Raw genomic sequence first — 56,592 nt, 5'->3', positions numbered from 1 at the left:
TGGGCAGTACCGTCGCCCGGGCGGCCTTGTTGCCGGCCAACCATCGCAGCGGCAGCATCGAGGACGTCGAACATATCGTCGTGTTCATGCAGGAAAATCGCTCCTTTGACCACTATTTTGGCCATCTGAGTGGCGTGCGGGGCTACAACGACCGCTTTCCTCTGACTTTGCCGGGTGGTCAGCCGGTCTGGTTTCAGGGGCGAATGACGGATCCTAGTCGTCCCGTCCTACCCTTCCATTTGAACACCCAGAAGACCTCGGCGCAGTTCATTCAGGATCTGGATCATAGCTGGGCGTCGCAGCATGGCGCGGTGGCCGGCGGACTGATGAATGCCTGGCCGCTGAACAAGACCGACATGACCATGGGCTATTTTCTGCGTCAGGACGTTCCCTTCCATTATGCCCTGGCCGACGCTTTTACCCTTTGTGACCACTATTTTGCGTCCATCAATGGTCCCACCTGCCCCAATCGCTGCATGCTTTTCACCGGCTCCATCGACCCAGAGGGGAAAAACGGCGGTCCCTATATCGATGACGACACCCATCTCTGGACCAAGGGGGTCAAGCCCTTTACCTGGCCGACCTATGCCGAGCGTCTGGAGAAGGCGGGCATTACCTGGCGGGTGTATCAGGAGGGGCTGCACGAGGTTGATCACAACCCCATGACGGGCAACTTTGGTGAAAACGCGCTGCTCTACTTCCAGCCCTTCGCCGATGCTTCCAGTAGCTCACCATTGTACCAGCGGGCGGCATTACCCGGTGGCGTGGCGGCCCTGCGCGAGGATGTGCTGCAGGACCGTCTGCCCCAGGTCTCCTGGATCACCGTTCCCGCCGGGTATTCGGAACATCCGTCCTATCCGCCGGCCTATGGGGCCATCTACATTGCCCGGGTGCTCGATGCGCTGACCAGCAACCCCAAGGTTTGGGGCAAGACGGTACTGCTGCTGGACTACGATGAAAACGACGGCTTCTTTGACCATGTGCCGCCGCCGCAGCCACCTACTCCCGTGCGCCCGGGCAAATCCACGATCAGTACCGAGGGCATGGTGCACGATCGCATCAACCCCGACTGGCCGGTCTTGTATACCCCCGATCAGCTTCCCTACGGTCTCGGTCCGCGGACACCAATGATGGCGATTTCCCCGTGGAGCAAGGGCGGTTATGTCTGCTCTGAGGTCTTCGATCACACTTCGGTGCTTCGCTTCATCGAGAAGCGCTTTGGCGTGAGCGAGCCCAATATTGCCCCCTGGCGGCTGGCGGTCTGCGGGGATCTAACTTCTGCCTTTGATTTCTCCCGCCCCGATGACCGCTTTGTGTCTTTGCCCAGCACCCGGAACTATGTGGCAACGGTACACCACGAATCGACCCTGCCGGCGCCGGTGGTGCCGGAGGAGCAGCCGATCGCTATCGCGCCGCAGGAGGCAGGGCTGCGCCGTCGCCGGCCTCTGGCCTACGACACTCGTCTGCGCCTGGAGGCAACGGCGAATGAGGTACAGCTACGCTTTCATAATCCCGCCCCCCTGGGCGTTGCCTGCACCGCGTACTGGGATGGCAGCAGCCATCTGCCACACCACTACAGCATCGGCGCCGGGGATCGCCTGGAAGACGATATGTCTCTACCCAAGGGCCAGGAGCTCTCGCTGACGGTGGTTGGCCCCGACGGCTATCTGCGGCGAATTGCCGGAGAGGGATCTTCCACCCTCGAAGTGGATGCCTGGCCGGAGAAAAGCGGTGACCTCTATCTGCGTCTGCACAACAGGGGTGGAGAAGGGCAGAGGGTGATGGTTGCCGACCAGGCCTATGGTCTGGGCACGCGCGAGATCCGTCTGGCGCCCGGAGAAACCCACGAGATTTCCTGGCCGCTGGCGCAAAGCCATCATTGGTATGACCTGGAAATTCGTGCAACCCGGCATCGCTGGCGATTGGCGGGACATGTCGAGACGGGCGAGGAAAGCTGGTCCGATCCGGCAAATCTGAAGCCTGTCTTGGTATAGCGGGTACCGCCAAATTCTTTGCTTTGCCGGCCGTGTCTTGGGAAATTTGACTCGGGCGCTGCAACCGCTATGATATCCCTGCGTTCGTTTACCACCTATTTTTCTGTACGACGGGCTCCCCACAATAGCCCTGTCGGATGTTTGGAGGATGTTGCAGTCTTGATCAAGCCGCACAAGCGGTATAGGCTCAGTGAACATCAACAATGTGCAAGTCTCGTATCCCTGATCTCAAGGCATAATTCCTGATCTGTATTCCGTGCAGAGGAGCTCTCTCCCAATGAGTGACGTTATTTCCCATGTATCTGATGAAACCTTCGACGCCGAAGTCCTGCAGTCTGACAAACCTGTGCTGGTCGATTTTTGGGCGGAATGGTGTGGCCCGTGCAAGATGATCGCCCCGGTTCTTGAGGACGTTGCCGGGGAGTACTCCGATCGCATGAAGGTCGTCAAATTCAACATCGATGAAAATCCCGCTACGCCACCGAAATATGGCATCCGCGGCATTCCCACCCTGCTCCTGTTCAAGGCCGGAAAACTCGAGGCCAGCAAGGTAGGGGCACTTAGCAAAGCGCAGCTCACCGCTTTTCTGGATAGCCAGCTTTGAATGCTCCAAGACCCCGCCGCAAGCCGCAACGTTCCCCCAAATCTTTCCCCAATGAAGACCTTCTTCTAGAAGAGGAGGAGTCCTTCACTCCAGTTCCCGGGGCTCCCTCGGTCAACCTCAGCGAACTGAAAAGAAAATCGGCCACGGAGCTGGCGCTCCTGTGCCAGGACCTGGGGATCGATGGGGCGGCCAGGCAGAAGAAACAAGAACTGATCTTCAATATCCTCAAGGCCCATGCACGCAATGGCGATGCCATTTATGGCGATGGGGTGCTGGAAATCCTGCAGGATGGTTTCGGCTTTTTGCGCGCGGCATCGGGCTCGTATATGGCGGGACCGGACGACATCTATGTCTCGCCCTCGCAGATCCGTCGCTTCAACCTGCAGACGGGGGATACCGTTTCCGGGCAGATTCGCCCGCCCAAGGAGGGAGAACGCTACTTTGCCTTGCTCAAGGTGGAGAGCATCAACTTCGAGGGGCCGGAGGCAACCCGCAACAAGGTCAATTTTGATGATCTGACGCCATTGTTTCCGGAAGAGGCCCTGCGCCTGGAGTCGGATCATATGGTCTATGGTGAGCCTTCGGCGCGCATCATCGATCTGATCTCCCCGATCGGCAAGGGACAGCGTGGCCTCATCGTGGCCCCGCCCAAAACCGGCAAAACGGTATTGTTGCAGCAGATCGCCCATGCCATCACCGGTAATCATCCGGAATGCTATCTGATCGTACTCTTGATCGACGAGCGCCCGGAGGAAGTGACGGAGATGCAGCGTTCGGTGAAGGGTGAGGTGGTGTCCTCGACCTTCGATGAGCCCGCTACCCGCCATGTGCAGGTCGCCGAAATCGTCCTGGAAAAGGCCAAGCGTCTGGTGGAACACAAGCATGACGTGGTGATTCTGCTCGATTCCATTACCCGTTTGGCGCGCGCCTACAATACCGTCGTGCCCTCTTCGGGTAAGGTGCTCACCGGTGGCGTCGATGCCAACGCCCTGCAAAAGCCGAAGCGCTTTTTTGGTGCGGCGCGCAATATCGAGGAGGGCGGCAGCCTGACCATCATCGCCACCTCGTTGGTGGAAACCGGTTCCAAGATGGACGAAGTGATCTTCGAGGAGTTCAAGGGCACCGGCAATATGGAAGTGCACTTGGATCGCCGCCTTGCCGAGAAGCGCGTCTACCCGGCCATCAATCTGAACAAGTCCGGTACCCGTCGCGAAGAACTGCTCATTCCGCAGGAGCTTCTCAACAAGATCTGGGTACTGCGCAAGCTGCTGGCACCCATGGATCCCATGGAATCGATGGAATTTCTGTTGGACAAGGTGCGAGCGACCAAGACCAATGCGGAATTCTTCGATTCCATGAATCGCTGAGCCGCCCTGGACCTTCGGCGCGTCTCTCTTTATAATCCGCCACTTTCTGAAAACCCAGAGTGTTAGCCATGAATCTCGAAATTCAGCCGAAATATGAAGAAGTGACTGTAACCTGCAGTTGCGGAAACAGCTTCAAGACTCGTTCCACGGCTGGGCGCGATCTGCATATCGATCTGTGCTCCGAATGCCATCCGTTTTACACCGGCAAACAGCGTGCGGTTTCTGCCGCTGGGCAGGTGGAGAAGTTCCGCAAGCGTTACGGTAAGTAAGCTTTCTCCATGGCCAGCGAGAGCCTGCGCGATCGCGCCCTGGCGTACCACGCTGCTGCGCCGGCGGGGAAAGTAACGGTCGTTCCGTCCAAGCCCTGCGCGACTCAGGCAGATCTGACGCTGGCCTACACCCCTGGGGTTGCCGAGCCGGTGCGCGAGATTGCTGGCGACCCGGAAAAGGCCTACGACTATACCGCCAAGGGGAATCTCGTCGCGGTCATCAGCAATGGTACCGCGGTACTTGGCCTGGGCAAGGTCGGAGCGCTCGCCGGCAAGCCAGTAATGGAGGGCAAGGCGGTCCTCTTCAAACGCTTTGCCGACATCGATGCCTTTGATATCGAGGTAGAGGCGCGTGATGCCGAGCATCTGATCGATGTGATCGCCGCCATCGCTCCGGGCTTCGGTGGCATCAATCTGGAGGACATCGCGGCGCCCGACTGTTTCCGGGTCGAGCGCGCCCTGCAGGAACGACTCGATATTCCCGTCTTTCACGACGATCAGCACGGTACGGCGGTCATTGTTGCGGCGGCCCTGCGCAATGCCCTGGAGTTGCAGGAGAAAGATCTCGGCAAGGCGAAGATTGCCATCGTCGGCGCCGGCGCGGCGGGCCTTGCCATTGCCGGCATCCTGAAAAAACTGGGTGCCCAGCACTGCTATCTCAGTGACGTCCACGGGGTTTTGCACCAGGGGCGGCAGGACTTGAGTGAGTGGCACCGACCCCACGCTATGGCACCTGACGGCTGGACGCTGGCCGATATGATCGCCGATGCCGATGTGCTCATCGGCGTTTCCGTAAAGGGTGCCATCCCCCTGGAGTTGCTTGCCAGCCTCGCCCCGCGCCCGGTGCTCTTCGCCCTGGCGAATCCCGATCCAGAGGTCGATCCTTGGCGGGCGCGGGAGCTGCGTCCGGATGCCATCATCGCTACGGGGCGCTCCGACCTGCCCAACCAGGTCAATAATGCTCTGGGTTTCCCGTTCCTCTTCCGGGGAGCCTTGGACGTGCGTGCCCGGGCCATCAATGCCGAGATGCTCGCCGCTGCGGTAGAGGCCCTGGCCTCCCTGGCGCGCAGCGAAGTGCCGGAAGAGCTGTATGCGGCCTATGATCTTGCGCCCGGTACCTTGCAGTTCGGGCCAGAGTACATCATTCCCAAACCGCTGGATCCGCGCTTGCGCAGTGTTGTCGCCACTGCGGTGGCGCAGGCAGCGCGGGATAGCGGCGTCGCCCGCAGGTAACCCCATGCGCCTCGCGGATCTTGCGGTTCGCGATCTGCTGCGTATCGCATCTGTTGCTTTTTTACTGGCGGTCTTTGCCTTCCTGGTGTGGCGGGTTATGGCACCCTTCTTCGGTGTTCTCGCCTGGACCTCGATCATCGTCTATGTCACGTGGCCCCTACGGCGCTGGCTTTGCCGACGTCTGCCGCCCTGGCCGACGGCTGTCCTGATGACGCTCTTTTTCTCCTTGGTATTTCTGCTGCCTTTTCTCTTTCTGAGTTTTCATCTCTTCCATGAACTGCAAGCCTTGCTGCAGAACTGGAGCACGGCCGACGCTCAGTGGCATCCGCTGGCAGAAATCCAAAAAAACCCATGGCTTGCCAAGATCTGGAATAGCGTTCCTCTCGCGTGGCGGGCCAACCTCCACGCCGGCGCGCTTAGCCCGGACCTGAATGCCTGGGCAGCGCGGGTAGGAATCTTTGCGGGAGGGCTGGGGAAGGCGTTGGGCAGCCTGGGGATGATCTGGATCAGTAGTCTGGTCTTCTACCGGCATGGCGAAACCTTTCTGCGACAGGGGCAGGAGGTATTCGCGAGCCTCCTCGGGCCACAGTTCCCACAATATCTGGCGACCGTCGGCAATACCCTGCGTGCGGTGGTATACGGCATCTTCGCCACGGCCATCGCCCAGGGTCTGTTGGCGGGGCTGGGGTACTGGGTGAGTGGCATGCCGGCGCCGGTGTTGTTGACCTTTCTTACCATGATTTTTTCGCTGATCCCCTTTGGCACTCCCTTGGTTTGGGGGGCGGCGAGCATTTGGCTGCTCTGGCAGGGCCACTACTACGCTGGTGTCGGGCTCTTTCTGTGGGGTGCCCTGGTGGTCAGCTGGGTAGACAATCTGATCCGCCCCTGGGTGATCTCTGCCGCTGTGCATCTGCCCTTTCTGCTGGTGATGTTCGGGGTACTGGGTGGGATCATTGCCTTTGGCTTCTTGGGGATTTTTCTCGGACCGGTCTTGCTCGCCGTGGCGCTGAATCTCTGGCAGCGCTATGTGCGGAGCTTGCAGACTGTCGCTTCCGACTCCTGAGCTTGGACTTCCTTTACCGGATCTGCCTGCCTTGGTCTTTTGTGCCCAGGGTTCTATACTGACCCCATCAACACAGCAAGGCCCTCCGGGGCCCTATTTTCGAGGTGACCGATGCGTTCCGATACAATCAAAAAGGGCTTTGAACGAGCCCCTCACCGCGCTTTGCTCAAGGCCTGTGGCGTTACCGATGCCGACATGAACAAACCCTTCATCGGTGTTGCCAATTCCTATATCGACATCATTCCGGGGCATGTGCATCTGCAGGAATTTGGCAAGATCGTCAAGGAGGCAATTCGCGCTGCTGGCGGAATCCCTTTTGAATTCAATACGATTGGCGTGGATGACGGGATCATCATGGGGCACGATGGCATGCGCTATTCGTTGCCGAGCCGGGAACTGATTGCCGACTCTATCGAAACGGTGGTGCAGGCGCATCACCTCGATGGCCTGGTCTGCATCCCCAACTGCGATAAGATCGTTCCGGGCATGATCATGGGTGCGCTGCGCTGCGATATTCCCACGGTCTTCGTCTCCGGCGGTCCCATGGAGGCCGGCAAACTGGATGACGGCACGCCCATCGATCTGGTGACGGCGTTTGAGGCGGTCGGGCAATTTAAGCGTGGACAGATTACCGAACTGCGTTTGAAAGAGATCGAAGACAAGGCCTGCCCCACCTGTGGTTCCTGCTCGGGAATGTTTACCGCCAACAGCATGAACTGTCTGATGGAGGTTTTGGGCATCGCCTTGCCCGGTAACGGCACCGTTCTGGCGACGGCCAGTGAGCGGCGCGATCTGGTGCGGGAGGCGGCGGCGCGGGTCATGGCCCTGGTAAGCGCCGGGGGGCCGACCATGCGCCAGCTGGTCGACTTCGAGGCCATCGACAACGCCTTCATTCTGGACATGGCGATGGGTGGCTCCACCAACACGGTGCTGCATACCCTGGCTATCGCTCGGGAGTCGGGAATTGATTATCCTTTGGCGCGCGTCAACGAGCTGGCGCAGAAGGTGGCCTATCTGGCCAAGGTATCGCCGGCGCTCTCTACCGTGCATATCGAAGACATTGGCCGCGCTGGTGGCATTCCGGCCATTCTGCATGAAGTGCATAAGCGTAACGGCGATGTTCTGCACCTCGATAAGCCCACGGTCAGCGGCAAGAGCCTGCGCGAGATTGTCGAAAGCGCGCAGGTGCGCGACAGCAAGATCATTCATCTGGCAACGGAGCCAATCTCGCCCACCGGTGGTCTGCGGGCGGTCTTTGGCAACCTGGCGCCGCAAGGGGGCATCGTCAAGATTGGCGCGGTAATACCCGCCATGCGCAAGTTTTCCGGGCCGGCAAAGATCTTCGAGAGCATGGAAACCGCGGCAGAGGGCATCCTGGCGGGCGAGGTGCAGCCGGGGCAAGTGGTGGTGATTCGCTACGAAGGGCCAAAAGGTGGCCCCGGTATGCCGGAAATGCTCACGCCTACCGCCAATATCATGGGCATGGGCCTGGGCGAGAGGGTTGCGCTCATTACCGATGGCCGTTTCAGCGGCGCTACGCGGGGGGCCTGCATTGGTCACATCTCGCCGGAGGCGGCCGAGGGCGGCCCCATTGCTTTGCTGCGCGATGGTGACATCATCGAGCTCGATCTGGATGCCGGTAGCTTGCAGGTGCAGCTCAGTGATGCCGAACTGGCAAAGCGGCGCGAAAGCTGGGTGCCCGTCGAAAAGCCGCTCAAGTCGCCGTGGTTGCGCCGCTACCGCAAGCTGGTGACCAACGCCGCCATGGGCGCGATTCTGGAATCCTGAGTTGACGGATTCTTCCCTGCGGATCGGCGTCTATGTCGATGCCGAGAACGTACGGTATAACGGTGGCTATGCCATGCGCTACGACGTCCTGCGCCGCTTTGCCGCGCGTGGGGATGGCCGCATGGCGGGACAGCTCATTCGCCTCAACACCTACATGGCCGTCGATGGGCAGCGTACTCGCGTAGACAGCGAATACCGTGACCGCATTCGCGCCTATCAGCAGGCCGTGCGCGATCTGGGCTGGAAGATCATCGAGAAGCCGGTGCGCTGGTTTACCGATGACGAGGGCAATGCGATAGCCAAGGCAAATGCCGATCTCGATCTCGCCGTTGATGTCATGCTGCAGTCGGAACGTTTGGACCAGGTGCTACTGGTGACCGGTGATGGCGATTTTTTGCAGGTCGTACGGGCACTGCAGAATCGCGGTTGTCGGGTAGAAGTGCTGGGCTTTCGCAATGTTTCCCTGCACTTGCAACACGAGGCCGATGCCTTTTATTCCGGTTATCTCATTCCCGGACTGCTGCCCGTGCGGGGGGATGGCAAAGTATCCTGGGGGGAGTTTGGTTCGCGGGTACGCGGTATTTGCAGCCGCTGGGAGGTGGACCGTGGCTTTGGTTTCATCCGTTTCCAGCGCGAACTGAGCAGCCAACTTTGGGTGACCGATACCCGCCAGGGAGACTCTCCCTACGGCTCGGCGTTTGTGCACATCTCCGATCTACCGCGCGAGCTGGATGTAGGCGATCTCCCCAGTCGCGACATCGTCCTCGAATTTGATCTGGAGCCCAGCGAAATGGAACGCGGGGGGTTTGTCGCCAAGCGCTGTACCGTCGTCTACCGTTATGACGGAAAATATGCCGCTACGCCGCGCGTCGATCATCGGGAACTGGAGTTGTTGCCGGTTGCGAGAAACCACGTGTCAGCAGAGAAAAGCGAGGACGCGGCCAGTATCGTGGAGCCATCGACCGCAGACTAGCCCAGTTGCCGCACTTATTCCTCGCGTAGACGGCGCAAAAAGATCCCGCTGCGCCGCTGCAGGTTGTAAAGTGCCTGTTTCGGCATGGGTAATTCCTTGAGATTGCCGCGGCGAAAGGCACGCTCCAGAAACCAGTGACTGCTTTGGGTGCTGAGTACGAAGACCTCGTTCAGACCGAGCCTGCGGGCAGTCGCGATGCCATAGTCCAAGAGCTGCTCGCCGCGGCCCTCCTCGCGGTACTGCTCATCCACGGCCAGACAGGCGATCTCGGCCATGCCGTATTCCGGGTAGGGGTAGAGTGCTACGCAGCCGATCACCTTGCCGTCGCGTTCCATCACCGTAAACTGTTCCACCTCGCGCTCCAGGCGCTCGCGTCCACGGCGCACCAGCACGCCGCTTTCCTCCAGCGGGCGAATCAGGGACATGATGCCGGGGATATCATTGCGTGTTGCCGGACGCAGGTGTTCGAAGGGATCGCCGGAAATCATCGTCCCCAAGCCATCTCGGGTGAACAGCTCGCGCAGCAGGGCTCCATCCTCTTTGCGCGGGATGACGTGTACCCGTTCCACGCTGGCGCGGCAGACCTTCTCCGCACTCAACAGGTGCTCGCGGATGGCCTCGGGCAGTTCACTCTGCAGCAGGGCAGGGATCTCCGACAGGACGATCTGCCGTAGCAGTTCGCCCCGGTTATCGGGCACGCCCGGAAAGTCGGCGTAGAAGATCAGTTTGGCCGCCTTCAGGGCGATTGCTGTCGCCACGGCGATATCTTCTGCGCGGATATTGAAGAGGGTTCCGGTCGGTGAAACCCCAATGGGGGAGAGCAGCACCACTTCATCGGCGGCGAGATGACGATGGATGGCCTCGACGGCAACGCGCCGCACCTCTCCCGTATACTGGTAGTCGACCCCTTCCAAGATACCGATGGGCTGGGCAATGATGAAATTGCCGCTACTCACCTGCAATCCGGCGTGGGCCATGGGCGAATCCAGACGCCCTTCCGAGAGCATGGCTTCCACCTGCAGACGGGCACCGCCGACCGCCGGAATCAGGCGCTCCATGACCTCCTCGGTGGTGATGCGACGGCCATTCACCCGCTGCGAACGGAGATCGTCGCGCTCCAGGGCGGCGTCAATCTGCGGCCCGGCGCCATGGACCAGCACGATGTTGATTCCCAAGCTGTTGAGCAGGGCAATGTCTTGAGCAATATTCCAGAAGTGGCCGTCAGCGATGACATCGCCACCAAAATTGAGGACGAAGGTCTGCCCGCGAAAGCGATGGATATACGGCGACGATTCGCGAAAATGGCGAACGAAACTGCTTTTGATCATCGCCGCAGCGTTAGGAGTGCAGCGAAATCGTACGTCGTTGCGGTCGCTTCTGGGCGCGTGCCTGGGCTTCTTCGGGCGTCAGAGTTTGCAGGGCAAAGGCATGGATGCTCTCACCAATGCCATCAACGGCGGCATAGACCAAGCGATGCCGGGCGAGGGGACTCAGGCCGGTGAACTTGTCACTCACGATGCGCAGCTCGTAATGACCACCGTCACTGGTGGCTCCGGCATGTCCGGCATGGGCCTCGCTGCGGTCACGGATTTCCAGCTCCTGCGGCTGCAGGGCGCTGCGCACGGCATTTTCGATCGCTTCCTTGTTCATTAAAACACCGCCTTGTAGGGACGCACACTGACATCGGCATAGACGCCATGACTGAGATAGGGCTCGGCAGCAGCCCAATGTTGGGCGTCGCTCAGGGAATCGAAACGGGCGATGATCAGACTGCCGGTGAAACCAGCCTCGCCGGGCTCCTCGCTGTCGATGGCCGGGAAAGGACCCGCACTCAGCAGGCGTTCCTCGGATTGCAGCTGGTGCAGGCGGGCAAGATGTTCGGCGCGCACTTGTTTGCGCAATTCCAGAGAATTGGGGTTGTCGATGCCGATGATGCAGTAATACATACCTGTTCTCCCGAAAATAATGTCCCAGTCTAGCACAGGCCGGCTTACTGCGAATCCTTGCCGTGCAGGGCGTCGGGGGGGAGGGCGCGGCTGATGAGGATCGCCTGATAGATCACGAAGAGCACGGTAAGTATCAGTAGGCCAAAGAGCTTGAAATCCACCCAGATGGCCGTCGGAAAGGTGTAGGCAATGAGCAGGTTGAGGGCAGCCAGGACGATGAAAAAAATGATCCAGTAGCGGTTCAGTCGACGCCAGAAGTGATTGGGCAGGGCGACCGGCAGCTGTGCCCCCATGAGACGCTGCAGCAGGGGTGTCTCGCGCCAGTGCGTCCAGAGCAGGGCGACGGCGAAGAGAAAATACAGAATGCTGGGCTTCCACTTGATGAAAGTGTCATTATGAAAATAGATCGTCAGGCCACCAAAGATCAGAATCAGCAGGGTCGAGATCCAGGTCATGCTCTCCACCCGACCCTGGCGTCGCCATTGCCAAAGCATGAGCAATACCGAGGCAACGATGAGAACCTTCGTGGCAAAGTAGATGCCGTGGATCTTGTAGGCGACGAAGAACAGGATCACCGGCAGAAAATCGATCAACAGTTTCATGAACAGACCAAAACGGGTAGGGTGAAGGGTGCCAGTGTAACGATCTGTGGGAGAGTTTGCCTAGTGGAACAAGAAGAATGGTTGCTGCCGTTGCTGCGGGCCCTCGGGCAGCAGCAGAAGATGGAATTGCCCGACTTTGGGCGGCACCTGGCCGCGCGCTGGCGTCGTCAACGCCTTGGCGGCCATCTGGAGGGGCTGGCGCGGCTGGACCTGCCGCGCCTCGATAGCCTCTTGGGGATCGAGGACATCAAAAAGACCTTAGAGACCAACACCCGCCAGTTTGTTGCCGGCTTGCCAGCCAATGACGCTCTGCTTTGGGGTGGGCGCGGCACTGGCAAATCCTCGTTGGTCAAGGCGCTGCTACATGCCTACGCGGACGAGGGGCTGCGTCTGGTGGAGATCGACAGTCAGGCCATTCTGGATCTGCCGGAGATCCTGGCCGCCATTGCCGAGGCGGATGCGGAAGAAAAATATCGCTTTCTGCTCTTTTGTGATGATCTTTCCTTCGGCTCCGACGATCCCGCCTATCGCTCCCTGAAATCGCTGCTGGATGGCGGAGTGGAGGCACGCCCGAGTAATGTCTTGCTCTATGCCACGAGCAACCGTCGTCATCTTCTACCGCGCCATTTTTCCGACAACGAGGAATATCATCGCCACGGCGAAGAGATCATCGCTGGCGAGACGGCGGAAGAGAAGATCAGCCTGTCGGAACGCTTTGGCCTCTGGCTCGGCTTCTATCCCTTTGATCAAAAACAATACCTCGCCATTGTGCGCCAGCATTTGCAGTTGCTGAACAATGACGACAGCGAAAACGAGTGGCGGGAAGAGGCCCTGCGCTGGGCCTTGCAACGGGGCTCGCGCAGCGGCCGGGTGGCGCAGCATTTCGCCCGCCATTGGGTGGGCAGCCGGGGTCTGCAAGACCCGGCCTGAGATCTACGCAGCGGGCAGTTCTTTCTGGATCTGTTGCAGCAGCAACGCGTGAATGCGTAGATTGCCGCCGACGATATTTCCCGATTCGAAAAAGTTCTGCTCGCCGTGAAAATCAGTGGCCAGTCCACCAGCTTCCTGAATCAACAGGATACCAGCGGCAATGTCCCAGGGTTTCAGGTGGAACTCCCAGAAGCCATCGTAACGACCTGCAGCCACATAGGCGAGGTCGAGGGCGGCCGAACCGGCGCGGCGCAGTCCGGCAGTCCTCTGCATCAGGTTTTTGAAGATGGAAAGATATTGGTCGAGATAACTGAAATCCCGGAACGGGAAGCCCGTGGCAATCAGACTGTCATCGAGGTCCTTGCGCTGGCTGACGCGCAGGCGTCGATCGTTGAGGTGCGCACCACCGCCACGGCTGGCGGTAAAGAGCTCATTGCGCAGCGGGTCATAGACGACGGCATGCTCCATCCGGCCATGACGGCGCACGCCAATCGAGACGGCGAGACTCGGCACGGCATGTATGAAATTGGTGGTGCCGTCGAGGGGATCGATGACCCACTCGTACTCCGCGGCCTCGACGCGCGTGCCCTCTTCGGCAAGGATGCCATGCTCGGGGTAGGCCCGTTGAATGATCTCGACAATGGCCGCCTCGGCCCGTTGGTCGATTTCCGTCACAAAATCGTGCGGACCTTTGCTGGCGACCCGCACTTCGTTGACGCGGTCGATACTGCGGCTGATGATGTCGCCGGCCTTGCGGGCGGCGCGGATCGCGGTTACAAGAATGGGATGTTGCATGACAACCTTGGCTCGGAATTCAAAACATGAACGAGTATAGAGAAAAGCGGGGCACCCTGCACGGTGCGGCGGTGCTGCCGCAGATCCGCGTGGTGTTGGTAGAGCCCAGCCATCCGGGGAACATTGGCGCGACGGCGCGGGCAATGAAGGTCATGGGTCTTACCCAACTGGCGCTGGTACGGCCGCGCCAGTTTCCTCACCCCGACGCCACGGCTCTGGCCTCGGGCGCCGAGGATCTTCTCGTGGACGCGCAGGTGCATGCAGATCTGCAGGATGCCATTGGCGACTGCCAGCGCGTATATGGCACCACGGCGCGCGATCGTCACATTCAGTGGCCACAGCTGGACGCCCGGCAAGCGGCGTTGGCGATGGTGACGCAAGCGGCGCAGGCGCCGGTGGCGCTGCTCTTTGGCCGGGAGAGCAGTGGTCTGAGCAATGCCGAGCTGGACCTCTGTCAGACCCTGATCCAAATTCCTACGGGCGATCTCTACCATTCGCTCAATCTGGCGCAGGCCGTGCAGATCATCGCCTATGAACTGCAGATGGCGAGCAGATCTCCCACCCCAGTGGTGGACGGGTTGCCCGAGCTGGAGGCCAGTGTCGCCGATCGCGAAGGATTTTATGGCCAGCTGCAAACGGTGTTGCTGGCCTCTGGGTTTTTGCAAGCGCCCCGGGAAGAACACATGATGCGCCGCCTGCGCCGTCTCTTTGATCGTGCTCATCCAAGCCGTAATGAAGTCGACATCCTGCGCGGTATCCTCACGGAAATCTCGCGCTGGGCGACGCGCACCGCACCTGAGGAAGATTGATGTCTCTACGTGATGATCTCGATTCCATTTTTGCGCGCGACCCAGCGGCGCGTAATCGCTTTGAATTGCTCCTCACCTACCCAGGGGTGCATGCGCTGCTGCTCTATCGCGTGTCGCACTGGGCCTGGGGGCATCACTGGCGCCTCCTTGCGCGGATTCTTTCGGGTATCGCCCGCTGGGCGACCGGCATCGAGATTCACCCGGGCGCGCAGATCGGTGCCCGCTTCTTCATCGACCATGGCATGGGGGTGGTCATTGGTGAGACCGCAGAGATCGGTGACGACTGTACGCTCTACCACGGCGTTACCCTGGGCGGTACCTCCTGGCAGCCGGGCAAGCGCCATCCCACCTTGGGTAGCGGTGTCATTGTCGGTGCCGGTGCCAAGGTGCTCGGGCCCATTCGGGTCGGTGACAATGCCCGCATCGGTTCCAATGCCGTGGTGGTGAAAGACGTGCCCGAGGGCGCGACGGTAGTCGGCATCCCGGGTCGTGTGGTGAACAAGAGTGATGCCGGTGACCGCCACTTCGAGGCCTACGGTCTGACCGGGCAGATGCCCGATCCCGTTGCGCGGGCGGTAGAGTGCATGCTCGAACACATGCACCATCAGGACAAAGAACTGGCCGAGCTGCGCGCCCAGCTGGCCGAGCTGCGGCCCCAGGCAGACGACATCCAGATCGAGAAAAGTCCGGAGTGTTCCTTGGAAACGCAGGGTGAGGGAACCCCTGCGCAGAATAGTTGACTAATTCAGTAGGGATAGTAGGATACGTACCCAACCAGGAGGTTTACAGAGATGAAACTGACGACCAAAGGTCGCTACGCGGTAACTGCCATGCTCGACCTTGCATTGCATGCCGAGGACGAGGTGGTGACGGTGGCCGACATTTCCCGGCGTCAGCAGATCTCTGTGGCCTATCTGGAGCAGCTTTTTGGGCGCTTGCGCAAGCAGGGGTTGGTGGAGAGTGTGCGTGGTCCGGGCGGTGGCTATCGCCTTGGCGCAGCAGGTACGAATGTACCGGTGGATGAGATCATCCGCGCGGTAAATGAGTCCATCAACACTACCCAGTGCGGCGGTGATCCGGTGCAGTGCTGCAAGGGTGAGGGTCAGCAGTGTTTGACGCACGATCTCTGGGAAGCGCTGGGAGAAGAAATCAGCCGTTTCCTGAGTGGCATCACCCTTGCGCAACTGGTTCGCGAACAACGACAAAAGTTGCAGCAGCAAGGTTCTTTGCCGATACGAATGACGGAGCGCGGACGTCCGCAACGTCCGGCCCATGGGTAAGCGAGGTGAATATGAGTGCAGTGCAGGCAGACTTGGTACAAAGCCCGGCAGTACGGGAACGGCCGATTTATCTGGACTACCAGGCAACGACGCCGGTCGACCCTCTGGTCGTCGAGGCGATGTTGCCGTACCTGACGCAGAACTTCGGTAACCCCGCAAGCCGTTCGCACAGTTATGGCTGGTCTGCCGAAGAGGCGGTTGAGAAGGCGCGTGCGCAAGTGGCAAATGCGATTCATGCCGATCCCAAGGAGATCGTCTGGACCTCCGGGGCGACCGAGGCCAGCAACCTCGCCATCAAGGGCGCCGCGCATTTCTACTCTGGCAAAGGGAAGCACATCCTGACGTTGCGCACGGAGCACAAGGCAACCCTCGACACCTGTCGGCAACTGGAGCGGGAAGGGTTCGAGGTCACCTATCTCGACGTGCAGGAAAATGGTCTGGTCGATCTCGAAGCCTTCCGCGCGGCTCTGCGGCCGGATACGGTGCTCGCTTCGATCCTCTTCGTGAACAATGAAATCGGTGTGATCCAGCCAATGGAAGAGATTGGCAAGATCCTGCGCGAGCACAAGATCGTCTTTCATGTCGACGCGGTGCAGGCCCTTGGTAAGGTCCCGGTCGATGTCGACGCCATCCAGGCAGATCTGATGAGTCTGTCTGCCCATAAGATCTACGGGCCCAAGGGCATCGGTGCCCTCTACGTGCGGCGCAAGCCGCGGGTGCGGATCGAGGCGCAGATTCACGGCGGTGGACATGAGCGTGGCATGCGTTCCGGTACCTTGCCGACGCATCAGATTGTTGGCATGGGTGCTGCCGCGGAACTCGCCGTACGCAGCATGGAAAGTGATAGCCGACGCATTCGCCAGCTCCGCGATCGCTTGCTGGAGGGCATCATGAGTCGGGTGGACGAAGTCTACATCAATGGTGATATGGAACATCGCGTGCCGCATAACCTGAACTTGAGTTTCGCCTTCGTCGAGGGGGAATCGTTGATCATGGCACTCAAGGGCATCGCAGTGTCCAGCGGGTCGGCCTGTACCTCGGCCAGTCTGGAACCCTCCTACGTGCTGCGTGCATTGGGCAAGTCCGACGAGCTGGCGCACAGTTCCATCCGCTTCGGTATCGGCCGCTATACCACCGAAGAAGAGATTGACGAGACCATCGCCCTGGTGGCTGCGAAGGTCGGCAAATTGCGGGAGCTTTCGCCTTTGTGGGAGATGCATCTGGAAGGCATCGACCTGAATTCCGTGCAGTGGGCGGCACATTGATTCTGAGATAACGGGAGACAAATCATGGCATACAGTGAAAAGGTAATTGATCATTACGAGAACCCCCGGAATGTGGGTGGGTTTGGTAAGGAAGATGCGGGTGTGGGCACCGGCATGGTTGGCGCGCCGGCCTGCGGCGACGTCATGCGCCTGCAGATCAAGGTGAACGAACAGGGCATCATTGAAGACGCCAAGTTCAAGACCTACGGCTGCGGCTCCGCCATCGCCTCCAGTTCTCTGGTCACCGAGTGGGTGAAGGGCAAGACCCTGGATGAAGCGATGACCATCAAGAACAGCCAGATTGCGGAAGAACTGGAATTGCCTCCGGTCAAAATCCACTGTTCTGTGCTGGCCGAAGATGCAATCAAGGCGGCGATCGAGGACTATCGCAAGAAGTCCGGCGCTAGCTCCAGCGAAACTCACTAAGGTAGAGCGATGGCACTGACGATGACGTCTGCCGCAGCGCGGCAGGTGCGCAAGAGCATCGAAAAGCGCGGGAAGGGACAGGGGATTCGCATCGGCGTGAAGACCAGTGGCTGTTCCGGCCTGTCTTATGTCATGGAATTTGTCGATCAGCCGCAGCCGGAAGATATTGTTTGCCAGCAGGATGACGTCAAGGTCTTCGTCGATCCTAAGAGCATGCTGTATCTGGACGGTACCGAGCTGGATTTCACCCGCGAAGGTCTGAACGAGGGGTTCCGCTTCAACAATCCCAACGTGAAGGACACCTGCGGCTGTGGCGAGAGCTTTACCGTCTGACATGACCCGGTGTGCTGTCTGTCAGGCGGAGATGGAGGCGGGCGCGGCCCTTTGCCCGCAGTGTGGGGCGTTGCAGCCGTTTGATCCCTCTCTCTCCCTCTTTGCCATCCTGGGCTTGGCCGAGGGCTTCGTCATCGATCCGGCAGCGTTGCGCTCGGCTGCACTCGAGCGTCTGCGCGCTGTCCATCCCGATCGTTTTGCCCAAGCCGATGGACGCACGCAACGGCAATCGCTGGAGTGGACTACACGCCTCAATGAGGCACAGGCGGTGTTGGGTGATCCGCTACGTCGCGGCGATTACCTCTTTTCCCGTCACTTTGGCCAGTCCGCGTTAGGCGAGGAGATGGGCAGCCTGCGCGACCCAGAAGTCCTGATGCGCCAGATGGAGCGGCGTGAGGCCTTGGAAGAAGCCGCAGCCGTGCGGGATCAGGCAGCTCTGGAGCGTCTGCGTGCCGAGGCACATGCCGAGGAAAAACAAATCGAGGAGCAGCTTGCTGCGTCCTTCACTGCGCCCGAGGCCGGGCGCATTGCCCCGCTCCTGCAGGAGTGGCAGTATCTGCGCAAATTTCTCGCAGAAATCGATCAATACGAAGAGCGGTGGGATTTCGCCTGAAGCCCACTCGCGCTGAGGAGCTTGCATGGCGTTGTTACAAATAGCCGAACCTGGGCAGTCTACCGCCCCCCACGAACATCGCTTGGCGGTGGGGATCGATCTCGGGACCACCCATTCTTTGGTCGCGACGATTCGCTCTGCCCAACCCGCGGTGTTACGTGATTCTCAGGGGCGCTATCTCCTGCCGTCGGTGGTGCAATATCGTGCCGATGGTACGGTTCGCGTTGGTGAGGAGGCCCGCGCGGAGGCCGCCGCCGACCCCCACAATACCATTGCCTCGGTGAAGCGTCTGATGGGCCGCGGAGCGGAGGAATTGCAGACCCTGGCGGGGGCCTTGCCCTATCAGGTGCTTGCTGGCGAGGGCATGGTCCGCCTGCAAACTGTGCAGGGAGAAAAGACCCCGGTGGAAGTTTCCGCTGAGATTCTGCGCATATTGCGCCAGCGGGCGGAGGAGAGTCTGGGGGGTGAACTGACCGGAGCGGTGATTACCGTCCCTGCCTATTTTGACGATGCCCAGCGCCAGGCCACCAAGGATGCCGCCCGGCTGGCGGGGATCAACGTCTTGCGCCTGTTGGCAGAGCCTACCGCAGCAGCAGTGGCTTATGGCCTCGACAAGGGAGCGGAGGGACTCTTCGCCATTTATGACCTGGGCGGGGGCACCTTTGACCTGTCATTGCTGCGTTTGCAGAAGGGTGTCTTTGAGGTGCTGGCGACGGCTGGTGACGCCGCCCTGGGCGGTGATGACATGGATCGCCTGATTGCCGAACAGATCCTGGCGCATTTCGCCGAACAGGGAGACAGTAGTCCTGCTTGGCAGCGACAGGTGCTGCTCGCCGCGCGCGCCATCAAGGAGCGCCTGAGTAGCCTGGAGGAAGCCAGTGTCGAGCTGGTACTGCCAAGTGGCAAAGCCGTGCAGTGGCATCTGCGGCGCGAGCAACTTGAGAGCTGGATCGAACCGGTTATTCGTCGCAGCTTTGCGCCCTGCCGCCGGGCCCTGCGCGATGCCCATATTCGTCCGGAAGAAATCGACGGAGTTGTGCTGGTTGGAGGTGCCACCCGGGTACCCCTGTTGCGCCGCCTGGTCGCTGAACTGTTCGGACGGGAGCCGCTCTGTGATATCGATCCCGACCAGGTCGTCGCCCTGGGTGCCGCCATCCAGGCCGACGCCCTGGTTGGCAATCAGAGCGACGATCTGCTCCTCATGGATGTGCTGCCCCTGTCCCTGGGGCTGGAAACCATGGGGGGCCTGGTGGAGAAGATCATTCCACGCAACACCCCTATCCCGGTTGCCAAGGCACAGGAGTTCACCACTTTCAAAGACGGGCAGACGGCGATGAGCATCCACGTTCTGCAGGGAGAGCGGGAGAAGGTGGAAGACAATCGCTCTCTTGCCCGTTTCAGTCTGCGCGGTATCCCGCCGATGACCGCCGGGGCGGCGCGGATACGAGTCACCTTTCAGGTGGATGCAGATGGTCTGTTGGCGGTGAGTGCAGAAGAGGCGAGCACCGGCGTACGCGCCGAGGTGCAGGTCAAACCGTCCTATGGTCTGGACGATGCGGCGATTACCCGCATGTTGCGGGAGGCCATCGCCCATGGCAAAGAGGACATCGAGCAACGGCGCCTTGCCGAAGCCCGGGTCGAGGGCGAGCGCGTCCGGGAGGCGCTGGATGCGGCCCTGGCCCAAGACGGCAGTCTGTTGCAGTCTGACGAACGCGCCGGGATCGACGCGGCGCGGGCCGAATTGCTGCATGCTCTGGGCGGTGATTCTGCCACCGCGATCGATCATGCCGCTGAGGCGGTCGAGAAGGCAGCCGAGGTGCTTGTCGAGCGACGCATGAATCAAGCCGTGCGCAAAGCGATGGCGGGCCATTCCATCGACGAGTGGAGCGAGAAATGACGAAAATCCGATTTTTACCCCATGCCGAAATCTGCCCGGAAGGGCGAGAGATCGATGCTACGCCTGGCGAAAGCATCATCGATGCAGCGCTGCGCAATGACCTGCATATCGAGCATGCCTGCGAGATGTCCTGTGCTTGTACAACCTGCCACGTGATTGTGCGTGAGGGCTTTGACAGCCTCGAGCCCGCCGAGGAAAAAGAAGAGGATCTGCTCGATCGCGCCTGGGGGCTGGAACCCTGCTCGCGCCTGAGTTGTCAGGCCAAGGTGGCGGAGACCGATCTGCTGATCGAGATCCCCAAGTACACCATCAACCTGGAAAAGGAGCGTCACTGATGCGTTGGACCGACACGCAAGAAATCGCTATCTCGCTGGACGAAGCGCACCCAGACGCCGATGTGCAACACCTGCGCTTTACCGATCTGCACCGCTGGATCGTGGAACTTACTGATTTTGAAGACGATCCAGAGGCTTCCAACGAGCGCATCCTGGAGGCTATCCAGATGGCCTGGCTGTCCGAGCGCGACTGAGGACGCCTCGTGGCGCGGGTGGTGGTCGCCCTGTCGGGCGGAGTCGATTCCGCCGTGGCCGCTGCTTTATTGCAGGAGGCCGGCCACGATCTGTTGGGCGTGACCATGCGGCTGTGGCCGAAAAGTCGCTGCTGCGACGAGAAAGACATCGAAGACGCCGCCGAGCTCTGTGCTCAGCTCGGCATTCCCTATCAGGTGCTCGATTACCGGGAGCGCTTTCGTAGCGAAATCGTCGATCCCTTCATCGCTGCCTATCAGGAGGGCCGCACACCCAATCCCTGTACCCGCTGTAATCAGGTCCTGAAATTTTCCGCTCTCTGGCAGGAGGCAGACGCGCTCGACGCAGACTACCTGGCAACGGGTCATTATGTGCGTCAAGTTCGCTCTGCGGCGGCGGAAATCTGGCGCGGCGTCGATGAACGCAAAGATCAGTCCTATTTTCTCTATGCGATCGAGCGGGACTTGTTGCCGCGCTTGCTCTTTCCCCTTGGTGCCTTACGCAAAGAGGAAGTGCGCGCCATCGCCAAGGCGCGTGCGCTGCCGGTGGCCGGCAAGCAGGAGTCCCAGGATGTCTGCTTTGTTGCCGGTGACTATCGCAGCTTCTTGCGGGAACAGGGGGTATCCGGGCGCCCAGGGAATATCGTCAATCTGCAGGGCGAGGTACTTGGTACCCACGATGGCGTCATCAACTTTACCGTCGGTCAACGGCGGGGAATCGGTGGTGGCAGTGCGGTGCCTTTGTATGTCCTCGCAGTAAATGCCAAGCGCGATCAGGTGCGCGTGGGACCCGCAGAATACTTGTATCAGGACCAGTTGCGTATCCACGAGTGCAATTGGCTTGCTGAGCTTTCACCTGATCGAGAAGAGCGCGTAACCGTCAAACTGCGTTACGCCGCGCCGCCCGTCGCCGCAACCCTGCGCCTGGGGCAGGGCGGAGAAGCCTCTTTGCTTCTCGACGCCGCGCAGCGCGCGGTTACCCCCGGGCAAGCGGCAGTCTGTTACCAGGACGAGCGCCTGCTGGGTGGGGGCATCATTGCGGAGTTTGGCATTTCTGCCGATTCTGCGTCAGAATGATTGCTTCCACGGGAGCGTTGATATGGCTGAGGAAAGCAACGAGCAGCAAATCTTTCGGGTCCTCGTAGTGGAGGATGAAGAAGGCATCCAGCAGCTCCTTCGCCTGACCCTGCAGAAGCATGGCTTTGCAGTGTCCTGTGCAGGAAGCGTCGAGGCAGCCGAGGACCTTCTCCATGATCCAGTGCCGCATCTGATCATTCTCGACTGGATGCTCCCCGGGGAAAGCGGTATTGCCTGGTGTCGCAATCTCCGGCGGCGGCACAAGCTACAGGGTCTCCCCATCATTTTGCTTACCGCCCGTGGGGAAGAGGGCGATCGTGTGCATGGTCTGGAGTCCGGCGCCGATGACTATCTCGCCAAGCCCTTCTCGCCGCGAGAGCTGGTAGCGCGAGTGCAGGCTCTGTTGCGCCGCAGTTACGGTGGCCTTAGCCCCAATCGGGTACAGATTGGCGAACTCAGTATCGACGTCACGGCACATCGCGTTACCCTGAACGGCCGTCATGTGCCAATGGGGCCCACGGAGTTCCGTATACTGCGCCTCTTTGTCACCAATCCCGACCGGGTGTATAGCCGTGATGCCCTGCTCGATCTCATCTGGGGGCGTCAGACCTATATCGAAGAGCGTACCGTAGACGTGCATATCCGCCGCCTGCGCCGCTGCCTTGAAAAGGTCCACTACGCTCACATCATCGAGACGGTGCGGGGAGAAGGCTATCGCTGCAATCCCCTGCCACAAAGCCCAGAACTCGCCAGCGAAGCGCCATGAACCATCTGCGCGCCTGGGTTCCCGCCCTGCTGCCTCTGGCGATGCTACTGGCGTGGAACTTTCTCGGGGCACCTAGCACTTCTCTTATCTCTTTTTTTTGGGCTTCCGTCATCTTTTATGCCCTCTGGGTGGGCTGGCACCGACAAGAGGCCCTGCGCTTTCGCGTCTGGTTTCGGGAGAAAACGACGCGAATCCCGCCGATGAGCAGCGGCATCTGGGAAGAAACCTTTGCCGAGGGCTATCACTGGCGGCGGCATCAGGAAATCCGCCAGCAGCAGCTCAATCAGCAGATCATGCAACTTCGCGACGCCTTGCAGACCTTACCCGACGCGCTGGTATTGATGGATGAAGAAGGACGCCTGTTGTGGATGAATCCGGCCGCGGTCGAGCTGTTCCACCTGCACTGGCCGGAGGATTTGGGCAAGCCGCTGTCTTTCTGGCTCCGCCTGCCGCACATCCAGGAATTTCTTGTTGGCGCTGGCCCTGGCAATCTCTCCCTGCAGTTTCCGGACCGGCCGGAGGCGGTTTTTGAGGCGTTACGCTATCCCCTGGGAGACGCGGGGACCCTGGTCCTGTTTCGCGATGTCTCCCGCCTGCGGCAGCTGGAACAGGTGCGGCAAGATTTTGTCGCTAACGTATCCCACGAGTTGCGAAGTCCGTTGACGGTGATTCAGGGTTTTCTCGAAAACCTTCTCGATGGCCCCCTGGGGCAGGACGAAGAGGTAGGTCCACAGCTGCGTCTCATGGAAGAGCAGGGTAAACGGATGCAGTCGCTGGTCGAAAACCTGCTGTCTCTGGCCCGAATCGAAAGTGCCGAGCCCGATCCACAGCGCTGTGAAACGGTTTTTGTCGCGCAGATGGTGGAGCGCGCAAGGGAAAGCCTGATGACATCGATCGTGGAAAAACGACTCTCCTTGCACCTGGACCTGGAGTTTGGTCTGGCGCTCTGGGCCGAACCGCTGGATATTCACAGCATCGTCCAGAATCTCCTGGAGAACGCCGTAAAGTACACGCCGTCAGGTCGCGATATCCATGTGCGCTGGACGGCGGGGGACGGTCGGCTGATGCTGAGCGTGCGTGATACTGGTGATGGCATATCGCGCGAACATCTGCAGCGCGTCACCGAGCGTTTTTACCGGGTGGACAAAGGGCGCTCCCGGCGGGTAGGGGGCACCGGTCTGGGACTCTCGATCGTTCGCCACACCGCGGAGCGTTACGCTGGTAGCCTGCGCGTGCGTAGCGAGGTGGGAAAGGGCTCAGAATTTACCGTCTTGTTCCCTATGGATCTGGCGCGGCGTGGGAACTACTGGCAAGACGATGAGGAAGCGCATGTCATCAAAGTGTCATAATTGTCCGGTATACTGCCGGGCAGGATCGGTCTCGGGGAGCTATTTGTGACGGAAAACGCGAAAATTGCGGTGCGCAATCTCGATTTTTACTACGGCGACAACAAATCCTTGAAAGGCATCAATCTGGATCTGCCGGGGAACCAGGTAACCGCCTTCATCGGTCCATCAGGCTGTGGTAAGTCGACCCTGTTGCGGGTTTTCAATCGCATGTACTCGCTCTACCCAGGGCAGCGGGCGACCGGGCAGGTACTGCTCGATGGTGAGGACATCCTCTCCCCCAGCTACAATGTGAATCTGCTGCGTGCTCGAGTGGGTATGGTGTTCCAGAAACCCACCCCATTCCCGATGTCTATTTACGACAATATTTCTTTTGGCATCAAACTCTATGAGAAGCTGCGCAAGGTGGAACTCGACGAGCGGGTAGAGCAGGCCTTGCGGCAAGCGGCGCTTTGGGATGAAGTCAAGGACAACCTCAAGAAGAGTGGCCTCAGCCTTTCGGGTGGCCAACAGCAACGCCTGTGCATCGCCCGCGCCGTGGCTGTGCGTCCCGAGGTCATCCTTCTCGACGAACCCACCTCGGCACTGGATCCCATTGCGACGCTGAAGATCGAGGAACTGGTGGCAGAATTGCGCGAGCATTTCACTCTGCTGATCGTGACGCACAACATGCAGCAGGCAGCGCGAGTCTCTGATTATACTGCGTTTATGTATCTCGGCGAGATGGTTGAGTATGGCCCCACGCAGCAATTGTTCACCAACCCGCAAAAAAAGCAGACGGAAGATTACATTACCGGTCGATATGGCTGAGGAGGTTCCTTGCTATGAATTCAGATCCCCATGTTTCGCAACGCTTTGATGATGAACTTCATGCAGTGCATGAGCTCGTACACCGCATGGCGGGCGTCGTCGAAGAGCAGATGCGCAACGCCTTGACGGCGCTTTTGCAGCAGGACGAGTCACTGGCCAATGAAGTCGTCGGTGGTGACAACGTCGTCAACGGCTATGAGCTACGCATCGAAGAGGAGTGCATCAACATCCTGGTCCGGCGTCAGCCAGCGGCTGGAGACCTACGTTTGGTAATGACCCTGATCAAGTCCATTGCCGACCTCGAACGGATCGGAGACAAGGCGGTAAAGATCGCCAGCATGGCGCTGTCGATGCAACGCAGCAGCGCCAGTATCAATGGCCGTTTTCTGCGGGATATCAAAACCATGGGGGACTATGCCCTGGGAATGCTTCGTCGCGCCATGGACGCCCTGGCCAATGGTGATGCGGATGCTGCCCTGGAGATCGCCAAGGGTGACGAGGAGCTCAATCAGGAATACCGCGCTGCGTTGCGCCGCCTGATCACCTACATGATGGAAGATCCGCGCACCATTACCCCGGCTATCGACGCCCTCTTCGTAGCCAAGGCTTTGGAACGCGTGGGTGATCATGCGCGTAACCTCTGCGAGTATGTCATCTACCTTGTCAAAGGCGTCAACGTCCGTCATATTCCCTTGGAGGAAGTTCGCCAACAGTTTCAGGATTGAATCTCATGCCCAGTGACGACAGTCTGCCGCAGCAAAATCTTCTGGCCGCCGTTGATCTGGGCTCCAACTCTTTCCACATGGTCATTGCCGAAGAGGTGGGTGGTGATCTCCGTCTACTCGATCGCCTGCGAGAAGGCGTGCGTCTGGCAGAAGGGTTGCGTCCAGACGGTGGACTGCGGTCCGAGGTTGCGGATCGTGCCATCGACTGTCTGCAACGCTTTGGGCAGCGGCTACGTTCCGTGCCCCGGGAGCGCATTCGCGTCATTGGCACCAATACCCTTCGGATGTTGCGCGACGCCGATGACTTCCTTGCCAGAATCGAAACGGCCCTCGGCGTTCCCGCAGAAATCGTTGCCGGACGGGAAGAGGCGCGCCTCATTTATCTGGGGGTAGCCCACAGTCTGGCGGTTGCCCCGGAGGAGCGGCGGCTGGTCGTCGATATTGGCGGTGGCAGCACAGAGATTATTGCGGGGCGAGGCTTTAGCCCTGGCATCCGGGAAAGCCTGCATTTTGGTTGCGTGCGTTCGACGCAGGAGTATTTCCCTGACGAAAAAATCAGCCGCGATGCCTTTGCCGCCCTGCAGCGGCGCGTGCGCCTGGCCCTTGAGCCTGTGCTTGGAGAGTATCGTCGCTTTGGCTGGGATCAGGCTGTCGGTTCTTCCGGTACTATCAAAGCGATTGCCCGCATTCTCCAGGAAAATGGCCGGGGTCCGCGGATCACGGCGGTGGGGTTGCGTTGGCTGCAAGAGGAGCTGCTCTCCTTGGGCAGCTTCCGCGCCCTTTCCCGCTTGGCGGGTTTGAAGGGCGATCGAGTACCCGTTTTTCCTGGCGGCCTCGCCATTCTGTCGGCAGTTTTCGACTCTTTGCAGTTGCAGGAGATGCGCTTCTCCGAGGGCGCTTTGCGGGAAGGCGCGATCTACGATCTACTGGGCCGGATCCATCACGAGGATAGCCGGGAACTCAGCGTACGGGGGCTGCAAGAGCGCTTTCATAGCCAACGCGAACGGAATGCCGAGGTCCTCGAATGGGCCGCACGGATACTTGCTGCCACCGCGAGGGACTGGGAGCTCGCCGACCTTCATCAACGCTGGCTACGCTGGGCAATTCTGACCCACGATATTGGCCTGGACATCGCCCATTCGGGCTTTCACAAGCATGGGGAATATATCTGGCGTAACGGCGACATCGCGGGGTTTTCCCAGCGCGAACAAAACCTGATTGCCACCCTGGTTCGCCTGCAGCGAAAAAAGCTACCCAGTGGCGTCCAATTGCAGAGTTTCGGTATCGCGGCAGAGGATCTTCCTGCCCTGCAAAAGCTCGCGATCATCCTGCGCCTTGCCATTCTGCTCCAGCGCGGAGCGGGGGAGCTTGTGACCAAGCCGGAAGTGATGGTCATGGGTAAGACCCTGCAGCTGCAATTTGCCGACGACTGGCAACGGCAGGCACCGCTCCTGCGTGCCGAGCTAGAGCAGGAAAGGGATCAGTTGGCGCCTGAATTCCAACTCCTTTTTTGATATTTCACCTACGGCTTGGAACTCCTCAACTGGCTGCTCGCCCATCTTGGCTACACCCCCGTAACGCTAGCGGACGTCAGCGAATTCTTGCGGCGCTATGGCTACGGAATCCTTTTTTTGGGGACGCTGTTCGAAGGCGAGGCCGTGGTGGTGATTGCCGGTGCCCTGGCCCACGCCGGTATTTTGTCCTGGCCAGGCGTGGTGCTGGCCGCCTGGGCTGGCAGTACTCTCAATGATCAGATTCTATACCTCCTGGGCTATCGCTATGGGGAGCGTCTCATTTCCTGGCTGCCGAGGTTTTTGCGAAGCCACGTTGGCCGTGCCGAAGGTCTGATTCGCCGCTTTGGTGATGGTATCACCCTGTTGTTTCGCTTTATCTATGGTACCCGTACCATCACTCCTATCCTCCTCGGTGTACATCGCTATCATCCGCGCCGGTATCTGTGGATGAATCCGATCGCTGCCCTGCTTTGGGCCATTCTCATCAGCGCCGCCGGTTATCTCCTGGCCGCCTCGCTCCCCCTCATCCTCCGCGAGTTACGCTATGTGCAGATTGGATTTCTGATCCTGCTTGCGATGGTCGTGGCGTATTTTGTCTGGCGGCAGAGGGGAAAACGCTCGGACGACTGAAGAAGAAGAGAGCACATTGCCGCGCCGCGGCTTTTTTGATATAAACCGCCGCAGGCCCGCAGGGGCCAATTCACACATCGATCCGCACCTGCTGCCGGGTGTCCTCAGGGATGGCAGACAGGGGGTCGGTGGCGGCTATCAACCCAAGTCTCAGGAGTTTTTCATGACCAGTCCTTCCGTAAGCATGCGCGCTCTTCTCGAAGCGGGTGTTCATTTTGGGCATCAGTCCCGTTATTGGCATCCCAAGATGGCGCCGTTCATCTTTGGCGAGCGCAACCGAATCCATATCATCAACCTCGAACACACCCTGCCGATGCTGCGCACCGCTCTGAACTTTCTCGAGCAGTTGTCGCGTAAGCACGGTCGGGTACTGTTCGTGGGTACCAAGCGCCAGGCCCGCGACGTGATCGCCGAAGAGGCGAAACGCTGTGGCGCCTTCTATGTCAATCAACGTTGGCTCGGGGGCACCCTTACCAATTTCAAGACCATTCGTCAGTCCCTGCGGCGCATGGAAGAACTTGAGCAGATGCGCAGTGATGGCACCATTGAAAAGCTCACCAAAAAAGAAGCCCTCGACCTGCAGCGTGAATTGGAAAAGCTGGAGCGTAGTCTGGGTGGTATCAAGGACATGACCGGCGTGCCGGATGCAATCTTTGTCATCGATGTCGGCCACGAGAATATTGCCGTTGCCGAAGCTAAGAAGCTGGGGGTGCCAGTGATCGGCGTGGTGGACAGCAACTGTAATCCGGATCTGATCGATTATCCCATCCCTGGCAATGACGACGCCGGTCGCGCCATCCGCCTGTATGCCAGTCTGGCTGCCGATGCCATTTTGGCCGGACGCCAAGGGGTGGAGAGTGATCTGCTCGACGAATTTGTCGAAGTCGATGAAGATATCATCGAGATTACTGCCGACTGATCTTTTTCTTTGCAGAATTAAGGGGTAAGAGATGGCCATTACGGCACAGCAAGTCAAGGAGCTACGGGAGCGCACCGGTGCGGGCATGATGGAATGCAAGACCGTGCTGAGCGAAGCCGACGGGAACATGGATGCCGCCATCGATCTGTTGCGCAAGCGCGGTTTGGCCAAGGCCGACAAAAAGGCGGGTCGGGTTGCGGCAGAAGGCGTGGTTACCGTGGCGAGTAGCGCCGATCAAACCAAGGCGGTCATTGTCGAGCTGAACTGCGAGACCGATTTCGTCGCCAAGAACGACGACTTTGTTGCCTTTGCCCGGCGCTGTGCAGAAACCGCTCTGGCGCAGGCTGCAGCCCTGGAAGATCTGGCGGCTGGCGAGATCGAAGAGACCCGCAAGAGCCTAGTCAGCAAGCTGGGCGAAAACATTGCCCTGCGCCGGGTACAACACATGAGCGTCGATTCCGGTCGGGTTGGAACGTATCAGCATGGCAGCCGCATTGGCGTGCTGGTCGCCATCGCAGGAGATGCCTCGGAAGAGCTCGGGCGCGACCTGGCCATGCATGTGGCAGCCTCCCGTCCCGAAGTGGTGAAGCCGGAGGACGTGTCAGCCGAGCGGGTTGCCAAGGAAAAGGAAATTCTCATTGCCCAGGCGGCAGACTCTGGCAAACCACGGGAGATCATCGAGAAGATGATTTCCGGGCGGATGAGCAAGTTCCTCAACGAGATTGCGCTGACCGGTCAACCCTTTGTCAAGAATCCTGACCAGACGGTTGGCGATCTGCTCAACGCAGCCGGCAATGCCACGGTACTGGAGTTCGCCCGCTTCGAGGTCGGCGAAGGCATCGAGAAGGCGCCCACAGCGGACTTTGCCAGCGAGGTCATGGCTCAGGTCCGGGGTAGCTGATGGAGGCCCCGCTGCGATACCAAAGGGTTCTGCTCAAACTGAGTGGCGAGGCCCTGATGGGCGACGGCCAGTATGGCGTCGATCGTGCGGTAGTGCAGCGGATGGCTGCCGAAATCAAAGAGGTGGCCGACGCCGGCGTGCAAGTGGCGGTAGTCATCGGCGGGGGTAATATCTTTCGCGGCATGGCGAAAGCCGCAGAAGGCATGGATCGGGCGACGGCGGATTACATGGGCATGCTCGCCACGGTCATGAATGGTCTGGCCGTGCAGGATGCCCTCGAACATCTGGGTCTGCCAACGCGGGTGCAATCGGCCCTGCATATCGAACAGGTTGCCGAGCCCTATATCCGCCGACGCGCCATTCGCCATCTGGAAAAAGGGCGAGTAGTCATTTTTGCTGCCGGCACCGGCAATCCTTTCTTCACCACAGATACCGCTGCCAGCTTGCGTGCCGTGGAAATCAATGCGGAGCTGGTGCTCAAGGGCACCAAGGTGGATGGTATCTACACCGATGATCCGGTCAGCAACCCCGATGCCATGCGTTACCGCGAACTGAGCTTTGATCAGGTGTTGGAACAGGGCTTACAGGTGATGGACGCAACGGCAATTACCTTGTGTCGTGATAATGATATGCCCATAGTGGTCTTCTCCATGAACAAGGCCGGCGCCTTGTTGCGCGTTTTGCAGGGCGAGGAAGAGGGCACTACGGTACGGAGTGCGGTATCATGAGTATTGCAGAAACGAAGAAGGACGCGGAAACGCGGATGAAAAAGAGCATCGAGTCGCTCAAGACCGAGCTCTCGCGGCTGCGCACCGGGCGCGCCAATGCAGCACTTCTGGATGCTGTAGAGGTGGATTACTACGGCAGTCCGACGCCCTTGTCGCAGGTGTCTTCGGTAAGCGTGGCCGACGCTCGCTCCTTGGTGGTGACCCCTTGGGAGAAGAATTTGATTCCCAAGATCGATAAGGCGATTCGTGATGCCGGCCTGGGGCTCAACCCCGTTGCCGGGTCGGACAATGTGCGGGTGCCGCTGCCACCACTGTCCGAGGAACGGCGCAAGGAAATGGCCAAGATCGTGCGGGCGGAGGGCGAGGGCGCGCGCGTCGCTATTCGCAACATTCGTCGGGATGCCATTACCCAGATCAAGAATCTTCTCAAAGACAAACTGATTTCTGAAGATGAAGAGCGGCGGGCAGAGGAAGAGTTTCAAAAGCTCACTGACCGCTTCATTGATGAGGTCGAGGGCGTGATCGAGGCAAAAGAATCAGATCTGATGGAGGTCTGAGTCTTGTCCTTGAGCCACGTCGAGAAACTGGCCAAGCAACGGCCACAGCATATTGCCATCATCATGGATGGCAATGGCCGCTGGGCCTACCGCCGGCACCTCCCGCGTGTTGCCGGACACCGGCGTGGCGCGGAAATCGTGCGCGAGATGGTGCAACGCTGCGTCGATGCGCAGATCGCGCATCTCACCCTCTTTGCCTTCAGCACGGAAAACTGGCGACGGCCGCCCCTTGAGGTGCGCCTGCTGATGAATCTCTTTCGCTTGATGTTGCGGCGAGAGGCAAAGAAGTTGCATGACAATGGCGTGCGTCTGCGCATCATTGGTGATCAGAGCCATCTGGCTGCAGACCTGCAAACCCTGATTCGGGATGCGGAGAGTCTTACCGCCGGAAATCGCCGTTTGACCCTAAACCTTGCGGTAAATTATGGCGGTCGCTGGGACATCGCTCGGGCCAGCAAACGAGCAGCCGCCAAATGTCTGCAGGCCGGGCGTAGCCTGGACGCCCTCAGTGAAGAAGACATCGCCGCTGAGCTGTGTCTGGCAGACAGTCCGGAGCCGGATCTGCTCATTCGTACTGGAGGCGAAGAACGCATCAGCAATTTCCTCGTCTGGCAGTTGGCTTACACCGAATTCTATTTTACCGAGACACTGTGGCCGGACTTTGACGGCAATGCCCTGGATCTTGCGCTCAAATCTTTTGCCCAACGCCAGCGACGCTTTGGCCGCACCGGCGATCAAGTTCAGGAAGATGCTTGCGCCAGCGACTGATCACCGCGTTCGTCCTGCTGACATTCTTCGTTCCGCTGCTCCTGTACGGAAATCGCTGGCTTTTTCTCTCCATATTGAGCCTCTTTCTGGGACTCGCGGCTCGGGAATGGGCGCAGCTGACCGCCCTGCGCTGGCCCGGCTTCTGGGCGGCGTGTGCCGCTCTTTTCCTGCTGGCAGCCGGAGTGTTCTGGCCGATGCACGGCAATTGGCCGGCCGTAGTGGCACTACTGGGAGTTGCCTTCTGGTTCTTGGCGGCGGCGTTGCTGGCAAGGGTGGTGCGGCGCGAGATCTTTGCGTCCCGCTGGTTGCGTTGGGCGGCACTGCCAGTGCTTTTGCCGGCGTTCTGGCTGGCTGTGTATTTGCAGGCTCGGCACCCCATCCTGTTACTCTGGGGCCTTGCCATCGTCGTCATGACCGATGTGCTGGCGATGCTTGCCGGAAAGCGCTTCGGTAAAACGCGTCTCGTCCCCCGGCTCAGTCCGGGCAAGACCTGGGCCGGACTCTGGGGTGGCTTGCTCGGCGCTGCGCTTGTGGGCACACTGGGGGCAGGGTGGCTTTGGTCTTGGCGGCCACTGGACCTGGTGTCGGGGGCCGGACTGGGCCTCGTGGTAGCCATATTTGCGGTGTTGGGAGATCTTTTTGAGAGCCTGCTCAAGCGCGCCGCCGGAAAAAAGGATAGCGGTCAGCTCTTGCCTGGCCATGGGGGCATCCTCGATCGCATCGATGCGATGACGGCCGGGCTGCCAGTATTTGTCAGCATACTGATTTACTGGGGGAAAGTATGACTCGCGGAATTTGTATCCTCGGCGCGACCGGTTCCATTGGCAAGAGCACCCTCGATGTACTGGCCCGGCACCCGGAGCGCTTCCATGTATTGGTGCTGACCGCAAACCGGCGAGTCGAGGAAATGGCCGCGCTGTGCCGCCAATATCAGCCAAAACTGGCCGTCATGCGCGATGCCGCCGCCGCCCGCCGTCTTCGGGAAGCGCTGGCCGACCAACCTGGCATCGAGGTAACAGGCGGAGAAGAGGCCCTGCAGGAAGCCGTCACCTATCCCGGCGTCGACGAGGTCATGGCAGCCATCGTGGGTGCTGCCGGTTTGCTCCCAACCCTTGCGGCGGTGCGCGCGGGCAAGAAGGTCTACCTCGCCAACAAGGAATGTCTGGTTATGGCGGGCGAACTGTTCATGGCGGAAGTCCGCCGCCATCAGGTTACGCTGCTCCCCATCGACAGTGAGCACAACGCCATTTTCCAATGCTTTGGGGACGAGCGCGGAGTGCGTCGCATCATTCTTACCGCCTCCGGTGGTCCGTTTCGACAAACACCTTTGGCTGAACTGCAACGCGTCACGCCAGATCAGGCCTGCGCCCATCCCAACTGGGTCATGGGACGCAAAATCTCCGTAGACTCGGCGACCATGATGAACAAGGGCCTGGAAGTCATCGAGGCGCGCTGGCTTTTTGATCTGCAAGTGGATCGGATCAGCGTGCTCATTCATCCGCAGAGCATCATTCACTCCATGGTCGAATATCTCGATGGCTCGGTGCTGGCGCAATTGGGGAACCCGGATATGCGTACGCCGATTGCCCATGCCTTGGCCTATCCCGAGCGTATCGCGAGCGGTGTCTCCTCCCTGGATCTGGCGCGTGGACCGGCTCTGCAGTTTGAGGAACCAGACCTGCAGCGCTTTCCCTGCCTGGCTCTTGCATTTCAGGCCATTGCCGGGGGATCGGCCAGCACCGCAGTACTCAATGCCGCAAACGAGATCGCCGTGCAGGCCTTCCTCGATGGGGAGCTCTCCTTCCCCGGGATTGCGCGGGTTGTCGCGGCAACACTGGAAGCCTATCAACCAGCCACACCTGCGGATCTAGATGCCGTCATGGCCATTGATGCGGAGGCGCGGGTGCAGGCACGGCAAGCCATTTCTTTGGCGGGTGCGGCCTGAGGCGGAATCGTTCTTGGGTATTTTGACAACCCTGCTGGCCTTCATCATTGCCATCAGTATCCTGGTGACCTTTCACGAGGCCGGGCACTTTTTCGTTGCCCGCTCCCTCGGTGTACGCATCTTACGCTTCAGCGTCGGCTTTGGACCGGCAATCTGGCAACGTAGCTTCGGCAAGGACGCGACAGAATTTCGCTTGGCGGCCATTCCCTTCGGCGGTTATGTGAAGATGCTCGAAGAAAATCCCGAGGAAACGCTGCCGCCGGCAGACCGGGGGCGAGCCTTCAATACCCTCGCACCCGGAAAGCGGATACTGATTGCCGTAGCGGGACCAGGGGCCAATTTTTTACTTGCCATTCTGCTGTATGCGCTGGTCGGCACGATCGGCATTCCGGGTATTGCGCCAATTATCGGGAGTATTGATCCCCATGGCTTTGTCGCGCAACACAGCCGCCTGCAGATCGGTGATCGTATTGTCCAGATCAATGGCGCGCAGATCCATGATTGGCAAGATTTTCGTCAGCATCTGCTGACCGCTGCGGTCAACCAGCAGCCAGCGCAAATCATGCTGCGGGATGCTTCTGGGCGCGCTGGGCAGGTCGAGCTACCCCTGCAAAAACTGCCGGCAGACAGTGTGGGTAGCGGATTTCTCACGGAGGTGCTAGGGCTGGGTCCCTATTTACCTCCAGTGGTGGGGTCGGTCATGCCCCATAGCCCGGCTGCTCGTCTCGGTCTGCGCGCGGGCGACAAAATCACTGCGGTGGCTGGGCACAAGACATTCAGCTGGCAGGAAGTGGCGCAAAGAATCGAGGCGGAACCCGCCAAAGCAGTGCGGATCGAATGGCAGGATCCAGAGGGACAAGTGCATGGCGGCGAGGTCTCCCTGCAGACTGTGCTTGCTCGGGGCAAGACGGAGGGTTATCTGGGCATCACTTTGGCAGCTTTGCCAAAATCACTCATCGTACAGCACCGTCGTGATCCGCTTGCCGCCATGGCGTATGGGGCACGGCAGACCTGGACGGTCACCAGCCTGTCTATGGAGATGATCTGGCGAATGATTCAGGGTGCCGTGTCAACGAACAACATCAGTGGACCGATCGGAATTGCCGAGGTTGCCGGGCAGACCTTCGCCGCGGGCTTCACCCCATATCTGAGTTTCCTTGCCTTGCTAAGTGTCAGTCTCGGGGTCATCAATCTTTTTCCGTTGCCCATCTTTGACGGTGGCCATGTCGTCTTTGCCGTTGCCGAACTCCTGCGGGGTCGCCCCCTGCCTCCCGAATGGATGCAAAAAGCACAGATGATCGGTATAGTGCTGATCCTGATGCTTCTATTCCTCGCCCTGTACAACGACATAGTGAGAATGTTGAAACCGTGAAGAAAATGCGCCTTTCACCCCGAACTACCCGGGCCTTGACCCTGTCCGCAGCGGTGTTCTGTGCCTCCGCCTTCGTCCCCGCCTGGGCGTTTACCCCATTTACCGTGCACAATATCGAGATCCAAGGATTACAACATATTACGCCGGGGACGGTGTATAACTACCTGCCAATCCACATCGGCGAATCGGTTGACGATGCCCTGGCACAAAAGGCGGTGCAGGACCTCTACTCTACCGGTTTCTTTCGGGATGTCAGTATTGCGCGTTCCGGCGATGATTTGGTCGTCGTGGTCAAGGAACGTCCCATCATCGCCAGCATCGAGACCAAAGGGATCAAGGCCTTTTCCAAGGATGAAGTGGAGTCCACACTGAAAGGAATCGGGCTCGAAGTGCGGCATATCTTCAACCAGGCAACCCTCGATCAGGTGGTCCAGGGACTGCAACAACAGTACGAGGGGATGGGATATTACGATGCGAAAATCACGCCGCACGTAGAGACCCTGCCGCGCAATCGCGTGGCGATCCAGATCGATGTCGAGCAGGGGCAGCAGGCGACCATCAAGCAGGTCAACATCATTGGCAACCATGCCTTCAGCGAAAATCGTTTGCGCGGCCTCTTCTCCATCGGTGCGCCGGATGCCTTCTCCTTTTTCAGCAAGAACGACCGATACTCGCAGGAGAAATTTTCCAAGAGTCTGGAAAAACTGAACAATTTTTATCTCGACCATGGATATCTGAATTTTGCCATCGAATCGTCGCAGGTGCAGATTACGCCGAACCGTCGCTTCGTCTATCTTACGGTCAATGTTCACGAAGGTGACGTTTACCATATTAGCAAGGTAGATCTGACGGGTGATCTCATTCTGCCGCGTAGCAAGCTGGAAAAACTGATAGAAATTCATCCCGGTGAACGTTTTTCCAAGGCAAATATTTTGGCAACCAACAAAGCCATTGCCGATGAACTGGGTAATTATGGTTACGCCTTTGCCAACACCACACCAGTGCCTACCGTCGATCCAAAGACCCACGAAGTGGCCCTGAATTTCCAGGTGGATCCCGGGCACCGGGTCTATATCCGGCGCATCGACATCAGTAACAACAATCGTAGCATGGATTATGTGGTGCGGCGGCAGTTCCGACAGATGGAAGGTTCGCTCTACAATCGCAGTCTGATCGATCGTTCCAAATTGCGTCTGGAACAGACCGGATTCTACCAAAATGTTACCACCAAGACTGTGCCGGTGCCTGGACATCCGGACCAGCTGGATCTGGATGTTGCCGTGGATGAGCGGCCAACGGGTTCTTTCAGTGTGGGGGTAGGCTACTCCAATGCCCAAGGATTCCTCTTCAACGGGTCCATCACCCAGAAAAACTTTATGGGTACCGGTAATGCCCTGTCTTTTTCGGCTAACGTCGGCGGCCTCGGCAGCGCGTTCAATCTGTCCTATACCAATCCGTATTTTACTCCGGATGGCATCAGTTTAGGCTTTAACGTATTCCGCAACGATACCAATCTCTCCACGCTGGCAGTGGCGCCCTACCAAGAAGTGGATCTGGGCGGTGCCGTCACCCTGGGAATCCCGGTGCTGGAGTACGTCTATGACTATATGTCTTTGGGTTTTACGCATACCAATATCACGCTGGATACCAGCAATCCGATCCCTCTGTATCAGAATTATATAGACAATTATGGAAATTCGACGAATTCTTTTACCTTGGGCAATCAATTGGAGTACAACACCACCAACTCGCCAATTTTCCCCACCAAGGGTTTGTACACTAGCCTCGATCTGAAGGCAGCGGTACCGCCGGGGAACCTCCGCTGGTACAAGGCCGAAGTGAAGGCCAACTATTACCATCCCTTTACCTCTTGGCTGAGCGGTGGCCTGGGGATGCGCTACGGCTTCATCAACAGTTTTTCCGGCAAGCCAGTACCGTTCTTCAATAATTTCTATCTTGGCGGTCCTTTGACGCTTCCAGGGTATCAGACCTACGCCGTGGGCCCGCAGATCGATGGCTACCCAGTGGGCGGTACCCGCGAACTTCTCCTCGACGCCAATCTGTATTTTCCGCTGCCGGGTCTGGAAGACAACAAGAATTTTCGTCTGAACGCCTTCGTCGCCAGTGGTTGGGTATATGGTGTAAACGCAGTGAACGATGGAAGTACCACGAATTACGCTTATTCAAACAGCTATTTTCCAAGTCTTGGCGAGATGCGCACCACGGCGGGCATCGGGCTACTCTGGATCAGCCCGCTCGGACCGTTGCGTCTGTCCGTGGCGATTCCTTTGGATAAGAAGCCGGGTGATCTTACCCAGCCGCTACAGTTTACTGTGGGTAACGCCTTCTGATGTTCCGTCGTTGGTGGCTGAGCGGCTGTATCGTCTTGGGCTGCGGTATTCTCGCCGCGCCCTGGGCGCTGGCGGATGCACCAAAGATCGGTTTTGTCGATCTGGACAAGGCTTTGCGCGAGTTGCCGGAGGCGCAGGTCGGCGCCAAGGCCCTCAATTCGCTCATTGCCGAGAAGGAAAAGGCGATCGAACAAAAACAACAACAGATCGTTGCCGCGCAGAAGAGTTTGGAGGAAGACTTTCCAAAGCTCAATAATACAGAGCGGCAGAAGCGCGAGGCACAATTGCAGGGAATGGTCCTCGATTTGCAAAAACTACGACAATCAGCCCAAGATCAGGTAAATCTGCAACGCAACCAAATCCTCGAAAATATCCAGGCACGCTTGGTTCGGGTGGTCTCAGAGATTGGCAAAAAAGGCCATTACACACTGATTTTGAATGACAAGTCGGTTCTCTACGTCAGCGGCGCAATCGATCTGACGCATCAGGTGGTGGCCGCCATGGAGAAGCCAAAAGCCGGGGGGCAAAAATGAGTGCCCCGGCGCGGGTAGTCTACACCCTGCAAGAGCTGGCTGTGGCCCTTGGCTTGCCCTATCGTGGGGATGCAGCCCTGCAATTTCGCGCCATGGCGCCCTTGTCCTCTGCGCAGGAAGATGAACTCAGCTTTTTGCAGGACAGCAAATATCTACCACTACTGGCACAGACCCGCGCCGGGGCACTGATTCTTTCTCCAGAACATGCAGAACAATACGATGGCGCAGCCATCTGGAGTGAAAATCCCTATGCGAGTTTTGCGCAGGCAATGCAGTTCCTGTATCCAGAGAAAGCGTTGACGCCTTGGCGCTCCCCGGATGCGCGGATCGCCGCAGATGCCGATGTGGACCCCAGTGCCCGCGTCGAGGATTTTGTCCAGATCGGCTCCGGAGCGAAAATTGGTCCTGGGGTGTGGCTGGAAAGTGGGGTAGTCATCGGGCCTGGGGTGGAAATTGGCGCTGCTTGCCACTTGTATCCCGGTGTCAAGGTCCTTGCCGAGTCGCGCATCGCCGAGCATTGCATCATCCACAGTAATGCTGTGATCGGGGCTGATGGCTTCGGTTTTGCACAAACCGAGGCGGGCTACGAAAAAATCCCCCAGGTCGGACGGGTGATTCTTGGCGCACGGGTAGAGATTGGTGCCAACACCTGTATCGACCGTGGTGCCCTGGCTGACACGATCCTCGGGGACGGAGTGAAAATCGACAATCTGGTGCAGATCGGCCACAACGTCGTCATCGGCGCGGACACGGTGATTGCCGGACAGACCGGGATTGCTGGCAGCACTCGGATTGGATGCCGCTGCCGCATCGGCGGCCAGGTCGGCTTTGCCGGTCACCTCAACATTGCCGATGGTACCGTGATTGCCGGACAAAGCGCCATCACGCATGACATTCGGCAAGCTGGCGTCTATTCTGGGGTGATCCCCGCCCAGGATGCGCGGACTTGGCGACGTACCATTGCGCAGCTCAACCGTCTCGATGGCATTCTGCGACGCTTGCGCGGTGCGGCCAAGGCAGCGCACGATTCTTCTTCTACTTAGGAGTCTTCATGGAAGGTTTTGATATTCATCAGATCCTGCGTCGATTGCCGCATCGCTATCCCTTTCTCCTCGTTGATCGAATTTTGCAGATCGAGATTGGCAAGAGTCTGCGCGCGGCCAAGAACGTGACCATGAACGAACCGCATTTTCAGGGCCATTTCCCCGATTTTCCGGTGATGCCTGGGGTTTTGATCATCGAGTCTCTGGCCCAGGCCGCGGCCATTCTGGCCTTCGTTTCCGAGGACAAATATGGGGAGAACGCCGCAGTATACTTCGCTGGCATCGACAAAGCGCGCTTTCGCAAGCCAGTGACTCCTGGTGATCAACTGATTCTTTCTGCCGAGGTCGCTCGACGCAAATCGGGGTTGTGGCAGATGGAGACGGTGGCAACAGTAGACGGTACGGAAGTCGCGTCGGCATTACTGATGGCAACCCTACGCGAGCGTGAGGCATGAAAGCGCAGATCGACGCACGGGCGGCGGTCGACCCTGCTGCAAAGATCGGTGACGGCTGTATCATTGGAGCGTTTGCGGTCATCGGCCCAGAAGTGGAAATCGGCGAAGGCTGTCGGGTGGACGCCCACGCGCTCGTGCAAGGGTCCACGCGGATCGGCCCGCGTAACCAGATCTTTCCCTTCGCTTCCATCGGTACGGCACCCCAGGATCTTGGCTATCGCGGAGAAGATACCCGGCTGGAGATCGGTTCCGACAATACGTTTCGAGAGTTCGTCACCATCAATCGCGGTACCGTGAAGGGCGGTGGGGTGACGCGGATCGGTTCTCAGAACCTGTTTATGGCGTATTGCCATGTGGCACATGACTGCCAGATCGGAGATCGGGTGGTGATGGCCAATGCTGCGACTCTGGCGGGCCATGTCATCGTGGAGGACGACGCCATCCTCGGTGGTCTGTCCGCGGTGCACCAGTTTGCGCGCGTCGGTGCGCACGCCATCCTCGGCGGTGGCACCATGGCGCCGCTGGACATCCCGCCGTACATGATGGCCGCGGGTAACCATGCGCAATTACACGGGATCAACGTGCGCGGTCTGAGCCGGCGGGGCTTCAGCAAAGAACAGGTGCACACCCTGAAACGCGCGTACCGTCTGCTTTTTCGTTCCGGCAAGCTACTGGAGGAGGCCATGGAGGAACTGCTGCGCGAAGGCCCCGACATCCCTGAGATTACACGGTTGCTCGATTTTATTCGCAGTAGCAAGCGGGGGATTACGCGGCCGTGAAAGAGCTACGAACAGCCGTCGTCGGGGTAGGGCACCTGGGACGCTTCCATGCGCAAAAATATGCCCGAGTTTCGCAGTTGCAAGGGGTCTATGACACCGATGGCGAGCGGGCACAAAGCGTCGCGCAAGAGCTCGGTTGTCGCGCATTTTCTGATCTGGGGGAGTTGTTGGCCGCGGTCGATGCCATCTCCATTGTCACGCCAACACTGCAGCACCACGCCGTTGCGCGGGAGGCAATCGCTTGCGGGGTCCATTGCCTGGTGGAAAAGCCCTTTACCTTCACCCTCGCCGAAGCAGACGACTTGCTTCGCCTGGCGGATGCGCAGGGAGTGATCCTGGCGGTGGGGCAAATCGAGCGCGCTCAGGTGGTCATGCAGTACCTGCGGGAACAAAAGCTCCCCGCGCCCCGCTATATCGAGGCCGAGCGTCTGGCGCCATTCAAGCCGCGCTCTCTCGATGTCGATGTGATCATGGACTTGATGATCCATGATCTCGATCTGGTCCTGATGCTTACGGCTGCCGAGCCGCAGGAAATGCGCGCGGTGGGTGTCGCCGCCGTCACCGAACAGGCCGACATGGCCAATGCTTGGGTGACCCTGAGCAATGGCAGTGTGGCCAATCTTGCCGCCTCGCGGGTGGTGCGGGAAGCGGTGCGGCGCATGCGCCTTTTCTGGCCAGATCGCTATGCCTCGGTGGATTTTCTGCAAAACCGCCTGACCTTTTACCGCCGCGGTGCCGGGCAGGTACCGGGCATTCCGGGGGTGGTCGAGGACGTGGTTGATCTGCAGCCGCGCGATGCCCTGGAAAGTGAAATCTCGGCCTTTCTCGCTGCCGTCTCCGGCCAGGGAATGCCGCTGTGCACGGGCCACGAAGGACGCGCCGCACTCGCCGCAGCCCTTGCCGTCCGGCAGTCGGTCAGTGACTTTTTGTCGGCCTCCGCCGACTCGTATTCGTAGAGGAAGAACAGGTAATGGAACAACAAATCCCTATGGTCGATCTACGCGCCCATTTCGCACCCTTGCGGGAGGAGATCCTTGCCGGGATCGGGGAGATACTCGATCAGGCAGGATTTATCCTGGGCGCGCACGGGCGTGGCCTCGAGGCGGAGCTGGCGCAATATCTCGGTGTTGCGCATGGCGTCGGTTGTGCTTCGGGTACCGATGCCCTGCTGCTGGCCCTGCGTGCCCTGGACATCGGTCCCGGCGATGAGGTCATTGTCCCCACCTTTACCTTCATCGCCACGGCCGAGGCGGTACGCTACGTTGGCGCGACCCCGGTATTTGCCGATGTCGATCCCGACTATTTCTGCGTGACGGCGGCAGGTATCGCGCCGCTGATCACACCCCGCACCCGCGCCATCATCCCGGTGCACCTCTATGGTCAAGCCGCGCCCATGCCCGAGCTTCTGCAACTCGCGGAACAACACGGCATTCTGGTGATCGAGGATATGGCCCAAGCCATCGGCGCACGCCTGCATGGCCAACGTGTCGGTAGTTTTGCGCAGCTCGCCTGTGTGTCTTTTTTCCCCAGCAAAAACCTGGGTGGGGCAGGGGACGGGGGGATGGTCTTCACCAACGACGAAGCCCTGGCAACCCGTCTGCGCGGCCTGCGTAACCATGGCTCCTGGCGGACCTATGAACACGAGGTCCTGGGCTACAACAGCCGCCTCGATGAGATTCAGGCCCTGATCTTGCGTAAACTCTTCCAGCGCATCGATGCCTACAATGCCGGGCGACAACAGGCTGCCAGCCTCTACGATGCCGCTTTGCAGGACTTGCCCCTGCAGATCCCCGCGCGCCGGGCCGGCGCTGAGCATGTATTTCACCAATATACCCTTCAGATCGCAGATCGTGACGCCCTGCGTACCCGTCTGCATGCCGAGGGCATTGCCTGCGGCGTGTACTATCCCATCCCTTGCCACCAGCAGCAGGCCTTTGCCGATCTGCCGCCGAGCCATTGCCCGGTAGCCGAGAGCCTGAAAGACAGGGTTCTGTCCCTGCCGATGTTTCCTGAACTGAGCGCTGCGCAAGTGGAGCGCATTGCCGGGGTGATACGCGCACATCTGCACGGCGAATGAACAAAACCTTCGTCATTGCGGTCGAGCGTTCCGGAGAAAGCCTGGGCCTCGATCTTCTGACGCGTTGTCGGGCGGCGGGGATCGAAATGCAGTGGGAGGGCGTGGTTGGCAGCCGTCTGCAGGCTGCCGGCGTGCGCAATATCGCGGATGGCGAAGTGCTGGGGGTGATGGGCCTGGTGGAGGTACTGCGCCATTACGGCAAGCTGCGGCGGCTGTTCCGGCAGGTTCGCGACTACCTGCAACGCGAACGTCCGGATGCGGTACTGCTGATCGATCACCCCGCCTTCAATCTGCGCGTCGCCCGGGAGGCCAAGCGCCTGGGCATCCGTGTGCTCTATGTGGTCGGTCCACAAATCTGGGCCTGGCGGCAGGGACGCATCCGGCAGATTCGTGAGCGCATCGACGAAATCTTTCTGCTCTTTCCCTTCGAGCGCCCTCTCTACGCAGAGGCAGGAATCCCTGCGCAGCTGCTGCCCCATCCCCTGCTGGCGCAGACGGCGACAGCGCCAGGCAAAGAAGTGGCACGACAACAGTTGGCTCTGGCGGATGGTCCGATTCTGGCCCTGTTACCCGGCAGCCGGCGTAGCGAGCTGCAGCGACTTGCCGCGCCGATGGCACAGGCGGCGCTACTGTGGCAACAGGCGCATCCCGACTGGCAGATCGTCGTCGCCCTGGCGCGCGAGGAGCTACGCCTGCCGTGGCGGGAGCAGGCTGGGCCGCTAGCAGCAGGTCAGATTCAGGAGGTCTGTGGACAGAGTACGGAGCTGCTCGCGGCGGCCGATCGCGTCTTGGTGGCATCAGGCACGGCAACCCTGGAAACCGCACTGCTCGGTCGTCCCGCCATCGTTCTCTACGCCATGCAGCCGCTGACCTTCGCCATTGCCAAACGCCTGGTTCGCGTACCGCATATCGCCCTGCCCAACATCCTCCTGCAGCGTCGGGTATACCCCGAGCTCCTGCAGTCCGAGATCACCCCCGAGCGGGTGGTGCAGGAACTGGAAAAGCTGCCGGTTGCGGAGCAGGAGCAAGCCCTGAAGCCCCTGCGCGGGTTGCTGCAGGGAGACGATAGCGACAGCATCGCCGCGGCCTTGCGGCGCACTCTTTTGGGTCAGGAATGATGGAGCATAGGGGTGGCGACGTCGCCGGCGTTGATGAGGCGGGCAGGGGACCATTGGCGGGACCAGTGATGGTCGCGGCGGTGATCCTGGCCCGACCGATAGCGGGTCTGCGAGACTCGAAAAAGCTGCGTCCTCCCCAAAGAGAACGTCTGGCGCAGCAGATCCGTGCCGAGGCGCGTGCCTGGGCGATCGCTTCCGCTGGCACTTGGGAGATCGAGCGGCACAATGTTCTCGTGGCCACTTTGCAGGCCATGGATCGCGCCCTGCGCGCGCTCCCGATTCGACCACGACACATCGTCGTGGACGGCAACCGTGTCTTGCCGCAGTGGCAGGCGGAGGCTATGGTAGGAGGTGATGATCGCGTGGATGCCATCGCTGCCGCCAGTATCCTCGCCAAGGTAGCACGGGACCGGGAGATGGCCTTGTTGGACCGCCAGTATCCTCTCTATGGATTCAGCCGCCATCAGGCCTATGGTACTGCGGCGCATCTGGAGGCGCTGCGACGTTTTGGTGTTACCCCCATCCATCGCCGCAGCTTTGCGCCGGTGGCGCGGATACTGGAAGAGAGACAATGAGCACGGATTTTGTCCATCTGCACGTGCACTCGGAATATTCCCTTGAAGACGGGATCATCCCCGTCAAAAAACTGGTGCAACGCTGCGCCGAACAAGGCATGCCAGCGGTCGCCATCACCGATCACGGTAATCTCTTTGCCCTGGTGAAGTTTTACAATGCCGCCCGCGCCCAGGGCATCAAGCCAATCATCGGTGCAGAACTCTGGTTGCAAGGCGAGGGCGCGGAGAGCGGCAGCAGTCTGCTGCTGCTGTGTCGCAATGGCGATGGCTTTCGTGCTCTGAGTCATCTGCTCAGCCGGGCATTTCTCGAGGGCTTGCAGGATGGCAAGGCGCGGATCCAGCGCTCCTGGCTGGAGCACGAGGATCGCACTGGCCTGATTGCCCTATCGGCGGCCGGGCAGGGGGAGATCGGGCAAGTTCTGCTGCGCGATCCGCTGCGCGCGCGAGCGCTTGCCCGGCAGTATCAGGAACTCTTCCCCGATGCCTTTTATCTCGAAATCCAGCGTAATGAGGAGGCGGAGCAGGAGGCCTTGAACGAGGCCACGGTGGCCCTGGCCCTGGAACTGGACTTGCCGCTGGTTGCCAGCAATAACGCCCATTTTCTCGACGCCGAAGACTTCCCCGCCTTCGACGCTCGGCAGTGTATCGCCGCTGGATACACCCTCGCCGATGAGCGTCGCCCCCGCCGCTTTACGCCGGAGCATCGCCTGCCCAGCGCCGCGGAGATGCTGGCACGCTTTGCCGACCTCCCTGAGGCCTGCGCCAATACGGTAGAAATTGCCCAGCGTTGCAATCTGACCCTGACCCTAGGCCAATATACCCTGCCGGATTTTCCCACTCCCGATGGCAGTCCCATCGAGGTCTACTTCCGCAAGGCGGCAGAGCAGGGGCTGGCAGAGCGCTTGCAGGGCCTGGGTATCCCTGATGCGGAGGCCTTGCCCTATCGCGAGCGGCTGTTGCGCGAGGTCGATGTCATCCTGCAGATGGGCTTCCCCGGCTATTTTCTCATTGTTGCCGACTTCATCCAGTGGGCCAAGGATCACGGCGTTCCCGTGGGTCCCGGACGTGGCTCCGGAGCCGGCTCCCTGGTCGCCTATGCCTTGCGGATCACCGATCTTGATCCCATTGCCAATGCCCTCCTGTTCGAGCGCTTTCTCAACCCGGAACGGGTCTCCATGCCCGATTTTGACGTCGATTTCTGCATGGACCAGCGCGACCGTGTCATCCAGTACGTTGCCGAAAAATATGGCCGTGACCGGGTAGGGCAGATCATCACCTTCGGTACCATGAAGGCGCGGGCGGTGGTACGCGACGTGGGCCGGGTGCTCAATCTGCCCTATGGTTTTGTCGACCAGCTCGCCAAGCTGGTGCCCGGCGATCTCGGTATGACCCTGGCCAAGGCGCTGGAAGAGTCCGAAGAATTGCGACGTCGGCAGCAGGAAGAAGACGATGTGCGCGAGCTGCTGGACATCGCCCTGCGCCTGGAGGGACTGCCGCGCCATGCCTCCACCCATGCCGGTGGCGTGGTGATCTCCCCCGAACCCCTGGCTGACCGACTGCCACTGTTTACCGACGGCTCGGAGGGCGGTGGCAACGTCACTCAGCTGGACAAGGACGATGTCGAGAAAATGGGGCTGGTGAAGTTCGACTTTCTGGGGCTGCGGACCCTGACCATCATCGACATTGCCCTGCGCGGTATCAACGCCGAGCGCAGGGCGGCAGGGCAGGAACCCCTGGATATTGCCAAGCTGCCCCTCGATGATGCCGCCACCTTCACCCAACTCAAATCCACTGATACGGTGGCGGTGTTTCAGCTCGAATCCTCGGGCATGCGTGATCTGATCCGCCGCCTGCAACCCGACAATTTCGAGGATATCGTCGCGCTGGTGGCCCTGTTCCGGCCCGGACCCTTGCAATCCGGCATGGTCGATGACTTCATCGCGCGTAAACACGGCAAGGCCAAGGTTGTCTATCCGCATCCACTGCTCGAGCCGATCCTCAAGGAAACCTATGGGGTAATCGTGTATCAGGAACAGGTGATGCAGTGCGCCCAGGTACTGGCGAACTATTCCCTCGGTGGTGCGGATCTGCTGCGCCGCGCCATGGGCAAAAAGAAGCCGGAAGAAATGGCCAAGCAGCGCGAAATCTTTCTGGCGGGAGCGGCGAAAAATGGCATCGATGTGCATCAGGCGACCGCAATCTTCGATCTGATGGAAAAGTTCGCTGAGTATGGCTTCAACAAGTCGCACTCGGCCGCCTATGCCCTGGTTTCCTACCAGACCGCTTATCTGAAGGCCCATTATCCGCGTCACTTCATGGCCGCCGTATTGACCGCCGACATGGATCATACCGACAAGGTGGTGGCAATGATCAGCGAATGCGGGCGGATGGGGATGAGCATCTTGCCACCCTGCATACAACGCAGTGAGCTCGCATTTCGACCCGAGGGCGACGGGTTGCGCTATGGTCTGGGGGCCATCAAGGGCTTGGGTCGGGGCGCCGTGGAGGCCATTGTCGAGGCGCGCCGCGAGGCAGGGGAGTTTCAGGATTTCTATGATTTTTTGTGCCGTCTCGATGGGCAGCGGGTCAATCGCCGTAGTCTCGAGGCCTTGATCAAGGCCGGAGCTTTGGATGCCTTTGGCGTGCCACGGGCGCAATTGCTGGCCTCTCTGGACCGCTTTCTCGAGGCGGCGCAACAGCAGCAGCGTCAGGAAGCCAGCGCGCAATGCAGCCTTTTCGATAGTGAAAGTCAGGGGCAGCGAGCGAGTCCGGCATTGGTATCCGTAGAGATCGATGATCGCGATCATCTGGCCGGCGAACGGGAGGTCCTCGGCTTCTATCTGAGTGATCATCCGCTGCGGGTCGTCCGCACCGACTTGCAGGCGCTTGGCGTGCAGGAGATCGGTCGGATTGTCATTGGCGAGCCGGTCTTCGTTGCGGGTATGCCGGTGTCCCGGCGCAACATGCGCACCAAGCGCGGTGATCGCATGCTCTTTCTCACCCTGGAAGACGAAAGCGGGCGCGCCGAGGCGGTGGTATTTGCGGAAACCTGGCGGCAGTTCAATGGCCAGATTGCCGACGATGAGCCGTTGCTGCTTTTGGCGGAGGCCAGCGAAGACAGCTACTCAGGAGGCCTGCGACTGACCGCCCAGCGCCTGCTGCGCTGGGAAGAAGCTCAGCTTGCCTTGGCACGCCTCCTGGTATTGCACATCGACGCGTCGCCACTCAACATTGCGCAACTGCAAGAATTGCTGCTAGCGCATCCCGGCGACTGCCTGGTGCGCATCGCACTGACCGTTGCCGATGGGCAGGCGCGGGCCATTCTCGATTGCCCGCAAGGAATCTCTGCCAGCAGCGAATTTCGCGCCGCACTCGATGCCCTGCTCGACCGCGATCGGCAAGAGTGGCAATATGGCCCGCCAATGAATCTGCTAGCCAATGTTGTCTCTCTGCGCGACGAGCGACAGCGGCGCCAGCGCTCAGCCTGACAAGGAGAACGGGTGAAACTGCAATATCTCGACTTTGAACAACCCATCGCCGAACTCGAAGGCAAGGTAGAGGAGCTCAAGGAGCTCAATCAGCCGGGTATTCAGGAGGATATCAAGCGTCTGGAAAACAAGGCGCGCAAGGAGTTGCAACGGCTCTACAGCAAATTGACGGCCTGGCAGACCGTACAGGTAGCGCGTCATCCGCAGCGCCCCTATACCCTGGACTATGTGCATGCGCTGTTTACCGACGTAGAAGTGCTCGCTGGCGATCGCGCCTATGCCGATGATGCTGCCATCGTTGGCGGGCTTGCCCGCTTTCAGGGGCAGGCCATCCTCTGGATTGGGCAACAGAAGGGGCGGGATACCAAGGAAAAGATCCAGCGCAATTTCGGTATGCCGCGTCCCGAGGGCTATCGCAAGGCCCTGCGTCTGATGCGCTTGGCGGAGCGCTTTCGCCTGCCTGTACTCACCTTTATCGACACCCCTGGCGCCTATCCCGGTATCGGTGCCGAAGAACGCGGCCAGAGTGAAGCCATCGCCCGCAATCTGGCAGTCATGTCCGACCTCGCGGTGCCCATCATCTCTCTGGTCATCGGCGAAGGAGGGTCGGGCGGGGCCCTTGCCATCGGCGTTGGTGACCGCCTACTGATGCTCGAATATAGCGTCTACTCGGTCATTTCGCCGGAGGGCTGCGCCTCGATTTTATGGAAAGACGCTGCCAAGGCTGCAGAAGCGGCGGAAACCCTGGGCATCACTGCCCGTCGCCTGCAGTCCCTCGGACTGGTCGATGAGGTGATCGACGAACCCCTCGGTGGCGCCCACCGCAATGTCCAACTCGTGTATGAGAACATCGCTGCGAGCCTGGCGCGCCACCTCCAGGAATTGCAGGGGATGGAAACGGCGCGGCTCCTCAGCCATCGCTACGAACGTCTGATGCACTATGGTGTCGTTGGCGCTGCCTGAGCCCGAGGAAAAACTACGGCAGAAACTTTTTTCCGACTGGCAGCTGTCCCCGGAGCAACCCTTTTTTCTGGCCTGTAGTGGTGGCGTCGATTCCACCGCCCTACTGCATGCCGCCCACGCGCTTGCGTTGCGCGTTGAAGTTCTCCACGTCAACCACCATTGGCACCCAGACAGCGCGCGCTGGGCGGAGCACGTGGCGACACTCGCGGCTGGTTATGGTTATCCCTGCCGGCTCCTCGATCTGCCGGCCGAGCAGAAGGGGGAGGGACCCGAGGATCGCGCCCGCCGCGGTCGCTACGCCCTCTTTGCCGGCCAGTTGCAGGAAGGAGACTGGATATTGAGCGCTCAGCATCGGGATGATCAGGCGGAGACTCTGGTGCTGCAGCTCTTGCGCGGTGCCGGAAGCGACGGCCTGGCGGCCATGCCGGAGCGGCGTCGTCTGGGGGCAGGTACTCTCGGGAGACCCTTTTTGGAGCTGACACGGGCGGCGCTTCGCCAGTATCTGCGTCAGCAGGGTATCCGCTGGCTGGAAGACCCCGCCAACAGCGACTTGCGCTACGCCCGGGCGCGTCTGCGCCAGAGGATATGGCCACTGTTCCACGAGCTCGGCTGGCCGCAGGCGTCGGCGAGTATCGCCCGTAGCGCTGCAAACATCGCCGACCAGCTGGCCGTGGAAGACGCCTGGTACGCCCAGCAGGCCATGCGCTGTTGGCTCGGCGGCGCGGTTGGTCGAGTCTTGTCCGTAGACTTTGTAAAAGAGTGGGCACCAGCCTTGCAGCGAGTCTTTTTGCGGCGCTGGCTCCGCGACCTGGGGGCGAATGTCCCGGACCGGCAGTCCCTGGAGCGACTCCGGCAGCTGTTTGGCCCGTCCCAGGGCGGCAGGCGGGTGGAACTGGCGGATCTGCGCGCTTGGCGTCAGGGACAGCGGGTCCAGCTATGGCAAAATGGTCCCCGCCATACAATTCCTGCCCAGGAGTGGAGACCGCACGCCCCGTGCGGACGGGGCGCTGGATTTCGCTGGTGCTGGGGACAGGCAACAGGACCAGCGCCAGGACTCAGTGAAGGCGCCGTCATTGTCGGTGGGACAGAATTGCAGGGACGCACGCTACGCTGGAGCAAGCGGCGAGCTGGCGCACGCTATCGGAATGTCAGCGGCCATCAACGTCCTCTGAAGAAATTCCTTCTGGAACTTGGCATTCCCCCATTCCTGCGCGACGACGTGCCCATTCTGTGGACAGACACAGAGGAAATCCTTTGGATTCCCGACTTTTACCTGCGCAAACCGGCGCTGCCGGAAAAAGAAGTCCTTTGGGTGGACCTTATCCGCACAACGGCGAATTCATGACGGGGTAGCGATCCAGGGGACATGCTGCGCAAGAGATCCGGGCGTTATCGTAGAGCGCTTTCCGGACTGGACACCTGTCCGCTTTTTCGGAAATAATGGCTATATGTATGAAAATATAGCGTTACTCTGTCAATGAAGCGAATCGGATCGTCGCGTAGCCTTTCCCTTGAGGCGCCCCTACTGCTGTTTTCCCTGGCGATCCTGGCCATCCTGATCGCTCCTTTCTCCGAGATGTTCTTCGGCTTGGACTGGCAGCACCTGGAGTTTGCTCCCAACGATCTGCACGCCATCCGCACTTCTTTGGTGTATAGCGGCACCGCTTTGCTCCTCTGCGTACTGCTTGGCACGCCCCTCGCCTGGTGGATGGCGCGCCGCCGATATCGCTGGAGCCCCATCGTCGACGCCTTGATCCTCCTGCCGCTGCTCACCCCACCCCTGGCGCTCGGCATTCTCCTGGCCTCTTTTTTCGGCCCCTATGCCAGCGCAGGAGAATTTCTCTCGCATTGGGGACTGCGACTGGTCAATACCGCACCAGCCTTCATCATGGCCCAGGTCTATGCCGCTATGCCGTATTATGTCCTCTCGGCACGTGCTGCCTTCGAAGGCGTTCCCACGGATCTCGAAGAAATCAGCCATACCTTGGGGAAATCTTCCTTGGAGACTTTCTGGCTGGTTACGCTACCGATGGCTCGTAACGGCTTGACTGCAGCAATAGCCCTGGCCTGGGTACGAGCGATGGGTGAATTTGGCGTGGTGCTGATCGTTGCCTACTACCCCATGGGGATTCCGGTGAAGATCTACCAAAATCTGGAAGACATTGGTCTGAGCGCCGTCTATCCCTTGCTTTGGGTGTTCTTTCTCGTGGCAATTCCCCTGCCCCTATGGATTCGTTTACGCAGCCGCCGGCAGGTCCCGCTCTAAATGCTGGCCCTGCGCTGTCAAATGGATACCCCCGTTGCCCTCGACATCTCCCTGGAGGTGGAGGGCCTTTCCGTGCTCCTCGGGCGCTCCGGCGAAGGCAAAACGACCTTTTTGCGTGCCCTGCTCGGGCTCCTGCCGGCACGGGTGGAGCCCTGGGGCCATCTGCCCACGGAACAGCGTCCGCTGGGATACTTGCCGCAAGGATACCGCCTGTTTCCCCACCTCCGGGTCTGGCAGAACATCGCCTTCCCCATGCGCGGCGGTGATCGGCGTCAGGCGGCACTGGAGTTGCTCGAGCGGATTGGCATGGCGCGCTTCGCCGAGCAATATCCCGCGGCTCTCTCCGGTGGCCAGCAGCAACGCGTCGCCCTGTTGCGGGCTATTGCCCGCAAACCGAAGCTATTATTGCTGGATGAGCCGACATCGGCATTGGATCCACAGACTCGCGACGAAATCATCGCTGCCCTTAGCGAGGAATCCGCCATTTTTTCCATCCCACTACTCGTAGTTACTCACGATGTAAGCATTTGTGCAGCAGCGCAACGCATGGCCATTTTGCAGGAGGGAGGAATCCAGGCCGTCGGGGAGCCCGCCGAAATTTTCGCCCGTCCACCGAATCCGCAGGCTGCACAAATGCTCGGGATGGAAAACTTCTTCACCGGCAGGATCGAAGAAAAGCTCTCCCAGCAGGAATATCTGGTCCGCATACATTCGCGGCGCTTACGGGCAACGGGTATGGCGGATCATTCTCCGGGGGAGGAGGTGATCCTTGGCATCCGTGCCGAGCACGTCCTGCTGCGGCATGCCAAAGATACGGACGCCGAAAACCTGATCGTCAGCGAAGCAGTGGAGTGGCACCGACAGCCACTCTGGCAGCGTTTTGTAACGGCGGCGCCCTTTTCTCTGCGTGGTCGTTTCCTTGCCCAGGATCGCAGCGACCCGCCGCGGACGCTGTATCTGCAGCTTCCCGCAGAAAAACTGCTCTTGTGGAAGAAAAGATAAGCATATAACGATAACTCATTATTATTTGTACTTTGTTTCTCCGACACCAACGAAATTTCTGAACTATACTCAAAAGGTAGATCGTTTTTTCCGATGAAAACGGAGGAGTGTAACGAATGAAACCGCATATCGTTGTGTTGGGAGGTAACTTTGCTGGTCTTGGTTCTGCGCAAAAGATCCGGCAATACTGTGGCGACACGGTGCGCATCACCGTACTGGACCGCAAAGATTATCTGCTCTTCGTTCCGAATATTCCAGCGGAAGTCTATGAGGATCGGGACCCGAGCAAGACCTTGTCCATGGATTTACGCAGCACGCTGGCGGAAGATGACATCGATTTCATCCAGGGTGAAGTGAAAGCGCTGGATGTGGATGCCAAGCGGGTGGACTTTGTGCCCAATGAACGGCCTGGAGCGGCCAGCGAGTCTCTCCACTACGATTATGTTGTCGTCGCCGTGGGCAATCGTCTGGCCTTCGACAAGATCGAAGGTTTTGCCGAGCATGGTCATACCTGCACCGATTTTTATTATGGCAACAAATTGCGCCGCTATCTGCATAACGATTATAAGGGCGGACCGGTGGCCATCGGCTCGGCGCGCTTCCATCAGGGGGATGGTACAAAGGACATCAAACTCTATGGTGGTCATGCCTTCCCCAGTGCCGAAGCCGCTTGCGAAGGCCCACCAGTGGAAACCATGTTGGCAACGGCTACTTGGCTCAAGGAACATGGCATGGGTGGTCCCGAGAAGGTCACCGTGTTCACTCCTGCAGGCCTAATTGCCGAGGACGCCGGCGAGCAGGTGGTTGGCAACTTGCTGAAAATTGCCTCTGGCATGGGTTTTAACTATGTCAACAACGGTAAGGACATCACCCGGATCACCAAAGATGGTGTGGAATTGGCGGGCGGCCAGAACATCGAGGCGGAACTGAAAATCATCTTTCCCGATTGGGTTCCCCACGACTTCCTCAAAGGGTTGCCGATCTCTGACAGTGAGGGTTTTGTGGTTACCGACACCACCATGCGCAATCCCAAATATCCGAATGTCTTCGCCGCCGGTGATGCGGCAGCGATCACCGTCCCCAAACTGGGCGGAATCGGTCATGCGGAGGGGGAAATTGTCGCCAAGCAAATCGCCAAGGACCTTGGCCGCATGAGTGCTGCGGAAGCCGATAAAGAGCTCGAGCCAGTGGTGTACTGCATTGGTGACATGGGCGCGAATCAGGCGTTCTATATTCGCTCGAACAGCTGGTTTGGCGGTCCCGATCAGGTGTTGAAAATGGGTCATGTCCCATTCTTGCTAAAGATGCAGTACAAAAATCTCTTCTTCAAGACACGCGGTAAAATGCCGGATTGGGGTCTCGATGCCTCCAAGCTCCTGGCGGAAAAGATGTTCGCCGCCTGAAGCAAGATGCAGGGGGCTCTTTAGCCCCCTGTCCTGTTCACACAAAAAAGGAGAGCAGAATGACCACGGAACAGAATATGGCACCCAGTCTCAGCCCAGAGCAATGGGCAGGACTAGCGCGCTTGGGAGGCATGATCAATGGCGCTGAGTCTTTTCTCGGGAGCCCGGCAAGCAGTGCTGTGCTGGGTATGGCCTTGCGGCTTGGAGAATGGAACGAGCGCTATGAACTCGAGACTTCCATCGAAGAACTATTGTCCTCTGTGTATGCGCTGCGTCGCGCGGGGGTGCTGCAGTGGGTAACGGATAATGCCGAGTTTCTGCGCGACAACGTCGAGTTGATCCGCGGTTTTGTCCCGCAGATTCTGGACGTAGTACGGGACATTCCCTGGGCAACTTTGGTGCAGGCTATGCAAACGCTTGGCGATGTGATGCCCAAGGTGCAGGCGTTCCAGGAGTTCCTGCAGACGGGTGCCGGCAATGATCTGGTAGCACAACTCAAGAAGCTGGGGGATCTCTGGGAAGAGACGCGTGCCGATGAGAGCATCGTCGCCGCTCTGCGCGTGCTGCGACAGCTGCAGGAGGACGGCAATCTGCAGCGGGTGGCAGACCTGAGTCGCCAGATTGGCTTGCTGGCGGAGACCATCCCGTTGGAGTCATTGCTCGGACAGCTCATGCAGGAACAGGAGAAAGGCCCCTTGATGACCAGCCTTGGCACCTTGCTGCATTCCGGTAAGGCGATGGCCAAGGCCCTGGAAGATGCCGCAGAACACGAAGCCCAGGGAAAAGCTGGCGGGATTTCCGGACTCTACCACATGCTGAAAGACCCCGATGTACAGCGGGGCATGCGCGTGGTGGCTGTCTTGCCAGTCTATCTGCAGAAGGCCGGTGTACTGCCCAGGAACGCCGCCGCCTAGTCGCCAGGAAGACAGCGGCCATTGCCTAGGAAAATTGCTCCGGGAAGCGCCTAATGATAGGATTGCGCCATTTTATAGCCTAACTAAAGAGGATGTTTATGGCTCTTGAACGCACCCTTTCCATCATCAAACCCGATGCCGTCCAGAAAAATGCCATTGGAGCCATTCTGAGTCGTTTCGAAAATACGGGTTTGCAGGTCGTTGCGGCCCGCATGCTGCAGCTCAGCGCCGAAGACGCTGGTGGGTTTTATGCGGTGCACAAGCAACGTCCCTTTTACGGCGAATTGTGCGCCTTCATGAGCAGCGGTCCGGTCCTGGTGTCGGTTCTGGAAGGGGAGAATGCCATTGCCAAAAACCGTGATCTGATGGGTGCCACCAACCCCAAGGATGCCGCCCCCGGCACCATTCGCGCGGACTTTGCCGAAAGTATCGACGCCAACGCCGTGCATGGCTCCGACAGTGCCGAGACGGCCGCTTGGGAAATTTCCTACTTCTTCTCACAACGGGAGTTGTGCCCACGCTCATGAGCGTTCCTGCGCCGGTGAGCGCCTCTGATCGCCCCAAACTCCTGGGGCTTGACCGGGCCGGGCTGGAAGCGCTGTTCGTCTCGTGGGGCGAACCGCGCTTTCGCGCTGCCCAGGTTTTGCAATGGCTGCACGCCCGCCAGGTCAGCGACTTTGCGCAAATGAGCAACGTCAGCAAGACCTTGCGTGCGCGACTGGAGGAGAGCTGCGAAACCGGGGAACTCGAGGTGCTGCGCGAGCAGCTCGCCGCCGATGGTACGCGCAAATGGTTGCTGGGATTGAGCGACGGGAATGCCATTGAAACGGTTTTCATTCCCGAAGAGGAGCGCGGCACCCTGTGCATCTCCTCCCAGGTCGGCTGCTCCCTCGCCTGCAGTTTCTGCGCCACGGGCGCGCAGGGTCTCAGTCGTAATCTGGAAACCCACGAGATCATTGCGCAGATTCGCGTTGCGCGGCGTGTTCTTGGCCTTGATGCGATCAGTAACGTCGTCTTCATGGGTATGGGCGAACCGCTCCTCAATCTGAAGCAGGTGCTGCCCGCTATCCGCCTGCTCTTGGATGACTACGGTTACGGTCTCAGCTCGCGCCGGGTGACCGTCAGCACCGCGGGGGTGCTGCCGGGCTTGGCGCAGTTGGGGCGGGAAAGCCCAGTCAACCTCGCAATCAGTCTGCACGCCACCCGCGATGACATTCGCGATGAGCTTGTCCCCATCAATCGCCATTATCCCCTCGCTGAGCTTCTACTGGCCTGTCGCGCGTATCCTCTCCCGCCACGGCGACGGATCACCTTCGAGTACGTGATGCTGGAGGGCGTCAATGATCAGGATCAGCATGCCCGGGAGCTGGTACGCCTGTTGGCCGGAATCCCGGCGCTAGTGAACCTGATCCCCTTCAATCCCTTTCCGGAATCGCGCTATCGGCGCAGCTCTCCCGCCCGCATCGACGCCTTTCGCGAGATCATTCTGCGTGCCGGGCTGATGACCGTCACGCGCAAGACACGCGGTGACGACATCGCTGCCGCCTGCGGCCAGCTTGCCGGGCAAGTCCAACGGGGGCGGCGTAGCATTCCTCTTCAGGTGCTCAATTGACCCATGCAAAGACGTGATTCTATCCGTATCCGCACGCTCCTGTTCGTCGGTATGGTTCTTTCGAGCAGTGCCTGTGCCCTGTTTTCCGGTCACGAAAAACCCACTCCCGCAGAGGAGGCAGCGGCGGCGGCACGTAATGCACCACCGAATCCAGCCGCCTCGCTCCATTCGGCGCCACCAGATCAGGTAGCCATTTACACTTCTCTTGGGACTGCGTATCTCCAGGGTGGGCATCCCCGCGCGGCGGTGCGGGAGCTGAAACAGGCCATCAGTCTGCCCGGCAAGCACGGCGATGCCTATAATGTTCTGGGTCTGGCCTATCAGGCGCTGGGCGAGGCAGCGCTGGCTGAAAGCGCGTTCCAGAGCGCCCTGAGTGACGAGCCCGGCAACCCAGAATTTTTGAATAATTATGGTGCGTTCCTTCTGGAACAGGGTAAATTCTCTGCTGCGATACAACAGCTCAGCAAGGCCACTAAAGATCCTTTATACAATACGCCGGAGTATGCCTGGACCAATCTCGCGGCTGCCTACCGCGGGTTGAAGCAAAACAACCTGGCCATTGTTGCCTTGCAGAAGGCGCTCTACTTCAAGCCTGGTTATCCCCCCGCCTTGTTGCTATGGGCAGAAATGGAATACCAGGACAAAAATTTCCCGGCCGCTTATGGGCATCTGCAGGGGGTGCTGGCGCAGGAACCGAACAATGCGCAGGCACTGCTCCTCGCAGGCCGGATCGCCTGGCAACAAGGGCAGCCGGTTCAGGCACGTTCCCTGTGGGAGCGTTGTGTCAATGCCGATCCCTATTCCGCAGCAGGAAAAGAGGCGCAATCGTTGCTGCTGGAGCATGGTGCCGACAGCAATGGATGAAGGATTTGTTGAACTCTTGGCGCAACTGCGATCGGCCCGAGTCGCGCGCGGCTGGGATCTGGCGCAGGCCGCACAGAAACTGCACATCACCAGCACCCAGATCACGGCATTGGAGGAGGGACGCTTCGACGAATTGCCGGGCGCCGCATTTGCACGGGGATATCTGCGCAACTACGCACGTCTTCTCGATCTCGACGTGGAGCCCTTGCTGGCCGCCTATGATCGTTACCAAGGCGGTTCTGGCCTGGAAGCAAGCAAGGTGGTACTGCCGCGCAGCGAACTCCCGCTTCTGGACTACAGCGGCAAGATGCTGTTTTTTTCCCTTCTGCTTGCCGTTGCCCTGATTCTTCTTGGTTGGTGGCTCTGGGGCAGAGGTGG

Annotated in this window: 59 protein-coding genes (2 of these 59 cut by a window edge); 54 read left to right on the top strand and 5 right to left on the bottom strand. The window is 59.6% G+C overall.

Going from position 1 to position 56,592, the window contains the following annotated elements:
• From MQE22_RS07575 to MQE22_RS07540, 8 genes are all read left to right on the top strand, one after another.
• Positions 1 to 1,994, top strand: the 3' portion of a protein-coding gene (locus tag MQE22_RS07575) for a phosphocholine-specific phospholipase C (protein ID WP_215885646.1). Its footprint begins 58 nt before the window's first position; 1,994 of the gene's 2,052 nt are visible here — the last part of the coding sequence; the start codon falls outside the window, past its left edge; it ends in the stop codon at positions 1,992 to 1,994.
• A gap of 277 nt (positions 1,995 to 2,271) precedes the next feature.
• On the top strand, positions 2,272 to 2,598 hold the full coding sequence (gene trxA / locus MQE22_RS07570) for a thioredoxin TrxA (protein WP_215871050.1): 327 nt from the start codon (positions 2,272 to 2,274) through the stop codon (positions 2,596 to 2,598).
• Entirely contained in the window at positions 2,595 to 3,965 is a 1,371-nt protein-coding gene (gene rho / locus MQE22_RS07565; RefSeq protein ID WP_438266996.1) for a transcription termination factor Rho, read from the top strand. The genes trxA and rho overlap by 4 nt, the downstream gene beginning before the upstream one ends.
• A 68-nt stretch (positions 3,966 to 4,033) precedes the next feature.
• Positions 4,034 to 4,234, top strand: a complete 201-nt coding sequence (gene rpmE, locus MQE22_RS07560) for a 50S ribosomal protein L31 (RefSeq protein WP_215871051.1) — start codon at positions 4,034 to 4,036, stop codon at positions 4,232 to 4,234.
• 9 nt (positions 4,235 to 4,243) lie between these two features.
• On the top strand, positions 4,244 to 5,467 hold the full coding sequence (locus MQE22_RS07555; protein WP_215871052.1) for a malic enzyme-like NAD(P)-binding protein: 1,224 nt from the start codon (positions 4,244 to 4,246) through the stop codon (positions 5,465 to 5,467).
• Between the two features lie 4 nt (positions 5,468 to 5,471).
• The gene (locus MQE22_RS07550; protein ID WP_215871053.1) at positions 5,472 to 6,530 is read left to right on the top strand and encodes an AI-2E family transporter; all 1,059 of its coding nucleotides are present in this window, start codon (positions 5,472 to 5,474) and stop codon (positions 6,528 to 6,530) included.
• A 111-nt stretch (positions 6,531 to 6,641) separates the two neighbouring features.
• Positions 6,642 to 8,318 (top strand): dihydroxy-acid dehydratase, encoded by a 1,677-nt coding sequence (gene ilvD, locus MQE22_RS07545; RefSeq protein WP_255789450.1) that lies wholly within the window; start codon positions 6,642 to 6,644, stop codon positions 8,316 to 8,318.
• A 1-nt stretch (position 8,319) separates the two neighbouring features.
• Complete coding sequence (locus MQE22_RS07540) at positions 8,320 to 9,291, top strand: LabA-like NYN domain-containing protein (protein ID WP_215871055.1); 972 nt, start codon at positions 8,320 to 8,322, stop codon at positions 9,289 to 9,291.
• 14 nt (positions 9,292 to 9,305) lie between these two features.
• Here MQE22_RS07540 and argA read toward each other — a convergent pair whose 3' ends face one another.
• The 4 genes from argA to MQE22_RS07520 are packed head-to-tail and all read right to left on the bottom strand — an operon-like array spanning position 9,306 to position 11,839.
• Complete coding sequence (argA, locus tag MQE22_RS07535) at positions 9,306 to 10,619, bottom strand: amino-acid N-acetyltransferase (RefSeq protein WP_215871056.1); 1,314 nt, start codon at positions 10,617 to 10,619, stop codon at positions 9,306 to 9,308.
• Positions 10,620 to 10,629: 10 nt separating this feature from the next.
• Complete coding sequence (locus tag MQE22_RS07530) at positions 10,630 to 10,941, bottom strand: BolA family protein (protein WP_215871057.1); 312 nt, start codon at positions 10,939 to 10,941, stop codon at positions 10,630 to 10,632.
• Complete coding sequence (locus MQE22_RS07525) at positions 10,941 to 11,237, bottom strand: YciI family protein (protein ID WP_215871058.1); 297 nt, start codon at positions 11,235 to 11,237, stop codon at positions 10,941 to 10,943. The genes MQE22_RS07530 and MQE22_RS07525 overlap by 1 nt, the downstream gene beginning before the upstream one ends.
• 44 nt (positions 11,238 to 11,281) lie before the next feature.
• Positions 11,282 to 11,839, bottom strand: coding sequence for a septation protein A (locus tag MQE22_RS07520; RefSeq protein ID WP_215871059.1), 558 nt, complete (start codon positions 11,837 to 11,839; stop codon positions 11,282 to 11,284).
• A 63-nt stretch (positions 11,840 to 11,902) separates the two neighbouring features.
• Here MQE22_RS07520 and MQE22_RS07515 point away from each other — a divergent pair, with 63 nt between their 5' ends.
• Complete coding sequence (locus MQE22_RS07515; protein ID WP_255789448.1) at positions 11,903 to 12,769, top strand: ATP-binding protein; 867 nt, start codon at positions 11,903 to 11,905, stop codon at positions 12,767 to 12,769.
• A gap of 3 nt (positions 12,770 to 12,772) precedes the next feature.
• On the opposite strand, the gene MQE22_RS07510 is transcribed toward MQE22_RS07515, so the two are convergent.
• Entirely contained in the window at positions 12,773 to 13,564 is a 792-nt protein-coding gene (locus tag MQE22_RS07510; protein ID WP_215871060.1) for an inositol monophosphatase family protein, read from the bottom strand.
• Positions 13,565 to 13,590: 26 nt separating this feature from the next.
• Here MQE22_RS07510 and MQE22_RS07505 point away from each other — a divergent pair, with 26 nt between their 5' ends.
• From MQE22_RS07505 to MQE22_RS07285, 45 genes are all read left to right on the top strand, one after another.
• A complete protein-coding gene (locus MQE22_RS07505; RefSeq protein ID WP_215871061.1) occupies positions 13,591 to 14,373 on the top strand; it encodes an RNA methyltransferase in 783 nt (260 codons plus the stop codon).
• Positions 14,373 to 15,113 carry a serine O-acetyltransferase gene (gene cysE, locus MQE22_RS07500; RefSeq protein ID WP_215871062.1) on the top strand — a complete coding sequence of 247 codons (741 nt, stop codon included), beginning with the start codon at positions 14,373 to 14,375 and terminating at the stop codon, positions 15,111 to 15,113. The genes MQE22_RS07505 and cysE overlap by 1 nt, the downstream gene beginning before the upstream one ends.
• 51 nt (positions 15,114 to 15,164) lie before the next feature.
• The gene (locus MQE22_RS07495) at positions 15,165 to 15,653 is read left to right on the top strand and encodes an Rrf2 family transcriptional regulator (protein ID WP_215871063.1); all 489 of its coding nucleotides are present in this window, start codon (positions 15,165 to 15,167) and stop codon (positions 15,651 to 15,653) included.
• An 11-nt stretch (positions 15,654 to 15,664) separates the two neighbouring features.
• Positions 15,665 to 16,918 carry an IscS subfamily cysteine desulfurase gene (locus MQE22_RS07490; RefSeq protein ID WP_215871064.1) on the top strand — a complete coding sequence of 418 codons (1,254 nt, stop codon included), beginning with the start codon at positions 15,665 to 15,667 and terminating at the stop codon, positions 16,916 to 16,918.
• A 24-nt stretch (positions 16,919 to 16,942) separates the two neighbouring features.
• The gene (gene iscU / locus MQE22_RS07485; protein ID WP_215871065.1) at positions 16,943 to 17,344 is read left to right on the top strand and encodes a Fe-S cluster assembly scaffold IscU; all 402 of its coding nucleotides are present in this window, start codon (positions 16,943 to 16,945) and stop codon (positions 17,342 to 17,344) included.
• A gap of 9 nt (positions 17,345 to 17,353) precedes the next feature.
• On the top strand, positions 17,354 to 17,677 hold the full coding sequence (iscA, locus tag MQE22_RS07480) for an iron-sulfur cluster assembly protein IscA (protein WP_215871066.1): 324 nt from the start codon (positions 17,354 to 17,356) through the stop codon (positions 17,675 to 17,677).
• 1 nt (position 17,678) lies between these two features.
• Positions 17,679 to 18,290, top strand: coding sequence for a Fe-S protein assembly co-chaperone HscB (hscB, locus tag MQE22_RS07475; protein ID WP_226827040.1), 612 nt, complete (start codon positions 17,679 to 17,681; stop codon positions 18,288 to 18,290).
• A 25-nt stretch (positions 18,291 to 18,315) separates the two neighbouring features.
• Positions 18,316 to 20,187, top strand: coding sequence for a Fe-S protein assembly chaperone HscA (gene hscA / locus MQE22_RS07470; RefSeq protein WP_215871067.1), 1,872 nt, complete (start codon positions 18,316 to 18,318; stop codon positions 20,185 to 20,187).
• Entirely contained in the window at positions 20,184 to 20,522 is a 339-nt protein-coding gene (fdx, locus tag MQE22_RS07465) for an ISC system 2Fe-2S type ferredoxin (RefSeq protein WP_215871068.1), read from the top strand. Before hscA ends, fdx begins: the two co-directional genes overlap by 4 nt.
• Complete coding sequence (gene iscX, locus MQE22_RS07460; RefSeq protein ID WP_215871069.1) at positions 20,522 to 20,716, top strand: Fe-S cluster assembly protein IscX; 195 nt, start codon at positions 20,522 to 20,524, stop codon at positions 20,714 to 20,716. The genes fdx and iscX overlap by 1 nt, the downstream gene beginning before the upstream one ends.
• Before the next feature lie 9 nt (positions 20,717 to 20,725).
• Positions 20,726 to 21,790, top strand: coding sequence for a tRNA 2-thiouridine(34) synthase MnmA (gene mnmA, locus MQE22_RS07455; RefSeq protein ID WP_215871070.1), 1,065 nt, complete (start codon positions 20,726 to 20,728; stop codon positions 21,788 to 21,790).
• Positions 21,791 to 21,812: 22 nt separating this feature from the next.
• Positions 21,813 to 22,556, top strand: a complete 744-nt coding sequence (gene phoB, locus MQE22_RS07450) for a phosphate regulon transcriptional regulator PhoB (protein WP_215871071.1) — start codon at positions 21,813 to 21,815, stop codon at positions 22,554 to 22,556.
• Positions 22,553 to 23,905 (top strand): phosphate regulon sensor histidine kinase PhoR, encoded by a 1,353-nt coding sequence (gene phoR, locus MQE22_RS07445; RefSeq protein WP_215871072.1) that lies wholly within the window; start codon positions 22,553 to 22,555, stop codon positions 23,903 to 23,905. The genes phoB and phoR overlap by 4 nt, the downstream gene beginning before the upstream one ends.
• Positions 23,906 to 23,950: 45 nt before the next feature.
• Entirely contained in the window at positions 23,951 to 24,712 is a 762-nt protein-coding gene (gene pstB / locus MQE22_RS07440) for a phosphate ABC transporter ATP-binding protein PstB (RefSeq protein WP_215871073.1), read from the top strand.
• Between the two features lie 14 nt (positions 24,713 to 24,726).
• Positions 24,727 to 25,437, top strand: a complete 711-nt coding sequence (gene phoU, locus MQE22_RS07435; protein WP_215871074.1) for a phosphate signaling complex protein PhoU — start codon at positions 24,727 to 24,729, stop codon at positions 25,435 to 25,437.
• Positions 25,438 to 25,442: 5 nt separating this feature from the next.
• Positions 25,443 to 26,951 carry a Ppx/GppA phosphatase family protein gene (locus MQE22_RS07430; protein WP_215871075.1) on the top strand — a complete coding sequence of 503 codons (1,509 nt, stop codon included), beginning with the start codon at positions 25,443 to 25,445 and terminating at the stop codon, positions 26,949 to 26,951.
• Positions 26,952 to 26,966: 15 nt separating this feature from the next.
• Complete coding sequence (locus tag MQE22_RS07425; RefSeq protein ID WP_215871076.1) at positions 26,967 to 27,581, top strand: DedA family protein; 615 nt, start codon at positions 26,967 to 26,969, stop codon at positions 27,579 to 27,581.
• Positions 27,582 to 27,744: 163 nt separating this feature from the next.
• Complete coding sequence (rpsB, locus tag MQE22_RS07420) at positions 27,745 to 28,500, top strand: 30S ribosomal protein S2 (protein WP_215871077.1); 756 nt, start codon at positions 27,745 to 27,747, stop codon at positions 28,498 to 28,500.
• 31 nt (positions 28,501 to 28,531) lie between these two features.
• On the top strand, positions 28,532 to 29,401 hold the full coding sequence (gene tsf, locus MQE22_RS07415) for a translation elongation factor Ts (protein WP_215871078.1): 870 nt from the start codon (positions 28,532 to 28,534) through the stop codon (positions 29,399 to 29,401).
• Positions 29,401 to 30,129: a UMP kinase gene (pyrH, locus tag MQE22_RS07410; RefSeq protein WP_215871079.1), complete on the top strand. Its 729-nt coding sequence runs from the start codon at positions 29,401 to 29,403 to the stop codon at positions 30,127 to 30,129. Before tsf ends, pyrH begins: the two co-directional genes overlap by 1 nt.
• Positions 30,126 to 30,686, top strand: coding sequence for a ribosome recycling factor (gene frr / locus MQE22_RS07405; RefSeq protein WP_215871080.1), 561 nt, complete (start codon positions 30,126 to 30,128; stop codon positions 30,684 to 30,686). The genes pyrH and frr overlap by 4 nt, the downstream gene beginning before the upstream one ends.
• A gap of 3 nt (positions 30,687 to 30,689) precedes the next feature.
• The gene (gene uppS, locus MQE22_RS07400; protein WP_226827042.1) at positions 30,690 to 31,454 is read left to right on the top strand and encodes a polyprenyl diphosphate synthase; all 765 of its coding nucleotides are present in this window, start codon (positions 30,690 to 30,692) and stop codon (positions 31,452 to 31,454) included.
• Entirely contained in the window at positions 31,439 to 32,239 is an 801-nt protein-coding gene (locus MQE22_RS07395) for a phosphatidate cytidylyltransferase (protein ID WP_215871081.1), read from the top strand. Before uppS ends, MQE22_RS07395 begins: the two co-directional genes overlap by 16 nt.
• Positions 32,236 to 33,399, top strand: a complete 1,164-nt coding sequence (gene ispC / locus MQE22_RS07390) for a 1-deoxy-D-xylulose-5-phosphate reductoisomerase (protein ID WP_215871082.1) — start codon at positions 32,236 to 32,238, stop codon at positions 33,397 to 33,399. The genes MQE22_RS07395 and ispC overlap by 4 nt, the downstream gene beginning before the upstream one ends.
• A gap of 13 nt (positions 33,400 to 33,412) precedes the next feature.
• The gene (gene rseP, locus MQE22_RS07385; protein WP_215871083.1) at positions 33,413 to 34,771 is read left to right on the top strand and encodes an RIP metalloprotease RseP; all 1,359 of its coding nucleotides are present in this window, start codon (positions 33,413 to 33,415) and stop codon (positions 34,769 to 34,771) included.
• Between the two features lie 5 nt (positions 34,772 to 34,776).
• Positions 34,777 to 37,122, top strand: coding sequence for an outer membrane protein assembly factor BamA (gene bamA / locus MQE22_RS07380; protein WP_215871180.1), 2,346 nt, complete (start codon positions 34,777 to 34,779; stop codon positions 37,120 to 37,122).
• A complete protein-coding gene (locus MQE22_RS07375) occupies positions 37,122 to 37,655 on the top strand; it encodes an OmpH/Skp family outer membrane protein (RefSeq protein ID WP_215871084.1) in 534 nt (177 codons plus the stop codon). The genes bamA and MQE22_RS07375 overlap by 1 nt, the downstream gene beginning before the upstream one ends.
• The gene (lpxD, locus tag MQE22_RS07370; protein WP_215871085.1) at positions 37,652 to 38,698 is read left to right on the top strand and encodes a UDP-3-O-(3-hydroxymyristoyl)glucosamine N-acyltransferase; all 1,047 of its coding nucleotides are present in this window, start codon (positions 37,652 to 37,654) and stop codon (positions 38,696 to 38,698) included. Before MQE22_RS07375 ends, lpxD begins: the two co-directional genes overlap by 4 nt.
• An 8-nt stretch (positions 38,699 to 38,706) precedes the next feature.
• Positions 38,707 to 39,153 carry a 3-hydroxyacyl-ACP dehydratase FabZ gene (fabZ, locus tag MQE22_RS07365; RefSeq protein WP_215871086.1) on the top strand — a complete coding sequence of 149 codons (447 nt, stop codon included), beginning with the start codon at positions 38,707 to 38,709 and terminating at the stop codon, positions 39,151 to 39,153.
• A complete protein-coding gene (gene lpxA, locus MQE22_RS07360) occupies positions 39,150 to 39,932 on the top strand; it encodes an acyl-ACP--UDP-N-acetylglucosamine O-acyltransferase (protein ID WP_215871087.1) in 783 nt (260 codons plus the stop codon). Before fabZ ends, lpxA begins: the two co-directional genes overlap by 4 nt.
• Complete coding sequence (locus MQE22_RS07355) at positions 39,929 to 40,888, top strand: Gfo/Idh/MocA family protein (RefSeq protein WP_215871088.1); 960 nt, start codon at positions 39,929 to 39,931, stop codon at positions 40,886 to 40,888. Before lpxA ends, MQE22_RS07355 begins: the two co-directional genes overlap by 4 nt.
• A 14-nt stretch (positions 40,889 to 40,902) precedes the next feature.
• Positions 40,903 to 42,009 carry a DegT/DnrJ/EryC1/StrS family aminotransferase gene (locus MQE22_RS07350; RefSeq protein ID WP_215871089.1) on the top strand — a complete coding sequence of 369 codons (1,107 nt, stop codon included), beginning with the start codon at positions 40,903 to 40,905 and terminating at the stop codon, positions 42,007 to 42,009.
• A complete protein-coding gene (gene lpxB / locus MQE22_RS07345; protein WP_215871090.1) occupies positions 42,006 to 43,127 on the top strand; it encodes a lipid-A-disaccharide synthase in 1,122 nt (373 codons plus the stop codon). The genes MQE22_RS07350 and lpxB overlap by 4 nt, the downstream gene beginning before the upstream one ends.
• Positions 43,124 to 43,702, top strand: a complete 579-nt coding sequence (locus MQE22_RS07340; protein WP_226827044.1) for a ribonuclease HII — start codon at positions 43,124 to 43,126, stop codon at positions 43,700 to 43,702. Before lpxB ends, MQE22_RS07340 begins: the two co-directional genes overlap by 4 nt.
• Positions 43,699 to 47,190, top strand: a complete 3,492-nt coding sequence (gene dnaE, locus MQE22_RS07335) for a DNA polymerase III subunit alpha (RefSeq protein WP_215871091.1) — start codon at positions 43,699 to 43,701, stop codon at positions 47,188 to 47,190. Before MQE22_RS07340 ends, dnaE begins: the two co-directional genes overlap by 4 nt.
• Positions 47,191 to 47,202: 12 nt before the next feature.
• The gene (locus tag MQE22_RS07330; protein WP_215871092.1) at positions 47,203 to 48,153 is read left to right on the top strand and encodes an acetyl-CoA carboxylase carboxyltransferase subunit alpha; all 951 of its coding nucleotides are present in this window, start codon (positions 47,203 to 47,205) and stop codon (positions 48,151 to 48,153) included.
• Complete coding sequence (gene tilS, locus MQE22_RS07325; RefSeq protein WP_215871093.1) at positions 48,140 to 49,498, top strand: tRNA lysidine(34) synthetase TilS; 1,359 nt, start codon at positions 48,140 to 48,142, stop codon at positions 49,496 to 49,498. The genes MQE22_RS07330 and tilS overlap by 14 nt, the downstream gene beginning before the upstream one ends.
• 132 nt (positions 49,499 to 49,630) lie before the next feature.
• Positions 49,631 to 50,419: a molybdate ABC transporter permease subunit gene (locus MQE22_RS07320; protein WP_215871094.1), complete on the top strand. Its 789-nt coding sequence runs from the start codon at positions 49,631 to 49,633 to the stop codon at positions 50,417 to 50,419.
• Positions 50,420 to 50,440: 21 nt separating this feature from the next.
• Entirely contained in the window at positions 50,441 to 51,421 is a 981-nt protein-coding gene (locus MQE22_RS07315) for an ABC transporter ATP-binding protein (protein ID WP_215885648.1), read from the top strand.
• A gap of 116 nt (positions 51,422 to 51,537) precedes the next feature.
• Positions 51,538 to 52,824 carry an NAD(P)/FAD-dependent oxidoreductase gene (locus MQE22_RS07310; RefSeq protein WP_215871096.1) on the top strand — a complete coding sequence of 429 codons (1,287 nt, stop codon included), beginning with the start codon at positions 51,538 to 51,540 and terminating at the stop codon, positions 52,822 to 52,824.
• A gap of 59 nt (positions 52,825 to 52,883) precedes the next feature.
• Complete coding sequence (locus MQE22_RS07305) at positions 52,884 to 53,738, top strand: DUF1641 domain-containing protein (protein ID WP_215871097.1); 855 nt, start codon at positions 52,884 to 52,886, stop codon at positions 53,736 to 53,738.
• 98 nt (positions 53,739 to 53,836) lie between these two features.
• Positions 53,837 to 54,265 carry a nucleoside-diphosphate kinase gene (gene ndk, locus MQE22_RS07300; protein ID WP_215871098.1) on the top strand — a complete coding sequence of 143 codons (429 nt, stop codon included), beginning with the start codon at positions 53,837 to 53,839 and terminating at the stop codon, positions 54,263 to 54,265.
• Positions 54,262 to 55,350: a dual-specificity RNA methyltransferase RlmN gene (rlmN, locus tag MQE22_RS07295; RefSeq protein WP_215871099.1), complete on the top strand. Its 1,089-nt coding sequence runs from the start codon at positions 54,262 to 54,264 to the stop codon at positions 55,348 to 55,350. The genes ndk and rlmN overlap by 4 nt, the downstream gene beginning before the upstream one ends.
• A gap of 3 nt (positions 55,351 to 55,353) precedes the next feature.
• Positions 55,354 to 56,214 (top strand): type IV pilus biogenesis/stability protein PilW, encoded by an 861-nt coding sequence (pilW, locus tag MQE22_RS07290; RefSeq protein WP_215871100.1) that lies wholly within the window; start codon positions 55,354 to 55,356, stop codon positions 56,212 to 56,214.
• On the top strand, positions 56,207 to 56,592 hold the 5' end (the start) of the coding sequence (locus MQE22_RS07285; protein WP_215871101.1) for a helix-turn-helix domain-containing protein. Its footprint extends 601 nt past the window's final position; the window shows 386 of its 987 coding nt (coding positions 1-386); its start codon is at positions 56,207 to 56,209; its stop codon lies beyond the right edge, outside the window. The genes pilW and MQE22_RS07285 overlap by 8 nt, the downstream gene beginning before the upstream one ends.

Origin of the sequence: Acidithiobacillus sp. YTS05 (assembly GCF_024396695.1) — a bacterium.
GTDB classification, from domain to species: domain Bacteria; phylum Pseudomonadota; class Gammaproteobacteria; order Acidithiobacillales; family Acidithiobacillaceae; genus Igneacidithiobacillus; species Igneacidithiobacillus copahuensis.
This window is presented reverse-complemented; position numbering and strand designations above follow the sequence as displayed.

Excerpts from the sequence above, each read along its gene's own strand:
- MQE22_RS07310 (WP_215871096.1), top strand. The coding sequence starts at position 51,538 with ATGAAACCGCATATCGTTGTGTTGGGAGGTAACTTTGCTGGTCTTGGT.
- MQE22_RS07490 (WP_215871064.1), top strand. The coding sequence starts at position 15,665 with ATGAGTGCAGTGCAGGCAGACTTGGTACAAAGCCCGGCAGTACGGGAA.
- frr (WP_215871080.1), top strand. The coding sequence starts at position 30,126 with ATGAGTATTGCAGAAACGAAGAAGGACGCGGAAACGCGGATGAAAAAG.
- MQE22_RS07505 (WP_215871061.1), top strand. The coding sequence starts at position 13,591 with ATGAACGAGTATAGAGAAAAGCGGGGCACCCTGCACGGTGCGGCGGTG.
- MQE22_RS07495 (WP_215871063.1), top strand. The coding sequence starts at position 15,165 with ATGAAACTGACGACCAAAGGTCGCTACGCGGTAACTGCCATGCTCGAC.
- phoB (WP_215871071.1), top strand. The coding sequence starts at position 21,813 with ATGGCTGAGGAAAGCAACGAGCAGCAAATCTTTCGGGTCCTCGTAGTG.
- phoR (WP_215871072.1), top strand. The coding sequence starts at position 22,553 with ATGAACCATCTGCGCGCCTGGGTTCCCGCCCTGCTGCCTCTGGCGATG.
- tsf (WP_215871078.1), top strand. The coding sequence starts at position 28,532 with ATGGCCATTACGGCACAGCAAGTCAAGGAGCTACGGGAGCGCACCGGT.
- MQE22_RS07315 (WP_215885648.1), top strand. The coding sequence starts at position 50,441 with ATGGATACCCCCGTTGCCCTCGACATCTCCCTGGAGGTGGAGGGCCTT.
- trxA (WP_215871050.1), top strand. The coding sequence starts at position 2,272 with ATGAGTGACGTTATTTCCCATGTATCTGATGAAACCTTCGACGCCGAA.
- lpxB (WP_215871090.1), top strand. The coding sequence starts at position 42,006 with ATGAACAAAACCTTCGTCATTGCGGTCGAGCGTTCCGGAGAAAGCCTG.
- MQE22_RS07320 (WP_215871094.1), top strand. The coding sequence starts at position 49,631 with ATGAAGCGAATCGGATCGTCGCGTAGCCTTTCCCTTGAGGCGCCCCTA.
- MQE22_RS07305 (WP_215871097.1), top strand. The coding sequence starts at position 52,884 with ATGACCACGGAACAGAATATGGCACCCAGTCTCAGCCCAGAGCAATGG.
- phoU (WP_215871074.1), top strand. The coding sequence starts at position 24,727 with ATGAATTCAGATCCCCATGTTTCGCAACGCTTTGATGATGAACTTCAT.
- iscX (WP_215871069.1), top strand. The coding sequence starts at position 20,522 with ATGCGTTGGACCGACACGCAAGAAATCGCTATCTCGCTGGACGAAGCG.
- MQE22_RS07550 (WP_215871053.1), top strand. The coding sequence starts at position 5,472 with ATGCGCCTCGCGGATCTTGCGGTTCGCGATCTGCTGCGTATCGCATCT.
- dnaE (WP_215871091.1), top strand. The coding sequence starts at position 43,699 with ATGAGCACGGATTTTGTCCATCTGCACGTGCACTCGGAATATTCCCTT.
- MQE22_RS07340 (WP_226827044.1), top strand. The coding sequence starts at position 43,124 with ATGATGGAGCATAGGGGTGGCGACGTCGCCGGCGTTGATGAGGCGGGC.
- MQE22_RS07525 (WP_215871058.1), bottom strand. The coding sequence starts at position 11,237 with ATGTATTACTGCATCATCGGCATCGACAACCCCAATTCTCTGGAATTG.
- hscB (WP_226827040.1), top strand. The coding sequence starts at position 17,679 with ATGACCCGGTGTGCTGTCTGTCAGGCGGAGATGGAGGCGGGCGCGGCC.
- MQE22_RS07555 (WP_215871052.1), top strand. The coding sequence starts at position 4,244 with ATGGCCAGCGAGAGCCTGCGCGATCGCGCCCTGGCGTACCACGCTGCT.
- ndk (WP_215871098.1), top strand. The coding sequence starts at position 53,837 with ATGGCTCTTGAACGCACCCTTTCCATCATCAAACCCGATGCCGTCCAG.
- lpxD (WP_215871085.1), top strand. The coding sequence starts at position 37,652 with ATGAGTGCCCCGGCGCGGGTAGTCTACACCCTGCAAGAGCTGGCTGTG.
- ilvD (WP_255789450.1), top strand. The coding sequence starts at position 6,642 with ATGCGTTCCGATACAATCAAAAAGGGCTTTGAACGAGCCCCTCACCGC.
- bamA (WP_215871180.1), top strand. The coding sequence starts at position 34,777 with ATGCGCCTTTCACCCCGAACTACCCGGGCCTTGACCCTGTCCGCAGCG.
- MQE22_RS07510 (WP_215871060.1), bottom strand. The coding sequence starts at position 13,564 with ATGCAACATCCCATTCTTGTAACCGCGATCCGCGCCGCCCGCAAGGCC.
- iscA (WP_215871066.1), top strand. The coding sequence starts at position 17,354 with ATGGCACTGACGATGACGTCTGCCGCAGCGCGGCAGGTGCGCAAGAGC.
- fabZ (WP_215871086.1), top strand. The coding sequence starts at position 38,707 with ATGGAAGGTTTTGATATTCATCAGATCCTGCGTCGATTGCCGCATCGC.
- MQE22_RS07350 (WP_215871089.1), top strand. The coding sequence starts at position 40,903 with ATGGAACAACAAATCCCTATGGTCGATCTACGCGCCCATTTCGCACCC.
- MQE22_RS07520 (WP_215871059.1), bottom strand. The coding sequence starts at position 11,839 with ATGAAACTGTTGATCGATTTTCTGCCGGTGATCCTGTTCTTCGTCGCC.
- hscA (WP_215871067.1), top strand. The coding sequence starts at position 18,316 with ATGGCGTTGTTACAAATAGCCGAACCTGGGCAGTCTACCGCCCCCCAC.
- MQE22_RS07530 (WP_215871057.1), bottom strand. The coding sequence starts at position 10,941 with ATGAACAAGGAAGCGATCGAAAATGCCGTGCGCAGCGCCCTGCAGCCG.
- pilW (WP_215871100.1), top strand. The coding sequence starts at position 55,354 with ATGCAAAGACGTGATTCTATCCGTATCCGCACGCTCCTGTTCGTCGGT.
- MQE22_RS07375 (WP_215871084.1), top strand. The coding sequence starts at position 37,122 with ATGTTCCGTCGTTGGTGGCTGAGCGGCTGTATCGTCTTGGGCTGCGGT.
- iscU (WP_215871065.1), top strand. The coding sequence starts at position 16,943 with ATGGCATACAGTGAAAAGGTAATTGATCATTACGAGAACCCCCGGAAT.
- fdx (WP_215871068.1), top strand. The coding sequence starts at position 20,184 with ATGACGAAAATCCGATTTTTACCCCATGCCGAAATCTGCCCGGAAGGG.
- rpmE (WP_215871051.1), top strand. The coding sequence starts at position 4,034 with ATGAATCTCGAAATTCAGCCGAAATATGAAGAAGTGACTGTAACCTGC.
- argA (WP_215871056.1), bottom strand. The coding sequence starts at position 10,619 with ATGATCAAAAGCAGTTTCGTTCGCCATTTTCGCGAATCGTCGCCGTAT.
- ispC (WP_215871082.1), top strand. The coding sequence starts at position 32,236 with ATGACTCGCGGAATTTGTATCCTCGGCGCGACCGGTTCCATTGGCAAG.
- pyrH (WP_215871079.1), top strand. The coding sequence starts at position 29,401 with ATGGAGGCCCCGCTGCGATACCAAAGGGTTCTGCTCAAACTGAGTGGC.
- cysE (WP_215871062.1), top strand. The coding sequence starts at position 14,373 with ATGTCTCTACGTGATGATCTCGATTCCATTTTTGCGCGCGACCCAGCG.
- rlmN (WP_215871099.1), top strand. The coding sequence starts at position 54,262 with ATGAGCGTTCCTGCGCCGGTGAGCGCCTCTGATCGCCCCAAACTCCTG.
- lpxA (WP_215871087.1), top strand. The coding sequence starts at position 39,150 with ATGAAAGCGCAGATCGACGCACGGGCGGCGGTCGACCCTGCTGCAAAG.
- MQE22_RS07430 (WP_215871075.1), top strand. The coding sequence starts at position 25,443 with ATGCCCAGTGACGACAGTCTGCCGCAGCAAAATCTTCTGGCCGCCGTT.
- rpsB (WP_215871077.1), top strand. The coding sequence starts at position 27,745 with ATGACCAGTCCTTCCGTAAGCATGCGCGCTCTTCTCGAAGCGGGTGTT.